The organism is Wolbachia pipientis, assembly GCF_001752665.1.
GTDB lineage: Bacteria > Pseudomonadota > Alphaproteobacteria > Rickettsiales > Anaplasmataceae > Wolbachia > Wolbachia pipientis_A.
The window spans coordinates 1-57671 of record NZ_MJMG01000006.1; the positions used below are offsets into that span (position 1 = coordinate 1).

46 protein-coding genes, 4 tRNA genes and 3 pseudogenes (1 of these 53 running past the window's edge) are annotated in these 57671 nt (G+C 31.6%); 37 read left to right on the forward strand and 16 right to left on the reverse strand.

Going from position 1 to position 57671, the window contains the following annotated elements; all coding sequences use genetic code 11:
* The 4 genes from BIY23_RS02580 to coaE all read left to right on the forward strand — a co-directional run.
* The coding region (locus BIY23_RS02580) for an iron-sulfur cluster co-chaperone HscB C-terminal domain-containing protein (protein ID WP_315940523.1) at window positions 1–208 on the forward strand (208 nt) is incomplete at its 5' end.
* Window positions 208–1905, forward strand: a complete 1698-nt coding sequence (locus BIY23_RS02585; RefSeq protein ID WP_070065003.1) for an Hsp70 family protein — start codon at window positions 208–210, stop codon at window positions 1903–1905. The genes BIY23_RS02580 and BIY23_RS02585, both read left to right, overlap by 1 nt.
* Window positions 1906–1949: 44 nt before the next feature.
* Window positions 1950–2699, forward strand: coding sequence for a tetratricopeptide repeat protein (locus tag BIY23_RS02590; RefSeq protein ID WP_261722505.1), 750 nt, complete (start codon window positions 1950–1952; stop codon window positions 2697–2699).
* Window positions 2700–2701: 2 nt separating this feature from the next.
* Window positions 2702–3283 (forward strand): dephospho-CoA kinase, encoded by a 582-nt coding sequence (coaE, locus tag BIY23_RS02595; protein WP_070065004.1) that lies wholly within the window; start codon window positions 2702–2704, stop codon window positions 3281–3283.
* A 344-nt stretch (window positions 3284–3627) separates the two neighbouring features.
* Here the strand turns inward: coaE and BIY23_RS02600 are convergent, their stop codons facing one another.
* Window positions 3628–4827, reverse strand: a complete 1200-nt coding sequence (locus tag BIY23_RS02600; protein WP_081326529.1) for an MFS transporter — start codon at window positions 4825–4827, stop codon at window positions 3628–3630.
* A 67-nt stretch (window positions 4828–4894) separates the two neighbouring features.
* On the opposite strand from BIY23_RS02600, the gene BIY23_RS02605 reads away from it, so the two are divergent.
* The 9 genes from BIY23_RS02605 (at window position 4895) to BIY23_RS02645 (ending at window position 13758) form a co-directional block, all read left to right on the forward strand.
* Entirely contained in the window at window positions 4895–5470 is a 576-nt protein-coding gene (locus BIY23_RS02605; protein WP_081326535.1) for a demethoxyubiquinone hydroxylase family protein, read from the forward strand.
* 131 nt (window positions 5471–5601) lie between these two features.
* Complete coding sequence (locus BIY23_RS02610) at window positions 5602–5862, forward strand: hypothetical protein (protein WP_148115217.1); 261 nt, start codon at window positions 5602–5604, stop codon at window positions 5860–5862.
* 42 nt (window positions 5863–5904) lie between these two features.
* On the forward strand, window positions 5905–7278 hold the full coding sequence (locus BIY23_RS02615; protein WP_070065007.1) for a phosphomannomutase/phosphoglucomutase: 1374 nt from the start codon (window positions 5905–5907) through the stop codon (window positions 7276–7278).
* Between the two features lie 234 nt (window positions 7279–7512).
* Window positions 7513–10821 (forward strand): DNA polymerase III subunit alpha, encoded by a 3309-nt coding sequence (dnaE, locus tag BIY23_RS02620; RefSeq protein WP_070065008.1) that lies wholly within the window; start codon window positions 7513–7515, stop codon window positions 10819–10821.
* Window positions 10822–10879: 58 nt separating this feature from the next.
* Complete coding sequence (gene rpsF, locus BIY23_RS02625; protein WP_070065009.1) at window positions 10880–11629, forward strand: 30S ribosomal protein S6; 750 nt, start codon at window positions 10880–10882, stop codon at window positions 11627–11629.
* Entirely contained in the window at window positions 11623–11889 is a 267-nt protein-coding gene (gene rpsR / locus BIY23_RS02630; protein ID WP_070065010.1) for a 30S ribosomal protein S18, read from the forward strand. Before rpsF ends, rpsR begins: the two co-directional genes overlap by 7 nt.
* A gap of 10 nt (window positions 11890–11899) precedes the next feature.
* Window positions 11900–12394, forward strand: a complete 495-nt coding sequence (gene rplI, locus BIY23_RS02635; protein WP_070065068.1) for a 50S ribosomal protein L9 — start codon at window positions 11900–11902, stop codon at window positions 12392–12394.
* A gap of 9 nt (window positions 12395–12403) precedes the next feature.
* The gene (purB, locus tag BIY23_RS02640) at window positions 12404–13696 is read left to right on the forward strand and encodes an adenylosuccinate lyase (RefSeq protein WP_070065011.1); all 1293 of its coding nucleotides are present in this window, start codon (window positions 12404–12406) and stop codon (window positions 13694–13696) included.
* Window positions 13687–13758, forward strand: a tRNA-Met gene (locus BIY23_RS02645). Before purB ends, BIY23_RS02645 begins: the two co-directional genes overlap by 10 nt.
* Before the next feature lie 70 nt (window positions 13759–13828).
* Here BIY23_RS02645 and BIY23_RS02650 read toward each other — a convergent pair.
* The gene (locus tag BIY23_RS02650; RefSeq protein WP_070065012.1) at window positions 13829–14413 is read right to left on the reverse strand and encodes a BON domain-containing protein; all 585 of its coding nucleotides are present in this window, start codon (window positions 14411–14413) and stop codon (window positions 13829–13831) included.
* 101 nt (window positions 14414–14514) lie between these two features.
* On the opposite strand from BIY23_RS02650, the gene BIY23_RS02655 reads away from it, so the two are divergent.
* The 8 genes and pseudogenes from BIY23_RS02655 to BIY23_RS02690 all read left to right on the forward strand — a co-directional run bounded on the left by BIY23_RS02655 (window position 14515) and on the right by BIY23_RS02690 (window position 23318).
* A tRNA-Leu gene (locus BIY23_RS02655) sits at window positions 14515–14597 on the forward strand.
* Window positions 14598–14669: 72 nt separating this feature from the next.
* A complete protein-coding gene (gene tig, locus BIY23_RS02660; protein WP_070065013.1) occupies window positions 14670–15566 on the forward strand; it encodes a trigger factor in 897 nt (298 codons plus the stop codon).
* A gap of 481 nt (window positions 15567–16047) precedes the next feature.
* Window positions 16048–16626, forward strand: coding sequence for a trigger factor (locus BIY23_RS02665; protein ID WP_070065014.1), 579 nt, complete (start codon window positions 16048–16050; stop codon window positions 16624–16626).
* Window positions 16627–16930, forward strand: a pseudogene (locus BIY23_RS05105) (ATP-dependent Clp protease proteolytic subunit); the annotation flags it as partial.
* 54 nt (window positions 16931–16984) lie between these two features.
* Window positions 16985–17590: an ATP-dependent Clp endopeptidase proteolytic subunit ClpP gene (gene clpP / locus BIY23_RS02675; protein ID WP_070065015.1), complete on the forward strand. Its 606-nt coding sequence runs from the start codon at window positions 16985–16987 to the stop codon at window positions 17588–17590.
* Entirely contained in the window at window positions 17591–18853 is a 1263-nt protein-coding gene (clpX, locus tag BIY23_RS02680; protein ID WP_070065016.1) for an ATP-dependent Clp protease ATP-binding subunit ClpX, read from the forward strand.
* Between the two features lie 7 nt (window positions 18854–18860).
* Window positions 18861–21197, forward strand: a complete 2337-nt coding sequence (gene lon / locus BIY23_RS02685) for an endopeptidase La (protein ID WP_081326530.1) — start codon at window positions 18861–18863, stop codon at window positions 21195–21197.
* 66 nt (window positions 21198–21263) lie between these two features.
* Complete coding sequence (locus BIY23_RS02690) at window positions 21264–23318, forward strand: ankyrin repeat domain-containing protein (RefSeq protein WP_070065017.1); 2055 nt, start codon at window positions 21264–21266, stop codon at window positions 23316–23318.
* Between the two features lie 21 nt (window positions 23319–23339).
* On the opposite strand, the pseudogene dnaA reads toward BIY23_RS02690, so the two are convergent.
* Window positions 23340–24612: pseudogene (dnaA, locus tag BIY23_RS02695) on the reverse strand (chromosomal replication initiator protein DnaA).
* A 354-nt stretch (window positions 24613–24966) separates the two neighbouring features.
* On the opposite strand from dnaA, the gene odhB reads away from it, so the two are divergent.
* From odhB to trpS, 4 genes are all read left to right on the forward strand, one after another.
* Window positions 24967–26127, forward strand: coding sequence for a 2-oxoglutarate dehydrogenase complex dihydrolipoyllysine-residue succinyltransferase (gene odhB / locus BIY23_RS02700; protein WP_070065018.1), 1161 nt, complete (start codon window positions 24967–24969; stop codon window positions 26125–26127).
* A 3-nt stretch (window positions 26128–26130) separates the two neighbouring features.
* Window positions 26131–26203, forward strand: a tRNA-Lys gene (locus BIY23_RS02705).
* A gap of 115 nt (window positions 26204–26318) precedes the next feature.
* The gene (locus BIY23_RS02710; protein ID WP_070065019.1) at window positions 26319–26870 is read left to right on the forward strand and encodes a nucleotide exchange factor GrpE; all 552 of its coding nucleotides are present in this window, start codon (window positions 26319–26321) and stop codon (window positions 26868–26870) included.
* 8 nt (window positions 26871–26878) lie between these two features.
* On the forward strand, window positions 26879–27868 hold the full coding sequence (gene trpS, locus BIY23_RS02715) for a tryptophan--tRNA ligase (RefSeq protein ID WP_070065020.1): 990 nt from the start codon (window positions 26879–26881) through the stop codon (window positions 27866–27868).
* A gap of 39 nt (window positions 27869–27907) precedes the next feature.
* Here trpS and BIY23_RS05240 read toward each other — a convergent pair whose 3' ends face one another.
* From BIY23_RS05240 to BIY23_RS02740, 5 genes are all read right to left on the reverse strand, one after another.
* Entirely contained in the window at window positions 27908–29143 is a 1236-nt protein-coding gene (locus BIY23_RS05240; RefSeq protein ID WP_070065021.1) for a hypothetical protein, read from the reverse strand.
* Window positions 29144–29270: 127 nt separating this feature from the next.
* The gene (gene ispH / locus BIY23_RS02725; RefSeq protein ID WP_070065069.1) at window positions 29271–30212 is read right to left on the reverse strand and encodes a 4-hydroxy-3-methylbut-2-enyl diphosphate reductase; all 942 of its coding nucleotides are present in this window, start codon (window positions 30210–30212) and stop codon (window positions 29271–29273) included.
* Between the two features lie 293 nt (window positions 30213–30505).
* Window positions 30506–30859: a hypothetical protein gene (locus BIY23_RS02730; RefSeq protein ID WP_070065022.1), complete on the reverse strand. Its 354-nt coding sequence runs from the start codon at window positions 30857–30859 to the stop codon at window positions 30506–30508.
* 61 nt (window positions 30860–30920) lie between these two features.
* Window positions 30921–31202 (reverse strand): NADH dehydrogenase ubiquinone Fe-S protein 4, encoded by a 282-nt coding sequence (locus BIY23_RS02735; RefSeq protein ID WP_070065023.1) that lies wholly within the window; start codon window positions 31200–31202, stop codon window positions 30921–30923.
* A 121-nt stretch (window positions 31203–31323) separates the two neighbouring features.
* Window positions 31324–31992, reverse strand: a complete 669-nt coding sequence (locus BIY23_RS02740) for a septal ring lytic transglycosylase RlpA family protein (protein WP_070065024.1) — start codon at window positions 31990–31992, stop codon at window positions 31324–31326.
* Between the two features lie 68 nt (window positions 31993–32060).
* Between BIY23_RS02740 and murC the strand changes: the two genes are divergently transcribed.
* The 5 genes from murC (at window position 32061) to BIY23_RS02765 (ending at window position 38015) form a co-directional block, all read left to right on the forward strand.
* Window positions 32061–33380, forward strand: coding sequence for a UDP-N-acetylmuramate--L-alanine ligase (gene murC, locus BIY23_RS02745; protein WP_070065025.1), 1320 nt, complete (start codon window positions 32061–32063; stop codon window positions 33378–33380).
* The gene (gene eno / locus BIY23_RS02750) at window positions 33377–34630 is read left to right on the forward strand and encodes a phosphopyruvate hydratase (protein ID WP_070065026.1); all 1254 of its coding nucleotides are present in this window, start codon (window positions 33377–33379) and stop codon (window positions 34628–34630) included. The genes murC and eno overlap by 4 nt, the downstream gene beginning before the upstream one ends.
* Complete coding sequence (gene cgtA, locus BIY23_RS02755; RefSeq protein ID WP_070065027.1) at window positions 34617–35636, forward strand: Obg family GTPase CgtA; 1020 nt, start codon at window positions 34617–34619, stop codon at window positions 35634–35636. Before eno ends, cgtA begins: the two co-directional genes overlap by 14 nt.
* A 27-nt stretch (window positions 35637–35663) precedes the next feature.
* Window positions 35664–35753, forward strand: a tRNA-Ser gene (locus BIY23_RS02760).
* A gap of 381 nt (window positions 35754–36134) precedes the next feature.
* Window positions 36135–38015 carry an ankyrin repeat domain-containing protein gene (locus BIY23_RS02765; protein WP_070065028.1) on the forward strand — a complete coding sequence of 627 codons (1881 nt, stop codon included), beginning with the start codon at window positions 36135–36137 and terminating at the stop codon, window positions 38013–38015.
* 152 nt (window positions 38016–38167) lie between these two features.
* Here the strand turns inward: BIY23_RS02765 and BIY23_RS02770 are convergent, their stop codons facing one another.
* On the reverse strand, window positions 38168–39328 hold the full coding sequence (locus BIY23_RS02770) for a deoxyguanosinetriphosphate triphosphohydrolase (RefSeq protein WP_070065029.1): 1161 nt from the start codon (window positions 39326–39328) through the stop codon (window positions 38168–38170).
* Window positions 39329–39375: 47 nt separating this feature from the next.
* Here BIY23_RS02770 and BIY23_RS02775 point away from each other — a divergent pair, with 47 nt between their 5' ends.
* Both BIY23_RS02775 and BIY23_RS02780 read left to right on the forward strand, forming a co-directional pair.
* Window positions 39376–39846, forward strand: a complete 471-nt coding sequence (locus BIY23_RS02775; protein ID WP_070065070.1) for a HesB/IscA family protein — start codon at window positions 39376–39378, stop codon at window positions 39844–39846.
* Between the two features lie 11 nt (window positions 39847–39857).
* Entirely contained in the window at window positions 39858–40523 is a 666-nt protein-coding gene (locus tag BIY23_RS02780; RefSeq protein ID WP_070065030.1) for an ABC transporter ATP-binding protein, read from the forward strand.
* 47 nt (window positions 40524–40570) lie between these two features.
* Here the strand turns inward: BIY23_RS02780 and BIY23_RS05245 are convergent, their stop codons facing one another.
* On the reverse strand, window positions 40571–42439 hold the full coding sequence (locus BIY23_RS05245) for a hypothetical protein (protein ID WP_070065031.1): 1869 nt from the start codon (window positions 42437–42439) through the stop codon (window positions 40571–40573).
* 92 nt (window positions 42440–42531) lie between these two features.
* Window positions 42532–43278: a 23S rRNA (guanosine(2251)-2'-O)-methyltransferase RlmB gene (rlmB, locus tag BIY23_RS02790; protein WP_070065032.1), complete on the reverse strand. Its 747-nt coding sequence runs from the start codon at window positions 43276–43278 to the stop codon at window positions 42532–42534.
* Between the two features lie 330 nt (window positions 43279–43608).
* On the opposite strand from rlmB, the gene BIY23_RS02795 reads away from it, so the two are divergent.
* Window positions 43609–44466: an SPFH domain-containing protein gene (locus BIY23_RS02795; protein ID WP_070065033.1), complete on the forward strand. Its 858-nt coding sequence runs from the start codon at window positions 43609–43611 to the stop codon at window positions 44464–44466.
* Complete coding sequence (locus BIY23_RS02800; RefSeq protein ID WP_070065034.1) at window positions 44466–45836, forward strand: malonyl-CoA decarboxylase; 1371 nt, start codon at window positions 44466–44468, stop codon at window positions 45834–45836. Before BIY23_RS02795 ends, BIY23_RS02800 begins: the two co-directional genes overlap by 1 nt.
* A gap of 7 nt (window positions 45837–45843) precedes the next feature.
* Here the strand turns inward: BIY23_RS02800 and BIY23_RS02805 are convergent, their stop codons facing one another.
* Together BIY23_RS02805 and BIY23_RS02810 are read right to left on the reverse strand one after the other, a co-directional pair.
* Window positions 45844–46245, reverse strand: coding sequence for a DUF1284 domain-containing protein (locus BIY23_RS02805; RefSeq protein WP_070065035.1), 402 nt, complete (start codon window positions 46243–46245; stop codon window positions 45844–45846).
* Window positions 46239–46775 (reverse strand): biotin transporter BioY, encoded by a 537-nt coding sequence (locus BIY23_RS02810; protein WP_070065036.1) that lies wholly within the window; start codon window positions 46773–46775, stop codon window positions 46239–46241. The genes BIY23_RS02805 and BIY23_RS02810 overlap by 7 nt, the downstream gene beginning before the upstream one ends.
* A gap of 417 nt (window positions 46776–47192) precedes the next feature.
* Here BIY23_RS02810 and BIY23_RS05735 point away from each other — a divergent pair.
* Window positions 47193–47372: pseudogene (locus tag BIY23_RS05735) on the forward strand (IS5/IS1182 family transposase); the annotation flags it as partial.
* Window positions 47373–47881: 509 nt separating this feature from the next.
* Here the strand turns inward: BIY23_RS05735 and BIY23_RS02815 are convergent.
* Window positions 47882–50794, reverse strand: a complete 2913-nt coding sequence (locus BIY23_RS02815) for a DEAD/DEAH box helicase family protein (protein WP_070065037.1) — start codon at window positions 50792–50794, stop codon at window positions 47882–47884.
* Window positions 50795–50953: 159 nt separating this feature from the next.
* On the reverse strand, window positions 50954–52756 hold the full coding sequence (gene aspS, locus BIY23_RS02820) for an aspartate--tRNA ligase (RefSeq protein WP_070065038.1): 1803 nt from the start codon (window positions 52754–52756) through the stop codon (window positions 50954–50956).
* 171 nt (window positions 52757–52927) lie between these two features.
* Between aspS and murJ the strand changes: the two genes are divergently transcribed.
* Both murJ and BIY23_RS02830 read left to right on the forward strand, forming a co-directional pair.
* Window positions 52928–54394 carry a murein biosynthesis integral membrane protein MurJ gene (gene murJ / locus BIY23_RS02825; RefSeq protein WP_070065039.1) on the forward strand — a complete coding sequence of 489 codons (1467 nt, stop codon included), beginning with the start codon at window positions 52928–52930 and terminating at the stop codon, window positions 54392–54394.
* Window positions 54391–56868 carry an AsmA family protein gene (locus tag BIY23_RS02830; RefSeq protein ID WP_070065040.1) on the forward strand — a complete coding sequence of 826 codons (2478 nt, stop codon included), beginning with the start codon at window positions 54391–54393 and terminating at the stop codon, window positions 56866–56868. Before murJ ends, BIY23_RS02830 begins: the two co-directional genes overlap by 4 nt.
* Window positions 56869–56916: 48 nt before the next feature.
* Here the strand turns inward: BIY23_RS02830 and BIY23_RS02835 are convergent, their stop codons facing one another.
* A protein-coding gene (locus BIY23_RS02835; protein ID WP_070065041.1) for a lipase family protein crosses the window boundary here: on the reverse strand, window positions 56917–57671 show its end. The gene runs 2125 nt beyond the window's last position; 755 of the gene's 2880 nt are visible here — the last part of the coding sequence; its start codon lies beyond the right edge, outside the window; it ends in the stop codon at window positions 56917–56919.

The following is a 57671-nucleotide window of genomic DNA, read 5'->3' on the forward strand; positions in this document are numbered from 1 at the left end:
GCAGGAGTCCATGGAAATAAGGGAATATTTATTAAACTGTGATGATTTCCAAAGTGTAACAAAACTAGTTAACAATAAAATTAATGATTGCATGAAGAGTTTAAGTAATGCTTTTTCTTCTAGAAATCTGAATAATGCCGCTACACAAGTTATAAGGTTAAAATATTTATATAAGACATCTGAGGAAATAAAAAATCAGAGAAAATAATGCATCCTATTCAAATTTCTGAACCAGACATACTTAATCAAGATGAAATAGTTTTTGGTATAGATCTTGGAACAACTAACTCCTTAATTACTATGGTTGATAAAGATGGTAATATTAGAATAATTAAGGATGAATATGGAATGGAACTTTTACCTTCTGTAGTTTCATGTGAAAATAATGCAATCAAGGTTGGTTATGNAGTAATTTATTCTATAAAACGTTTGATGGGTAAAAATATTGATGATCTTGTGAAAGACGATAATATACATTTTGAGATAGATTATGAAAGTGAAAAAGTCATTAGAGTAAAATGTTCAGATGAAAAATATCTTACTCCAATTGAAATTTCGGCAGAGATTCTTAAAGCACTATGTAGAAGAGTACAAAAGTCCACAGGATTAAATGTAAAAAAAGCTGTTGTTACTGTACCAGCATATTTCGATGATTCAGCTAGAAATGCCACTAAATATGCTGCACAGCTTGCAGGTATTAAGGTGCTACGTCTCATTAATGAACCCACTGCTGCAGCATTAGCGTATTCTATAGAAAAAAATAATACTAGCGGAATATATGCAGTTTACGATCTAGGAGGAGGTACATTTGATATTTCTATATTAAAACTACATCATGGAGTATTCCAAGTACTTGCAGTAGGAGGTGACATTCAACTTGGTGGTGACAACTTTGATCATTTACTTGGCTCAGTTGTAATGAATAAATTACAAGAAAAAATAGAGAATATACCTTTAATTACGTTACATTCGGTTAAGGAATATCTCAGCACTAATACTGTGGCTAATTTTAGTTTTAGTGTACAAGACAGGCACTTCCAGTGCGAAATTACCAGAGAGGAGTTTGAACAATCAATCTCTCCTTTAGTAGATAGAACAATGAAAATAGTTCTTAATACTATAAATGATATAGACCTTAGTATTAATGATATTAAAGGAATAATTTTAGTTGGTGGTTCAACTAAAATACCGATAATTAAGAACTCGTTAGTTAAGCTTTTTGGCAACAAAGTACTCAATGACATTGATCCATATAAAACAGTTGCAATTGGGGCAGCTCTGCAGGCCCATTATCTGACTTCTAGTTCTAAAGATAGAAATATTACATTGGATGTTTTGCCATTATCTCTTGGCATAGAGACTATGGGAGGAATAGTTGAAAAGATTATACCACGTAATACTCCACTACCAGTGTCAGAAACGAAAGAATTTACAACTTACGTTGATGGACAAACAGTAATGAAAATCCACGTCTGTCAGGGAGAACGTGAGATGACTGCAGATAATAAATCTCTTGCACAATTTGAGCTAAAAGGTATACCACCATTACCAGCAGGATCTGCAAGAATAATAATAGAATTTACAGTTAATATTGATGGTATACTTACCGTTGCTGCACGAGAAGAAACTATAGGTATTGAACAAACAATTACTGTGGATCCAAGTATGGGTTTAAGTGAAAATGACATTAAAAATATGGTAGATTGTTCAATAGAAAATTTTGATCAAGATTGTAGAGCACGTTCGCTTGCTGAAGCAAAAATGACTGCTGAAAAGCTAATAAGCTTAATTGGATTAACTAATCCAGAGTTGACTGAAGAAGCAAAAATAATGGTTTTACGGAGTAATAATTTAGACGATATAACAAGTATTATTGCCAAACTAGAGCAAGCATTAGTGAATTAATAACCATTTTATTGTTTTATAGAATTGATAAATTAGGTCCTATTGTGCTGCGTATATTATTATGTGTTATTGTGTTATTGTGTGTTTATGTAAATATCTATGCAAATGAAAGTTTAGAAATACAAAAAATTTTTAATAATGTAAGTAGGTATATACAACCAAATAAGAAACTAGATATTCTTGAAAGAAAAAGCAATAAGTTTAATGTTAAAATTACTAAAACACATTTTAATGTTACTTTTATATTAAAGAAAGCCAAAGATTCATTTAAATTAGGTGATAATGAAAAAGCTATTGCTTTTCTTAAGGAAATAACTACTAAATTTCCTTATCATAAAAATGCCTTAATGATGCTAAGTAATATCTATTACATTAATCAAGACTATAAACAAGCTAAAGAAATATGTATTAAATTGTTAAAACAATATCCTGGTGATACCATTATACTGGAAAATTTTTTTACGATACTCTTAAAGTATAATCATAATTTGGCATTAGAGACGATGTTAGAATTATATAGCAGACATAAAAATTATGCTCCTTTACTAGCTAATCTAGGATTGCTTTATGTAAAAAATGGTGATCTAGTCAATGCTAAAGAATATATGCTAGCTGCAGTTTCAATGGATTATGAAAATCCTTTTTATTTATATAATTTAGCTGTAATTTTAGATAAATTGCATGATCTAGAAAATGCTGCAGTTTTTTATGAAAAATTATTAAATCAGGAAGTGACTGATTTTAATCAGAGACAGCAAGTAGAAGCAAGATTGCAATCGATTAAATTACGTTAAATATGATAATCGGTCTAACAGGTAAGGTATCTACAGGCAAGAGTTTTGTTGCAAGCTGTTTTAAAAAACTTGGCGCTTCCGTGTTTGATGCAGATTTCATTGTACATCAGCTTTACAAAGTAGATAAAAAAATAATAAATTATGTGGAAAGAAATTTTCCTGATGTAGTAAATAATGGAAAAGTAGATAGGTCTTTATTATCAAAATATTTTTTAATGTATGACCAAAATTGGCAGAAATTTGAATCGTTAGTTCATAGTGCTGTAGCTCACAAGTTAAGAATATTTCTGTCTTATGAATGGAATATAAATAGAAAGCTTATAGTTTTAGATATTCCACTTCTTTTAGAGACAAAACTCCATTTATATTGCGATTTTCTTGTTTTTATTCATACCAATAGAGTTGTGCAATATAGAAGACGTAATATAGATAGTGAAAAGTTTAAGTTAATATGCGAGCTACAATTGCCTACACAGTTAAAAAAGAAGTTAAGTGATTGTACTATTAATGCTGGTGTAAATAGAGGACATGCTTTTCTCCAGGTAAAAGAAATAGTAGATTTCCTAGGTAGTGTGCACTTATAGCGTATTTCATAATAGTGCGAATAGATCAAAAAGTAGTTTTTCCTATTTTAAACTTCTGTGCTACCATCCCCTGCTTTCTCCTGCATCTAAAGCTTCCATTGCCTTCTTTTCCTTACTATATGCTGCTGGCATTTAACCCTCCTAAATATATATCTTCGGGCTATTGAAGAAAGAGCTATAAAAACTATTACAGAGCCAACTTAATAGTTTTTTGAACTCTAGAAAATCTTCTGAGCATTAATTTCGCAAAAAGTCTAACATTTTTAGAAAAATAAATCTCTAGGATTTAACCTGCAAACAATGGGAATTAAATTCTATTGAAATGCTACTAAAAAACATTGAGATCACCAGTCAACTTTTTTATCTTGTACTCTGATATAAAGCACAGAAATTAAACTCATTAGAACACAAATCACTAAATAAATACCAGCTACCAGATTGTTTCCAGTCTTTTCTACAAGCAATCTACATATAGAAGGTGAAATGCCACCAAAAATACCAGCTGATATATTATTTGCTAAACTAAAACCAATACACCGTACTTTAGTTGGAAATAATTCACAAGTGAGAGAGTTATATATTCCAAAAGATGCAGCTATCGGTATAGTTAATAATAAATAAGTCAATATTATAGTATTACTGTTACTACTGGATAATAATGAAAGCATAGCTAAACTTGCACATGCGAGAGTAATTAATATAATCACCATGATATTTTTTCTTCCATATTTATCAGATAGTGCTGCAAATAGTACAGCAGATATTCCAAAGAGGATATCTGCCAGAAGTCTTACTGTATTTTTAATATCAATTCCAGAAAAAATAAGTTCTGCTATAGATACATTATAAAACATTATTGCAGAATAGACGATTGCATTTTGGGCAATGCCAGCTCCTACAGAAATAGCAAATGGTCTCTTATAATGCTTGATTAACTCCCAAAATGGATAATTGTTATGCTTACTATGGATTTTATACGCTAAACTTTCACTCATTATATACCTTGTAAGAAATCCTATCACTCCCATTACAAAACAAAAGTAGAAAAGCAATCTCCATCCCCAAATCTCATAATTTTCACCAGTAAATTTTTTGCAGATATATATCAATATAAAACACACAATTGAACCTAGAGCACCACTAAAGGCTTTCATACTACCTAAGAACCCTATGTTTTTTTTAGTACTTGAATGCTCTATTAAAAAGGTTGAATTAATACTTGTCTCTCCACCAGCTGCCATTCCTTGTATAATTCTGCAAGATAATAGCAGTATAGGAGACAAAATACCGATAGTTCTAAAATCCGGGATAATTCCAATTGCAGTAGATGATACTGAAGCTAAAGTGACCGAAGTCAATAGAACCCTTCTTCTGCCATATTTATCTCCCATGTAGCCAAAAATAAATGCACCTAGTGGCCTAAATATAAATCCAATCGCAAAAGTGTTAAGAAATCTACTTGTCGCATTTTCTAATGGAAAAAAAGTGCTGCTAATTATAGGTGCCGAAACTCCAAATAAAGTCAATTCATACCATATAATCATGTTACAGAGTATGCTCGATAGCATTGCATTTTTCAGATGCATAACAATATCATTTTTTGTTATAATGATGTATGTTGATAAGATAGTCTATAGTTTTCTACATTTGGAGGGCAATTTGATAAGGAATATCGATAAGCTAAAGGAAGATTTTCTACAACAAGCTATCAGAGTTAATCATGCTGGAGAATATGGTGCAATATGTATTTACTCTGGACAGAAATTTGTATTAAAGAATAAACCTATAATAAATGAAATTATTAAAATGGAACAACAGGAAAAAAAACATCTTGATTATTTTAATCACAAAATTAGAGAACACAAAGTCCGCCCAACGGTACTTCTACCTGTCTGGTATGTCTTAGGAACATCTCTTGGCATTGCTACAGCAATCATGGGTGGCAAAGCTGCAATGGCATGCACTGCTGCTATCGAGGAAGTAATTGGAGAACATTACAAAGAGCAAATTTCACAATTAGATGATGGAGAATTAAAAGAAAATATAAGTAAATTTTGTGATGAAGAACTGGAACATAAGGAAATTGCTATAGAACATGAAGCAGAAAATGCGCTTGGTTACCATATCTTGTCTTCAATAATCAAAACAGGTTGTAAGACTGCTATTTATCTCTCTAAGCTCATTTGATCATGTGCTTTATTGTAATAATTAGTATCATTTGTGAATTTCTATTGAATCAACTCTTTAATGAATTTGTACCAAGATTAGATATTATCTGCATTATAATCTTTAATGTCCTTAACCCACTAATGCTTTTTATGTTAGGTTTAATTAAAGATACCATTAATGTTCAAATTTTAGGATTTAGTTCTTTATTATATTGTCTACTATTTGTGCTACATTATCACTGCAAACTTAGACCTACTCTGTCTTTTACTGTTATCTTTTTGATACAATGGGTTGTAGATACAATAATGTTTTCTGAGTATCAACAGCCATTAAAGGATTTTATTGCTAATTATGCTATCACTTTAATTGCTTTTCAAGGCTTATGTTTTAAATTTCGTGTGGCTTCTTAAAAAACTTGATCTATATATTATACAATAAGTTAGAAGTATAAAATGGATTATTCTATTATAAGGAAATATGATATCAGAGGCATAGTAGGTAAAGATTTGCATATAAGCGATGGGTATGAAGTTGGTAGGAAATTTGGTCAAGTATCAGGTAATATTTGCATAGGATATGATAGTCGCATACATTCACCTGAAATAGAAAAGGCATTAATAAGAGGGTTAACCTTATCTGGAGCAAATGTTATACGCATAGGATTATGCTCTTCACCTATGCTTTATGCTGCAACAAAGCTTACACATGCAAAAATTGGTATAATGGTTACTGCTTCTCATAATTCTAGTGAATATAATGGCTTTAAATTTTTTAGTAATACAAAAGTTTTTTCTGAGCAGGAGATCAACAAAATTATACATAGTTCCATAGAGAGCAGTATAAAAACCGGTGCTATAATAAATGTCAATATTTATGATCAGTATATTAAAATCTTGAAAAATACAGTAGAAAGTAATGCGAAAGGAAAAATAAAAATAGCTTGGGACTGTAGCAATAGTCCAACAAGCGGAATTATCAGATATATTGAGGATATTTTACCAGGACATACACATATTGTCATAAACAATTTAATTGATGGAACATTTCCATTGCATAATCCAGACCCTACTGAAGAAGAAAATCTTACTTATTTAATTAACACAGTAAAAGAACATGGGTGTGATCTGGGAATAGCACTAGATGGTGATGGTGATAGAATACGTTTAATAGATAATAAAGGTACTATTGTTTCCAACGATCATTTATTTATGATTTTTACACGTGAAATATTAGAAAAACATCCACGCAGTAAAATTATTGCGAACATTAAAATCAGTATGAAAGCTCATGATTTCATTAGTCAATTAGGAGGACAAGTCATTACCTGTGCTACAGGTCATTCATTAGTGAAAAAAAAAATGATAGAAGAAAATGCACATTTTGCAGGCGAGCTGAGTGGGCATTTTTTCTTTTCTGACCTTGGATTTGATGATGGACTATATTCTGCTATTAAAGCAATTAATATTTTACTTAAAGCACAACAGAATTTATCTGACATTGTTGCAAATCTTCCTAAATTATACATTACCAATGAAGTAAAGATTATGAGCACAGAAGAGAAAAAGTTTCAAATCATTGAGTCGATAAAAAAAACGTTAGAAAAGCAGAATATAGCTTTTTCTGATCTAGATGGAATTAAAGTTATTGCGAGTGAAAACAAAGGATGGTGGATACTTAGAGCCTCAAATACACAGAATTGTATAACAGCAAGATGTGAAGGAAATACATTAGAAGATTTTACGCTCATAAAAAAAATGCTATATCACTACATTAGTCAAGCAGAGCTTCTAAATTGTAGCTCATCTAAGGAAAATTTACCTGAATGAAAGACAAGATTAAAAGCAGTATATATATAACCTTTTGCACCTCCTCTTTCGGTTGTTTTAACCTACTAACTATCGACAATAACCGCACTGATTCTGTTTTGCAGACCCAGTATTTTCCTTAATTCTCTTCTTAAAGAATAGACCTTCTTTGCAATCATTCTCTGTTGCGCAAAAGGTCAAGTATAAAAACTATATCTTTTATGATACAATTACCACAATCTTGTTAAAAGTATTATGTTTATACACTTACGTGTTCATAGTGTTTACTCGTTACTTAAAAGCTCTATTAAGATTGAAGAGCTGATTTCTATATGTCTACAAAATAAGATCCCCGCAGTAGCACTCACTGATTCAGGTAACTTATTTGGTTCACTAGAATTTGCAGAACTTGCTGCACATAACGGTATACAACCGATAATAGGATGCGATGTGATAGTTAGACATTTGGATCAAAATTTATCTATCCTATTGATTGCAAAAAATGAAGAAGGATATGGTAATTTGATTAGTTTGGTAAGCGAATCTTTTAAAAAGCGTAAGCATCATAGCGACATTCCCTATATCGCTTTTAATGAATTATTAAATTTAAACAGAGGCTTAATCATTTTACTTGGAGAATGCTTGGCATCAATAAAAGATACAGCAGCTATAAATAGATTAATCTCAACATTTGGAGATTGTTTATATATCGAATTACAACGTCATAGATTGAGTAAAGAATTAGAAGTAGAAGAAACATTAATAAAGCTTGCTTATCAATGCAATATTCCACTTGTTGCTACAAATGATGTGTTTTTTGCAAATAAATCTGATTATGAAGCTCATGACATATTAACTTGTATATCTGAAGGAAACTTCGCTTTAGAGGAAAACAGAAAAAAATTAACCACTGAACATTACTTTAAATCTATTGTAGAGATGGAAACACTGTTTAATGATATTCCTGAGGCAGTGGATAATACTTTAGTAATAGCAAGACGTTGTTCTTACATGCCAAGAAGTAGGCAGCCAATTTTGCCTAAATTTCTCTGCAGAGAAAATAAAACTGAGGATGAAGAACTAAAAGAACGAGCCACTACAGGATTAGAATCTCGTATTCAAAGTAAAAATAAATCTAAAATTAACCTAGATGAATATTATGATCGATTGCGCTATGAATTAGATGTGATAGTTTCCATGAATTACTCTGGTTACTTCTTAATAGTATCTGATTTCATACGTTGGAGCAAAGCAAATGATATTCCAGTAGGTCCAGGAAGAGGCTCTGGAGCTGGTTCGATTGTTGCATGGGCATTACAAATTACAGATTTAGACCCTTTAGAATTCGGACTAATATTTGAAAGATTTTTAAACCCCGATCGTATATCTATGCCTGATTTCGACATTGATTTTTGCCAAGAAAAAAGGGACCGTGTAATTGATTATGTGCAAAAAAAATATGGTTATGTTGCCCAAATAATTACTTTTGGTAAATTGCAGGCTAGAGCAGTATTGCGTGATGTAGGTAGAGTATTGCAAATGCCTTACCCTCAAATCGATAAAATTTCTAAAATGGTACCGTTTAACCCAGTTAACCCTGTTACATTGTCACAAGCAATTGAATTTGATCAAAATTTACAAAAGGAACGTGATAGTGATGAAATAATTGCAAAACTACTTGATATATCACTAAAGCTTGAAGGTATATATCGTCATATTTCCACTCATGCCGCTGGAATTGTCATATGCGATCAAAAGTTGGAAAATTTCGTTCCTGTATATTATGACCCAAATTCGTCTCTACCTATTACTCAATATAGCATGAAATATGTTGAAAAAGCAGGGTTGATAAAATTTGATTTTCTAGGTCTTGGTACATTGACACTAATAGATCATGTCTGTCACTTAATTAATCGTAATGGAAAAAAAATTGATATTTACTCTTTACCATTAGACAATAAAAGAACCTATGAAATGTTATCATGTGGAGATTCGGTAGGCGTATTCCAGCTTGAAAGTTCAGGTATGAGAGAAGTCTTGATTAAACTGAAACCAGATTCTATTGAGGATATTATCGCATTAATTTCACTATATAGGCCAGGTCCTATGGATAATATTGCTACATATATTGCAAGAAAGCATGGTCGTGAAAAGCCAGACTATATTCATCCATTACTAGAAGCAGTACTGAAGGAAACATTTGGTGTAATAATTTATCAAGAACAAGTAATGGAAATAGCACGTATTCTTTCTGGATATAGTCTTGCAGAAGCTGACCTACTCAGACGTGCTATGGGTAAAAAAATTAAGGTAGAAATGGACAAACAACGAGAGCTTTTTGTTAATGGTGCTATAAAAAATGGAGTTAATCATGATAGAGCAAGTTATATCTTTAATTTAGTTGCAAAATTTGCTGGTTATGGATTTAATAAATCACATGCTGCTGCATATGCAGTAATATCCTATCAAACTGCTTATCTTAAGGCTAATTATCCATTAGAATTTTTTACAGCATTAATGAATCTCAATATCGATGACAAGGATAAGCTGAACTTATTTTATCATACAGCAAAACTTGGTAAGATCAGTATTATGCCTCCTGACATTAATAAATCTTATGAAAAATTTTCTATAGAAGGCAACTCTATACGTTACGGAATTGCTGCATTAAAAAATGTAGGGTTTTCTCTAGCACAAGGAATAATCAATAGACGTGTCACTAAGTATCAAGACATATGGCAACTTATGCAAAACTTAGATCTTGCGATTAATAAAAGAGCATTAGAAAGCATAATAAAATCTGGAGCATGCGATAATATACATAGGAATAGAAGACAATTATGTGAATCAATAGATACTCTAATTTATTTTGCAAATAAAAATAAGCAAGCTAACCAATCGAGTCTATTTGGTAATCTTAATTTAACACCACAATTGCCAGCTGTGGAGGATTTTAGTGAAGAAGAAAAATTAGAACATGAGCTCTTTTCATTAGGATTCTACTTAACCAATCATCCACTTGAAAAATTTAAAGTTTTTCTTGAAAAGTTAAATATTGGATTTATCGGCAATCGTAAAACAGCACAGGCTGCAGGTGTAATATTAAACGTACGCGTACGGACTTCAGATCGTGGAAGATTTGTCATAATTACTCTTTCCGATCCTTACAACGTCTCTGAAATAGCATTTTATAATAATGAAATAATAGAAATAAAGAGAGATTTATTTGCTGCAGGTAGATACGTAATTGTAGCACTTGATATATCAGACGCTGTTACTAGATTAATAGGAAGAGACATATTTGATTTTAAAGAAAAAACAAATTCAGCAATAAGAGCATTAGCCTTAACTATTGAAACTTCTGATTTACAAAAAACTGCTATAGAGTTGCAAACGACTTTGAAAAGCAATGGAAATGTTAAAGTGTTACTGGTTTTAATCTGTTCAGAACATAAGGTAAGTGTATTATTACCAGATAAATACTTTATTACCCTTAACACTATATATCAATTATCTTATTTACACTGGATAAAAAATATAGAAATCAATAACTCTGTTGTGTAAAAAAGTTTTGCTTATATGAAAAATTTTTATATAATAAAGTTTTATCTGTGGAGAAGTAGTGAATCTTTATGAGTTTACTTTCATAGCTCATCAGGGGTTATTACAGCAAGAAGTAGAAGGAATGATACAAGAACTTGCTGTTTTACTAAAAAATATTAAAGCTGAAGCTATTTTTCAGGAAGCAAAGGCTATGATAGAAAAAACAAGTAGTCATAAGCTCACACAGCAGGACTTGGAAGCACATGCTAGGAAGATTCAAGAAGTATCGATCAATTATTCCAATATTTTAGAAAGTATTACAAAAATCTTATGGAATGAGTTGGAAGTAGACCTTTCAAATTTAAAGGGTATAAAAGCAAAAATTGATAAAGAGCTTTTAATTTTTGGAATAACAAGAAAACACTCCTTGAGCGGTAGCGAACAGCGTGACAAGGAAAGTCTGATACGTAATACAATAAATTTTTTAAGGAATAAGATTGCAGAACATATATTACAGAATTTACAGAATATTTCACAAAACCAAGCATTGCTAAACAAGGCGCTAGAGAAATTTTTAACAAATATTGAAGCATCTGGATTGATCAAACATGAGCATTGGGGGTTGCTAGATTTTGCATATCCAATTAATAAAGTGAAGAGCGGTCATTACTGTATGTTATGTATAAGCTCTACTCCTAAGATTTTGCATGAATTTGAGCGTAAAGTAAAACTTAACGAACATATTATTCGTTACTTATCTGTACAGGTTAATAGCATTTTTGAAGGTACTTCCCACATGATGAATAAGAAGATTGAGGAGCAATCATGAGAAAACGCAATAATTCTTATGCATATGTAAGCAATAAGACTGGTTATAGGCGTTCTAAAGTATGCCCCCTTGAAAAGTATACTAGAGAAGATATAGATTACAAAAACAAAGAATTATTATCAAAGTTTACTTCTGATTATGGTAGAATACTGCCTAGAAGATTAACTGGGGTCTCTGCAAAAAAACAGAGAATGTTGCGTCTTGCAATAATTAGAGCACGCTTTTTAGCTCTTGTATCTTATTGTACTAAAAAAGTTTAGGTGGCTTGTTATGTTAATTATTTTAAAAGAAAATATTAAAACCTTAGGTAAAATTGGTGAAGTTGTTAAGGTTAAGCCAGGTTATGCACGTAATTTTCTTTTTCGGCTAAAGAAAGCAGTAAAAGCTACCAAGGAGAATTTGGCAAAACTAGAGGGGGAACGTTTGTTATTAGAAGAAGAAAATAGAAAAAAACTGAATCTAGCGCACGAGCTAGCATCATTCTTAAATGATAAGTTTGTAATATTAGTTAAGCAAGCTTCAGAGGATGGTAAAATCTTTGGTTCTGTTACAAGACGTAATATTGCGGAAGCCTTACTAAATGAAGGATGTGCAATAGACCATCGTAGTTTATCATTTAGTGGAATGGGAATAAAAAATTTAGGTGAATATAAAGTCAATATAGAATTACACAGTGAAGTAATAGTACCAATTACCGTACATATTGTTAAATCTGAGACAGATGCACATGAATTAAAGAAAATCAAGTTACAGCAACAAGAATAACCTTACTACATGATTCCTCGTTATAGTCGCACAGAAATGTCTTGTATATGGACAGAAGAGAATAAGTTTAGAATTTGGCTCAAAATAGAAAGGTTGGTATGCGAAGCACAATCAACTGTTTCTCAGGATATTTCTAAAAAGCTTGCTGATATTATTGATTTGGATATTAAACGTATTAATGAAATTGAATCGATAGTTAAGCATGATGTGATCGCATTCCTTACCTATATTTCTGAAAAAATTGGTATTGATATTCGTTATCTTCACTACGGGATGACAAGTTCTGACATTTTAGATACATGTATAGCAGTGCAACTGAAAGAATCATCTGATATTTTATTAAAGAATTTAGATAATTTGCTTATAGTCTTAAAAAAGAAAGCGGAAAAATATAAAAATGTTATATGCATCGGGCGTAGTCATGGGATGCATGCAGAACCTACAACTCTTGGGTTAAAATTTGCTAGATTTTATGCTGAATTTAAACGTCACTATTATAGATTAACTGCCGTACAAAAGGAAATATCAGTATGTAAAATATCAGGTGCAGTAGGTAATTTTGCAAATATAGAACCATCTGTTGAAGAATATGTAGCAAAAAAAATTGGATTCATACCTGAAACCATATCATCCCAAGTGATTCCACGTGATAGGCATGCCTTATTTTTCTCGGTTTTAGGTATTGTTGCCAGTTCTATAGAAAATATTGCAGTAGAAATTCGTCACTTACAAAGAAGCGAGGTTGATGAGGTTTCAGAATATTTTTCTATAGGACAAAAGGGAAGCTCTGCCATGCCACACAAAAGCAATCCTATTTTAAGCGAAAATTTAACTGGATTATCACGTTTAATACGTAGTTATGTATTCCCTGCATTAGAAAACATTACGTTATGGCATGAACGAGATATATCACATTCATCTGTAGAAAGATGCATTGCACCAGATGCATGTATAGCAATGGATTTTGCTCTAGTCAGGTTAACAGATTTAATAGATGAGCTAATTATAAATGAAGAAAATATCACAAGAAATTTACACTCTTCAAAAGGTTTAATATTTTCACAACGTATATTACTTGAGCTTATAAACTGTGGTTTGAGCAGAGAGAAAGCTTATGAAATTGTTCAAAACAATGCTATGCAAGTTAAATACAATAATAGTGACTTCCTTACTGAGCTGAAAAGAGATCAATTTCTACATGAATTCATTGCACCAGATAAGCTTGAAGCTCTATTTGATTTACAGTATTATACAAAGCATGTAGATTACATATATAACAAAGTTTTTAATCAGGCTGAGTAGCTCAGTGGTAGAGCAGGAGGATCATAATCTCTTGGTCGTGGGTTCAAATCCCTCCTCAGCCACTTCATAGGTTACAAAAAAGCTGTTAACTGTCAAAAAAAAATTTTTGCATCTATTTATAATCTGCTAATTTTAACGCAATTTACTATGTCTATAACGCACATAACTGATAACCTGTTTTACTCCCTTTGTTTTCCTAGCAATTGATAATACTGATCTCAATTCTGCTCTATTTTGAGCAACACCAATCAAATAGACAACTCTGTCAATTGTATTAATACTATAATTTATTGACTTTATATTGTGCTTACCAAGCAGTCTTGTCTTTATTGATGCAGTTATCATACCATCTATTGTAGTATCTATCATAGAAGTGGTATTGATTGGTGTTACTCTGATTTCGTTAATTACTTCTTTCACTCCTTCCTGTTTCCACGCTATCTTCTCTGCAATGATTTGCTTATCAGGAGTATCAACATTTCCTATAAGTAATACTCTGCCTTCGCTGACTTTTACCCTAATAGACATAAACAATTTATGTTTTAAAAGGCTTTTGTTAATCTTGATCATTATAGTTGTGTCATCAATAATATTCCCCAATGATTTGTCTTTCATTGCTATTGCTGTTGCAGTTACTGCAGTACCTACGATCCATGGTACACAACCACTCTGAGTGATAAGTAAAAATGCTAATAAAAAGCTTGTAACCAACCTCATGATATTTTTCTCCAACTTAGTTTAATGCTAATAAGCTTTATTATTTATGTAAATACTGGACAGCATGAACATCTATATCTACAATTATATGTTTACAAGTTGCGGATATGGCGGAATTGGCAGACGCGCCAGGTTTAGGTCCTGGTAAACTTTGTTTGTGGGGGTTCAAGTCCCTCTATCCGCACATAGCTATTAAGGATTGAATTTATCTTGAATTCTGATAAAATGAGCTCATTAAAGTTGTAGTTTATATAAAATGTCTACTGATTCACTAAATGATATATACACTTACAGGGAACTTAACGCAGGTAAAATTAAGCATGAGTATGAAATTACTGTTAGTGGTGCACATATTAAACACGCTATAGATTCCGAACTAAGAAAGATAGCAAAAAACGTAAAACTGCCAGGGTTCAGAGTAGGCAAGGCACCTTGTGACCTTATAGAAAGCAATTATAAAAATGAAGCTGTAGAGCGTGTATTAAATGATGTCATGAAAAGTTGCTCAGATGATTTAATAAAAAAAAATAAAATGGAAGATTATATTCGACCAGAGATAAAGATCATATCATTACCAGACTTAACTGCAGAAGACGGAAAAAGTAATTTAGTATATCAACTTTCTCTTCATTCCATGCCAGAAGTTCCATTAATAGATATAAGCAAAGTCTACATAAAAATATTTAAATTGCAAATTGAAGAGAACGCAATAAGAGAATTTATTGAGATCATGAAAGCAAAATTTCCAAATTTTATTTCTGTTGATGACCCTCTATATCAAGCACAAAATGGAAATAGATTGATCATTGACTTTGAAGGGCGTATTAGAGGGAAAATCTTCAAAGGAGGAAGTAATAAAAATTACACTTTTGATTTAGGAGTAGATGAACTTATCATTAATGATTTTGGAGATCAGTTAATTGGTCTCAGAAAAGGAGACACAAAAACTTTCAAATTACAATTCCATGAAGATTATGAGCACAGATCTATGGCAGGACAGGAAGCTGATTTTTTTGTGCGTATAAATGATATTAAAGTTCAAGGAAAGCTTNCCATTTTTCAATTCATTTCTTATGCATATGTACAATATTTAATCATTGTAACTTTAGATAATAGACTAATGTACATATTTGATATTATTTCATTATCATAAAAGAAATGCAGTCCCAAGTTCCGGGATTTATTATAACCTTCAAATTGAAGCAAAATAAATACATAATTTTATTTTAAATATTTTACTTTAAAAAAAATCCGGTAAAAACATAAATGCCAATTTTAAATAGATAAATCATGGTTGATCGACCTACTAAACGCATTTTCTTCCCATCCTCCAATCCATTCCGCCTTCTCCTCCTCCTGTCAACTTTAACCATTTTTTGTGCCTTCTTCACCTCCGCTGATGAGGCCATCCGTAGGATGTCCATTACGAATCGGTTCATGCAACGGCGAATGGACATGGATTTGGACATCAGTTAATTGGTCTCAGAAAAGGAGACACAAAAACTTTCAAATTACAATTCCATGAAGATTATGAGCACAGATCTATGGCAGGACAGGAAGCTGATTTTTTTGTGCGTATAAATGATATTAAAGTTCAAGGAAAGCTTTAAAACGACGATGATTTGGTTAAAAGCATGGAGCTTGCAAATAATATCGAGCTAATAGAACACGTAAAAAAAATAATAGATTTTGATTGTAGCAAAATGATAGAGTTATTAACAAAGAAACAACTATTTGATTATTTAGATGCTGAATATAGTTTTGACTTACCTGAAGACATGATAAAAGAAGAACTACAACGACTGCATGAAGAACAAGATCCTAAAAAAGAAGAACTACAACAACTGCATGAAGAACCAGGGCATGAAAAAGAAGCAGAGAAACGTGTAAAGTTTGCTATGTTATTTATGAAGTTTTGTGCAGAGCATCAATTAAAAATCACCACTGAAGATCTTATGAAAACTACATTAAATTATTACAGAGAAACACAGTCTGCAAAAAATAATGACTTTGAGGATCTTGATGAGATGATCAAATTTATGCGAAAGAACAGGGATTTTCTGTACTTCCTTGAAGGCCAAGCACTTGAGCATAAAGTGATAAACTACATAATCGAAAGAGCTAATAAAGATCAACATGATGTGTCAGTAAATGCATTACGAGAATTATTTGACAATACCTTTAATAAAGAAATAAAGTCAGGAGAAGTATAGATGACACTTGTACCGATAGTAATTGAACAAACTAGCCGAGGTGAGCGTGCGTACGATATATATTCAAGGCTGGTTAAGGAAAGGATAATATTTGTTACTGGTCCTATAGAAGACANTGGCTAGTGTAATAGTAGCTCAACTCTTGTTCTTAGAGTCAGAAAATTCTGATAAGGATATTTTTATGTACATCAATTCACCAGGTGGAGTAGTGACATCTGGGCTCTCTATATATGATACAATACAATATATAAAATCTGACGTTTCCACTTTGTGTATAGGTCAAGCTGCCTCTATNAATGCATTACGAGAATTATTTGACAATACCTTTAATAAAGAAATAAAGTCAGGAGAAGTATAGATGACACTTGTACCGATAGTAATTGAACAAACTAGCCGAGGTGAGCGTGCGTACGATATATATTCAAGGCTGGTTAAGGAAAGGATAATATTTGTTACTGGTCCTATAGAAGACAATATGGCTAGTGTAATAGTAGCTCAGCTCTTGTTCTTAGAATCAGAAAATTCTGATAAGGATATTTTTATGTATATCAATTCACCAGGTGGAGTAGTGACATCTGGGCTCTCTATATATGATACAATACAATATATAAAATCTGACGTTTCCACTTTGTGTATAGGTCAAGCTGCCTCTATRGGTTCCTTATTGCTCTCGGCTGGTACAAAAGGTAAACGTTACTCTTTACCAAATTCAAGAATTATGATACATCAACCATCTGGTGGATATCAGGGTCAAGCAACTGATATAGAGATACATACAAATGAAATTTTACGTGTTAAAAAAAGGTTAAATAAAATTTTCGAAAAACATACAGGCAATCCATTAAAGAAAATTGAGAAAATGATGGAAAGAGATAAGTTTCTAGATCCTGAAGAGGCAAAAAAAGTTGGATTAATTGACAAAGTTATCTCTGAGCGTATAGATATAGTAAATAAAGGTAGATGAATGGCTAATAATGATGGTGTGTTTTGTTGCTCTTTTTGTCGTAAAACACAAGATGAAGTAGAGAAGTTAATCACTAACGGTGATGCAGATGTATTTATTTGTAATGAGTGCATAGAGTTGTCTTACATAGCAAATCATCAAGAAAAAAATAAATCGCTTGATCATACAGAGATAAAGCTATTGTCAAAGACACCACAAGATATAAAAAATTTCCTTAGTAAACATGTAATAGGGCAAGAGCATGCACAACATACTTTATCTGTAGCTATGTATAACCACTGTCAACATATGTCACAGATAGATATTATAAGTGATGTTGAAATTGAAAAGTCAAATATAATGCTCATTGGTCCTACTGGTTCTGGTAAAACTTTATTAGCTAGAACACTTGCAARGGTTTCTGGTGTACCATTTGCTATGGCAGATGCTACAACTTTAACAGAAGCTGGATATGTAGGTGATGACGTAGAAAGTGTATTATCAAGATTATTGCAAGCTGCAAATTATGATGTAACAAAAGCACAGCGTGGTATAGTATTTATAGATGAAATAGATAAAATCACTAGAAAATCTGAAAGTACTTCAATTACCCGCGATGTTTCAGGTGAAGGTGTACAACAAGCGCTTTTAAAAATCATGGAAGGCACAGTTGCTTATGTTCCACCACAAGGGGGCAGAAAGCATCCACAACAAGAGTTAGTGCATATCGATACAAGTAATATATTATTTATTTGTGGGGGAGCTTTTGAAGGTTTAGACAAAATTATTGAAGCAAGAAAAAAAGGTACATCTATTGGTTTTGGGGCAAACATAGGCCAACCTAGGCCGCAACAAAACATATTACATAATGTTGAGCCTGAAGATTTGATTAAATTTGGATTAATACCTGAATTTGTTGGACGTGTTCCTGTTATTGCAGTTCTAGATTCATTAAGTCAAGAAGATTTAGTGCGTGTATTAGTAGAACCAAGAAATGCATTGATTAAGCAATACAAAACATTGCTTGCATTTAGTAAAGTAAATCTAGAGTTTTCAGATGAAGCAATAGTAGCTGTTGCAAAAAAAGCTATAAGCTATAAAACAGGTGCAAGAATGCTACGTGCTATTTTAGAATCATTACTGCTTGATCTTATGTATCAAGCTGGCAGTGGAGAACTTGCAGGAAAAACAATAGTGGTAACTAAAAAAATGGTAGAAACAGGTAAAGTAATAATTGATAACAGTCAGCATCGTAAGAATAATTTTATAATAGTTAATGATTAATTGAGTTATGAGCATCAAATCCATTAAATTACCGGTATTGCCTTTAAGGGATTTGGTAATCTTTCCAAGCATAATGATGCCATTATTTATAGGCAGAGAAAAATCTATTAATGCATTAGAACATGGAATAAATAATAAAAATGAAATTTTTCTTGTTACTCAATGTGATGGGTCAATTGATAACCCAGAGTCGAAAGATCTCTATAATGTGGGTGTAGTAGCAAATATAACACAGTCATTAATAAAGTTACCTGATAATGCAGTAAAGGCTATCATACGTGGAGTAAATAGAGGCAAAGTTGTAGAATATATCAATTCTAGTTGTTTATTACAGGCTAATATAGAAATAAATGATTACGAGGAATATGACGAAGATAGTGTTGAGGTTGAAGCTCTTAAAAGATCTATTATAGATGCATTCCATGATTGGCATAAGCTGAATAAGAAAAATCAATCAGAGCCTCTAGTTAATTCCATTGACCATATACAAGAAGCTGGTCAGCTAGCAGATACTATAACTTCATATCTGAATGTTAAGATTTCAGATAAGCAGAGCATACTGGAAACCTATAATCTAAAACAGCGGTTAGAAAAGATACTTACTTTGATTGAAAGAGAAATAAGTATTTTAAATGCACAAAATCGCTTGTATAAAACTGTTAAGTCACAAGTCGAAAGCAGCCAGAGAGTTTATTATCTTAATGAACAGCTTAAAGCAATACAAAAAGAATTAGGAGAGGTTGAAAACAGTGATGAAGGAAATACGTTTAGCGAATTTGAAAAGAAAATAAATGAGACTCAACTTTCTCAGGAAGCGAGAGAAAAAGCTATCACTGAGTTAAAAAGATACAAAAAAATGAATCCTGTTTCTCCTGAAGCTACAGTAATATCTAGTTATCTTTATTGGCTTTTAGAACTACCATGGGGAAAATATAAAGATACAAAGATTCACTTAAATACAGCAAAGAAAATTTTAGACCAGAATCATTATGGTATAGAAAAGGTAAAAGACAGAATATTGGAATTTTTAGCAGTATTAAAAAGAGTGAAAGAAATAAGAGGGCCTATACTTTGTTTAGTTGGACCTCCTGGTGTAGGTAAAACTTCATTAGCTAAATCCATAGCAAAAGCAGTGGACAGGGATTTTGTTCGTATGTCCCTTGGTGGAGTCCATGATGAATCAGAAATACGTGGACATAGAAAGACTTATATAGGCTCTATGCCTGGTAAAATCATCCAGCACATGAAAAAGGCGAATTCATGTAATCCACTTTTCCTACTAGATGAAATAGATAAAATGGGCACAGATTTACGAGGAGATCCTGCATCTGCGTTGCTCGAGGTATTAGACACAGAACATAATAAACATTTTACAGACAATTATTTAGAAGTTGAGTTTGACCTTTCAAGTGTCATGTTTGTGGCAACAGCAAATAGTTTAAATTTACCATATGCTCTACGTGACAGAATGGAAATCATACAGTTGTCCGGTTATACAGAAGAAGAGAAAGTTAGCATTGCTACACATTATCTTATTCCAAAACTCAAACAAGAGCATGGATTACAAAATAAAGAATGGAATATAACAACTGATGCACTATATAAATTGATACGTTTATACACACGCGAAAGCGGTATACGTAGCATGGAAAAAGAACTTGCAAAATTGATGAGGAAAGCAGTTAAAGAAATATCAACTGAAAAAGGTAAAAAAATCTCTATAGAAGTCGATAATTTATCAAACTACCTAGGTGTACGTAAATATACTTTTGGTATGGCAGAAAGTGAAAATCTTGTTGGTGTGGTCACTGGTCTTGCTTACACAGAAAGTGGTGGGGATATTTTAATGATAGAATCAGTTTTAATTCCAGGTAAAGGTGAAATTCAGTACACAGGGAAACTCGGGGAAGTGATGCAGGAATCAATAAAAGCATCTTATAGTTATATAAGATCAAAATGTCTATTTTTCAATATAAAGCCTGAGATATTCCAAAATAATGATATACATATTCACGTACCAGAAGGTGCAATACCAAAAGATGGCCCGTCTGCAGGTGTTGCAGTATGTACATCTATTGTTTCTCTTATGTCTAATATACCAGTGAATAGAAATGTTGCAATGACTGGGGAAGTAACATTACGTGGCAGAGTATTGGCTATTGGTGGTCTAAGAGAAAAGTTACTTGCTGCATTAAGAGGGTCAATCGAAACTGTGATTATACCAAGCGAAAATGAAAAAGATATGCAAGAAATGCCAAAAAATATTAAGGAAAAGCTTAATGTAGTGTTTGCTAAAAGTGTTGATGAGGTAATAAAAGTTGCTCTTGTTAATACAAGTACTTAATTTATCTGGACGAAGCAAACTTTTTTATTTATACTCAAATGTTTTAAGTTTTAATGGTCACACAATATGTATGAAGCAACACAAGAGTTATTTAAGGCAATTCAAGATACTAGTATAGAAAATTTTAAAGCAGCCCTAGAAAATAATGCAGGTGTCAATGATTTTGATGATTACGGTTTCACGCCTTTAATGCAAATTTGTATTATCTATATTGCCACCACAGATAAAAATGAGCAATCTGTACTGCGCGATATGATTATATTTCTTTTAGAACATGGTGCTGATCCCGATATCCAGGATAACCGAAATATTTGTGAAGAAACAGTAGAACATGAATTGGTCTTAGAACCAATTAATCCAATTGTCTATACATATGACATCAATGTTAATGGCTCACAATATGCACTATACACTTCTCCATATCCAATTGTCTATACATATGACATCAATGTTAATGGCTCACAATATGCACTATACACAGATCAGGTAGATGGCCAGCAGTATCTTCAATGCTCAACAAATCATCAGTGGTATAAACTACTAGCAGAACGCACAGTCGCACAAAATGTAAAAACAGCTCAAATGGCACGCCAGGCATTATTACATATGGCATGTGAGTCTGGTAACCAGGATATAGTAGAAATAATTCTTACACAGTCGGATCCAAATATCTTTTTAAAGGACTACAGGGACAGCAAACCTGAAGACTATATAATAAACGATACAAAAGTAGGCAGACCGAATATTCTGATACAAAAATTCTTTAAAGAATTTAAGCAGAAAAAGCTATTTAATGCTATATATAATGCTGATTTAGAAAATTTTCAAAAGTACTCTGAAGATAGAGATATCATAAATATACCAAATAAAGATGGTTCTACTCCCTTAGAGTATATTGCTTATTTATATGACACAAAAAAAGAGCTACAGCCGACACTGAAGCAAATGTTTTCATCACTTCTCACAGTATTCCGCGAGATAGAGATAGACATTAATGCTCAAAATGCCAAAGGAGAAACAGTCTTACATACAATATGTGGGATGGGTGAAAAAGATATCTTGCTAATGCTCATGAAAAGTTTTCGAGTTAATATTAATGTGCAGAATGTTAATGGAGATACAGCTTTGCATCTTGCTTGCAAAATGGGTAATGGTAATAAGGATATAATACAAATACTTTGTGAACATCCAGAAATAGATATTAGTTTACCAAATAATGCAGGTAAAAAAGCTATAGAAGATAATGCTGTGTATGAATGTTTTAACCGCATTAAAATTAAAAACGAAAAACTACTATTTGATGCCATAACATATGCTAATTGGAAAAGTTTTCGTGAACTATTGCAAGGTAATGTAAATATCAATGCGTTCAATAAAGATGGCTACACACCATTAATGTACATTATTTATTTATATCATAGATACATTAAACAGCAGCGTCCAGTGCTAAAAAAAATGGCCATGCTGCTGCTACAACAAGGATGCGATATTAACGTTCAAAATACTGATGGAGATACAGCTTTACACATTGCATATAAAATGGGTCAGAAAAATATTAACGTTCCCCATACTTATGAACATACAGCTTTTAAAATGGATCATGAAAATATCATATATATACTACGTAGTAACCCACAAATAAATGTGTACCTGAAAAACAAACAAGGTAAAACACCTAAAAGTTGTGGGAATCAAGATTACTCTTCATCTATAACTTCTTCATCTATAATTGGAACGTTTCTATTAATTAATAGCTTAATACTTAGTGCAACGGTAATTACAACACCTACTTTACCAATACATATCTATTGTATTATTGTTACAGATATATTATTAAATTGTATAATGGGGTATTGCTTAGCAACCAGCAAAAAAGAAAATACAGGTCAGTATAACAAAGAAGTTACTGGTGTATTATTTTTCGCAGCAAAACTGTTTATGCTGTTAGTAGTATCTGATAGCATAAAAAATGCCACTGTCTTTCCCATAATAAAATTAAGTCTTATGACTACAATGGGTTCTCTTGCTCTATTATTTTGTCCTATGCGTGGAGAACCTGACACAAAAGTATCAATAGAAGGATTTCAGCAATACTCAGTGGAGCATTTAAAAGACATATAAATTGCAGTCTTCGCTTTTATGTTATTTTAATGTTTTAGTCAATAAACTTATTTCATCAACAAACTTCTTATCACTTTTCATAAGGGTTTCTATTTGCTTTACTGCATGTATAACAGTGGCATGATCTCTGCCACCAAAACATCTTCCTATGTCAAGTAAACTTTTTTGTGTAAACCTTTTAGCAAAGTACATAGCAATTTGTCTGGGCCTTACAAGACTACGCAATCTTCTATTTGAATACATATCTGTAATTCTTATATTAAAGAATTCCGCTACTTTTTTTTGTATTTCTTCGATTGAAACCGATTTCTGATTAGATCTTAGAAGGTCTATTAAAGTTTCACTAGCTGATTCTACTGTCATACTTCTTCCAATGAATGAAGTATGCGCAACTTTATTTAACGCACCTTCTAATTCTCTGATATTGGATTTTATATTCCTTGCTAAAAATTCCATAACATCTTTAGGAACATATATATTCATTTGCTCTACTTTAGATTGCAGTATACCAAGTCTTAATTCAAATGTTGTTTCATTAATATCTGCTACTAATCCCCATCCTAAACGGGATTTTATTCTTTCCTCTACTCCATCAAGATCACTTGGTGATCTATCAGCAGAAATAACCAGTTGTTTATTTTGATCTATCAATGCATTAAAAGTATGAAAGAACTCTTCTTGTGTACTATCTTTTCCACTTATAAACTGTACATCATCTACCATAAGTACATCAACTGATCTAAATTGTTCTTTAAACAACATGATATCTTTGCTTCGCAATGCTGTAATGTACTGATACATAAATTTCTCTGCTGACAAATAAACAACTTTTCTCTTAACTGATGGGGCATTAACTATATACCAAGCTATAGCATGCATCAAATGTGTTTTACCTAACCCTACCGTAAATCTATAATCTAATGGTGATCCAAGATTATTATTGTTTTCTTCTTTACTTTTTAGCGCAACATTACCAGCACAAAAATCTTTTTCTTCAATGACTGTAATATCAACAGAACGCACATTGCTGTCTTCACTCTGCCATAACGATAATATTTTCTCTATGTAATGGATCATTATCCATTCCTTTATGAATCCTTGTAGATACAGACAACAAAATTTCTCCATTACTACTACTAACAAACTTGAGTGAGCTCAGCCAACTGTTATACGTTGCTTCCCCATATAGGCCATAGAGATAAGCTTGAACCTTTTTCCAAGTAACACTGTGATCAGTAATAACTTGATCTTGATCAAGAAACATATCAGAAATCTTAGAATTGATTAAGCCCATATACCATACCAAATGACTAGAAATACTAGTAGATTACAAGAAAATAAAGAGCTCTTATTATTTCAACACATGTGTAACTTATTATGATGGTTTGTTAGACAGTTGTAAAGTATATTTAAGGTAACTGTTTTTATAAAGCTGGTAAAAATTTAAATTCTTTCTATACAAAACCTGTGCATAAACAGTATAAAATCACCTCTAGTAGAGGACAATAAGAAATTAGATCTCTTGCAAATAATTTTCTGTTTCGTAAAAGATCTACCGATTTCAACAGTTAAATGTCAATATGCAAGTTTAAATAATTTACACAACCTTTTTTTTATGTATAAATTACTTAATAGATTTTTGTGAATTATGAGTAAAATTATAGAAGTTAGAGCACCTAAAATCCTCGGAGGTGAATCAGTTACAGAAGGTATAATAAAAATTAAAAAAAACATTGGTGAACAAGTAAATGTAGATGACTTGATTTTTGAAATAGAAACCGATAAGACAGCACTTGAGTTAACCGCAGAAACTGATGGACAAATAATCGAGTTTTTTGTTAAAGAAAATGACATAATCAGTCCTGGACAATTATTAGCAAAACTTGGTACAGAAAAAAAAGTAGAAAAGGAAAATAAAGCTGATCAAAATAATACATTAGTCAAAAAAAAAGATGCACCTGCTGCTCGAAAAATTATGGAAGAAAATAAAATTCATCCTGAAAGTATAAGTGGAACAGGTATAGATAACCGTATTACCAAAGCAGATATTATCAAGCATATTAATCAATCTACATATGAAAACCATACAATCCAACCTGCACATGTAGAACATAAAGAAAAACGAGTAAAAATAAGTAAAATAAGGCAAGTAATAGCTGCTCGTTTAAAAGCATCGCAAAATACTGCTGCAATACTAACGACATTTAACGAAATTGATATGAAAAACGTTATGGATTTGCGTGCAAAGTATAAGGAAAGTTTCGAAAAGAAATATGGGATAAAGTTAGGTTTCATGTCTTTCTTTACAAAAGCAGCAGTACACGCACTCAAAGAAATTTCTGAAATTAATGCTGAAATCTCAGGAGATGAAATAATATATAAACATTATTATAATATAGGTGTTGCAGTCGGTACTGACAAAGGTCTTGTTGTACCAGTAATTCGTAATGCAGATAATATGTCATTTGCTGAAATTGAGTTAACTTTAGTGGCTCTAAGTCAAAAGGCCCGTGATGGCAAATTACAAATATCTGAAATGGAAGGTGCAACATTTACCATCTCAAACGGTGGAATATATGGTTCACTACTCTCTACTCCAATAATAAACCCTCCACAATCTGGAATACTTGGAATGCACTCAATACAAAATAGGCCTGTTGTTGTTGGTAACACTATAGAAGTAAGACCAATGATGTATATTGCTTTATCTTATGACCATAGGATTGTGGATGGTAAGGGAGCAGTAACTTTTCTTGTAAAAATCAAAAATTGTATAGAAGATCCAAACAGGTTAATTTTAGAAATATAACACGATCCCATAGCTCAGTTGGTAGAGCGGCTGACTCTTAATCAGTAGGTCGTGTGTTCAAATCACACTGGGATCACTTAATTCTATTAAAAATATGCAGAATTTTTTCGCAAAAGGTCTTATGTTTATTCATCAGTATTGATATTTTTAGATTATTTGCTATTATCTATTAGGTTTTTAAGGGTATAAGTATGACAGAAAATGTTTCAGAGAAAAATAAAAAGAAGAAATTCACCGATATAGAGGGTTTAAAGAAAGCAAGAGAAAAGGTTCATAATTTTAATGAGGAACTAAGTACATTAAAAGAACGTGCTGCTCAACTTGAAGACCATTTACGTCGTGCTGTCGCTGACAATGAAAATATTAAACGCATAATGCAAAAGCAAATTAGTGATGCCAGTGATTACTCTGTGACAAGCTTTGCACGTGATATGATCGATTCATGCGATAACTTAAAAAGAATAATAGAAAATTTACAAGATGGTGATCCTGTACATGAAGGAATAAAAGTAGCCTATCAGAAAATTATCAATGATCTCAAAAAACATGATATAGAAGAAATTAATCCCATTGGAAAATCTTTTGATAGTAATTTACACCAAGCTGTTGTAGAAAAAGAGGATGATGAAAAGGAGCCAGGTATTATAGTAGAAGTTTTGCAGACTGGCTACTTAATAAGAAAAAGATTGCTACGTCCAGCAATGGTCATTATTTCTAAAAAACCTGAGAGCTCTTCTCAATAGGAAAATGCATGATTGTTTTCACAGGCATTCAACCCAGTGGGGTAATACATTTAGGTAATTATATTGGTTTAATGAAACAGTTAATAGGCATACAAGACCAGTATAAATCTTTTTTTTGTATAGTTGATCTTCATACAATTACAGCCAATAAATTAGCTCCAAATGAATTAAGAGGTAACGTATTTAAAATGGTAGCAGCACATCTTGCATGTGGAATAAATCCAGAAAAAGCTGTAATTTTTAACCAATCTATAGTGAGTGGTCATACTGAGCTTAGCTGGTTGCTTGGTTGTTATACTCCAATTGGTTGGCTTAATCGTATGACTCAATTTAAAGATAAAGCAGGTAGGGATAAACAGAAAGCTTCTTTAGGATTATATAGTTATCCAGTACTTATGGCTGCAGATATTTTACTTTATAATGCTCAATATGTTCCAGTTGGTGATGATCAAAAGCAGCATCTGGAGATCACACGTGATATTGCATCAGCTTTTAATAAACATTATAGACAGGATTATTTTGTTTTGCCTGAAGCCTTAATTAACTCATCAAGAGTAATGAGCTTAAGAGATGGTACAAAAAAAATGAGTAAATCTGATCCTTCTGACTATTCACGCATTAATTTTGATGACTCAGACAAATCTATTATCAATAAAATCAAAAAAGCGAAAACAGATTCGATTTTAGGATTTGATATAGATACTTTATCTGCTCGCCCAGAAGTGTGTAATATGGTAAATATTTACTCAGCGTTAAGTGATATTAAAGTAGATATGTTGTGTAACACAATCAGTAAATATAGTATGGAACGTTTTAAAAAGGAGTTAGTGGATATTATTATCAGCACAATATCTCCTGTGCGTAAAAAAATGACAGAGTTATTAAGTGACAAGGATTATCTGTTAAAGGTACTTAAACATGGTGGAGACAAAGCTGCAGGAATTACACACCAGAATATAAAGAAAATTAAAGATATTATCGGCTTTGTTCAATGGTAGTATGTAGCTTAATAAGCTACATACTTTGTCAGAAAGAGTCTATTTTATTGAAAAAGAACCCCTACCCTCGATTATTGGTTGGCGGGTAAGGCCAGGACTACTGTACCTGGAGAAAGAAAAGGCACCCCTACCCTCGATTATTGGTTGGCGGTAAGGCGGTAATATGTTTCTACCATTAACGTGAGTGACATCCTGTTCCTCTATAACAGTAGCAGGACTACTGTACCTGGAGAAAGATGATATGTTTCCAAATATTGGTTGCTGATCAAACTCTAGTTGCTGTAATATGTTTCTACCATTAACGTGAGTGACATCCCGTTCCTCTATAACAGTAGGAGGGTCTTTATTATCAATATACTTAGCTAGAGCTGCTAGCACTGCTATAACAGCGCAAATTACTGCTATTGTTACAAGATGTGAAGCATCAACATCGCCACCTAAAACTGGTAACGCTAACATTTTTGGATTAGGCATATAAGCACTTACATAAAATGCAGTACCAGCAGACAGACATGCAGTAGCTGCAGATACATAAAAAATAGCTGAAGGTACAGAAGATAATATACTACGCTTAGATGGGCCATCATGCTTATGAGGTGGAAGATTTTCATCCGCCACTTTTTCATTAAGTAATTTATCATTCGGGAACGGACCACCTTGCAGTAAATCTGCTCCTTGACCTTCTACTTGATCTCCAGCTGAAGATACATCAGATTGGCCATCATGCTGATGCTGTTCTATTATAGGTGCAGTAGTTTGAGGTGGAAGACCTTTATCCACCACTTCTGCTGCATCAAATAATTCATCCCCCAGGAGCGGATCGTGATCTTCTGATATAAAACTTTCTCTAGCTGAACGCTTATTAGATTGGCCACCATGCTGATGCTGTTCTATTGTAGGTGTATCAATTTGAGGTGGAAAATTTTCATTCACCACTTTTTCATTAGGTAATTTATCATTTGCATCTTGATATTCTACTTGATCTTCTAGTGTATCTCCAGCTGAAGATACAGAAGATAACATGCTAGGCTTAGATTGGCCACCATGCTTATGCTGTTCTATTGTAAGTGCATCAATTTGAGGTGGAACCACCACTTTTGCATCATGTAATTTATTATCCAGGAACGGATCTTGCTGGAACAAATTTAACCAACCTTGATCTTCTACTTGATCTTCTACTTGATCTTCTACTTGATCTTCTACTTGATCTTCTACTTGACCTCCAGATGCGCGTGCATCTTCACGAAACATATCTTTATTAGTTGAGTCAAACATAATTAGTACCTCAATAACTATAAAAAATTAAATATTACCTTCACTAATAATTAACTTAATTTAATTATATAATAGATTTTTTATAAAAACAATATATATAATAAGAATAATGTGGTTGTAAATCGAATTAAATTAATATTGGCATTTTAAAACGAACATTCTCAGTAATACCAGACGACATGGTTGAAATTTTCTCAATATTCACAATTGATCTTAAATGGTCTATTAACTCTTTGATCAAAACATCAGGAGCTGAGGCACCAGCAGTAATGCCAAGTTTTGTTATATTTGTGAACCAGTTTGTATCTACACAACTGTAGTCATCAATCAAATAAGCTTGCTTTCCTTGTGCAAGACATAAATCTAACAGCCTGTTTGAGTTTGAGCTATTTTTACTTCCCACAACCAATATTATATCTGTAACTTCAGATAATTTTTTAGCCGCATTTTGCCTGTTCTGAGTTGCATAGCATATATCCTTTAAGTTAGGACCTGTAATATTAGGAAATTTTGATTTTAATGCATCGATAATATCTCGAGTATCATCGAGACTTAATGTGGTTTGGGTTACATAAGATAAATTATTTGGATCTTTTGCTTCTATAGTATATATGTCTTCCACTGTTTGCACTAGAATAACAGGGTTATCAACTCTCCCTTTAGTGCCTTTAACTTCTGGATGATCTTTATGCCCTATAAGAATTACTTCTTTACCACTATCTTCATATCTCTTTGCTTCCTTATGTACTTTGCTAACTAGTGGACATGTTGCATCAATAACGCGAATTTTTTTTTTCTTTGCATCTTCTTCTACTTTTCTAGACACTCCATGAGCACTCAGTATCAATATACCTGATTTATCATTACAGTCTGGAATTGCTTCAATGTTATCTATAAAGATAACTCCTTGTTTTGTGAAGCTCTCTATGACACTCTTATTATGAACAATTTCGTGTAATACATATATTGTGTGCTCACTTTGATACTGTTCCACAATGGTAGCCAATATATCTACAGCTCTCTTCACTCCTGCGCAAAAGCCATATATTTCAGCTAAAATTATTTCTATTGACATAACAAAATTTATATTACAATACAAAAAACAAACCTTACCAATTATACTTTATAATACCACAATTTATACTTTTGCAATAATTATTTTGAGTCTATTATCATTAGACCTTTTGTGAAATTAGTGTTCAGAAGACCTTCTGTAAATTAATGCTCAAATGCTCTGTTTCTATATATTATAGCATTATAATCTATCTATTTTTGCTTTTGCTACTAAGTGATCTATTTTAAGTGAGCAATCTCAAAAATATTATTAACAAGGCTGCATGAGAATATAATGATTATTAAATATTATACCTTACTTGCAGGTTTCTTAATAATTATTGTAATTGATTCACCTGGACTACTATACTTGTGAATATGAAGACTATTATTGTTTATAATTTCACAATCATGTGAACTAACTTCTAATGGCTTGTGATTTTCAATATAAAAATAAACCTTTTGTCCAAAAATATCTATATCAGTTTTAATTTCTTTAGTGATTTTACCATCTTGTGAAGTTAAATGAAAATTAAAAATATCCTGCTGGTTAACAACCCCTGTATAGACAGTACATCCATTATCCTGTATACATTGATGAGCTGCAACCTCATATTCTGTAACTGAACTATCACAAAAAAAATTGAATAAATCACATGACATAAACATTCTTTAGTAATAAATTAACTTATTATACGGGATTAAACTCAATAAATCAACATTTTTACTTTAAGAAGTTACTCGTATAAGATTTAGGTAATCTTTTGCCATTTTTTGGCATTTCAATTATATACTTAGTATTACATTTTTCAGCAAAAGATACTGCTTTTTGTAGAGAGTCAAATTTCAGTACAATCTGTTTTCTTGGATCACGTGAACCTACCCACCCCATTTGCGAGTCAATGTAATAGGAATTGGATGATTCAACTTCAATATGCCAGAATTTTGTATTACCCAAACCAGACTGCATAGCACTTTTTGTAGGCCTATAGATTTTAAATATCATAAAACCTTAATGTAAAATATATTTGTATTATATATCAAAATTTTAAATAAACAAAAAACCATGTACTAAGCAACCTTTAAAGGCTGCTCATTGTATAGCTCTTACTTGAAGAACTCTCATGTTATCCAACTTTTACATAATACTTATCTCTTTTAAAAAATAATCTCACATTTTTTATTCCATGCTGGCGAAGTTTTGATGCTATTGATTTTGCAGAAATAATATCATCAAAATATGCAATATATCCCGTGCTTTCAGTAGTGGCTTGCTTTGGATAACGTACTTGTATCGTCTGCTCATACTGTTTTTTATAATGGGGATTTGTTTTAACTAATTGTTCCGACATTTTTTTAAGATATTTAATTTTTACTCTTGCGAGTCCTTCTTCATGAAATCCCAAAATTTTTGCAGCTCTTTCTGAAAGATCAATTATTCTACCTTTAAAAAACGGTCCTCTATCATTTACTCTTACTACAAGCTTTTTGCCATTTCTTAAATTAGTCACAAGTACAAAACATGGAAGTGGTAATGTTTTATGTGCTGCAGTGATTGAATGACGATGAAATACTTCACCATTTGCTGTGAGTGTACCATGTTCTTCTATTCCATACCAAGATGCGACACCAATTTCTTCATAAGAATCATAGCTTTTTGGATGATATGTGATACCGTTAATTGTATAGCTGCTGCCGATTTTATAATGGCCAGGTTGATTATGATACTGATTATAGGAGTAACAACGGTTCGTTGACATAAATACAAGGCATAAAAATATTAATTTGCCGATCACGTATAGTTGCTGTTAAGGAATTTTAAAGTATAATCTAATTATAAAACGTTGCTAAGTAAATTTATAAGATGCACATTATTGGTATAGGTGGGATAGGCATGAGTGCTATTGCTGCAATTCTTTATCATCTTGATTATTATGTGCAAGGAAGCGATATACGTTTAAATAGTAATATAGAAAGATTAAAAAAACTTGGTATAAAAGTATATGCTGAACATGATGCGCATAATATTGATCAGGCACATACAGTGATATATTCGTCTGCTATCAAATCTGATAATGTAGAATTAATTGCTGCAATAGAAGCTAATAAAACTGTAATGCATAGATCTGAGATTCTTGCAAAGCTTATGGAAGGTAAATACGTTATAGCAGTTTCAGGTTCAAGTGGAAAAACCACAACAACAGCTATGATTGCATCCATACTTGATAGCGCAGGCATTGATGCAACTGTTATAGTTGGTGGAATACTAAAGGCTTATAAAAGTAATGCAAAGTTTGGTAAAGATAATGTGTTTTTAATTGAAGCTGACGAATCAGATGGTACCATGTTGAAAATTTCTGCTAATGTTGCAGTTGTAACGAGTATTAATGGTGAGCATGTAGATTACTATATAACACTTGATAATATAAAACGTTCATTTTGTCACTTTTTACGTAAAGCAGACCACGCTATTTTGTCAGATTCTATAAATATTGGTTATTGTGAAGATAATTTAACAACATTTGGGTTACAAGACTCTAATGTCAAAGCTATAAATATTAGGCAACATACTAATAATGTAATGTTTGATGTATTTTATCATGGGTGTAGTGTAAGCAATGTTGTATTATCAAATGCAATAGGCATGCATAAAGTTATTAATGCTTTAGCTGCAATATCAGTTGCAGTTAAATTAGGAATCAGCGAAGACAATATTAAAAAAGGTCTTTACGAATTTAAAGGAGTGGATAGGAGGTTTGCCATAATTGCAGAAATTAATGGTATAAAATTGATTGAAGATGATGCACATCATCCGGATGAAATAAATGCTGCTATAGCAGCAGCTCGCTTGGTTACGGTAGAAAAAGTTCTAGGTATTATTGAAATATTTCGTTTTGTTAGAGTATATAATTTTTTTGATGAATTTGTAAAAGTCTTCAAATTATTTGATTACATTATTCTCACTCCTATACCAGATAATAATTTTATTCAAGGATATGATGTCACTGACATCCAAGAAGTTTTATTGAATAATGGTTTTAAGAATGTACAAATTCTGAATGATTCTATGTTGATTGCACGTTTTATTAGTGACTTTGCCAGCTCAGGAGATGTGGTATTATTTATTGGTGATGATGGTAATGTAGCTAGACTTGCACAAGAGACTGTGGAAAAGATGCAATGATAATCAAAAACTTATTTGCAAGAGAAATTTTGGATAGCAGAGGCTATCCAACTATTGAGGTAGATATTAAGCTGTGTAATGGAATAATAGGGAGAGCATCTGTGCCATCTGGTGCTTCTACTGGTAAGCTTGAAGCATTAGAGTTAAGAGATGAAGATCAAAAAAGATATTTTGGTAAGGGAGTGCTAAATGCTATTAATGCAGTAAATAATATAATAGCGAAAGAAATAATAGGAATTGAAATTACTGATCAAAGTCTAATAGACTATACATTAATAACGCTTGATGGAACTAAAAATAAATCTAAGCTGGGAGCAAACGCAATTTTGGCTGTTTCCCTTGCTTCTGCAAAAGCTGCAGCAACTAATTTAAGTATACCATTATATAGATATTTAGGAGGAACATGTGCAAAGGTTATGCCTGTTCCGTTAATTAATGTTATTAACGGTGGACTGCATGCAGATAATAAATTAGATTTTCAAGAATTTATGATTCTACCTATTGGTGCTAAAACTTTTAATGAAGCACTGAGAATGTCTGCAGAAGTATTTCATAGCTTACGTGATATAATTAAAAAGAAAAATTATAATGCAAATGTAGGGGATGAGGGTGGATTTGCTCCGGATATTGAAAAAAGTGAAGAAGCATTGAATTTAATTATCATGGCTATAGAGTCAGTCGGTTATTCAACGCTAAATGATTTTAAATTAGGACTCGATATTGCTGCATCAACTTTTTATAAAAATAAAGTTTACAAATTTGAAAATAGAGAGTTAACTTCAGATGAATTATCTCAATATTATTGCGATCTAGTGGCAAAGTATCCAATCATTTCTATAGAAGATCCAATTAGTGAAGAGGATTACAATGGCTGGAAGCTACTAACTGCTAAACTTGGAGATAAGGTACAATTGGTAGGGGATGATCTATTTGTGACAAATTGTGAATTGATAAGTAGAGGTATAAAAGAGAAAATGGCTAATGCTGTGTTAATTAAACCTAATCAGATTGGTACATTAACAGAAACTTTTAATGCCATAAAAATGGCTCATATGAATGGATATAAAGCTATTATTTCTCATCGTTCAGGTGAAACAGAAGATACGACAATATCACACATAGCTGTTGCATCAAATTGTGGACAGATAAAGGCTGGATCACTGTCACGTTCTGAAAGATTGGTGAAATATAACGAATTGATAAGAATAGAAAGTTTATTAGGAAAAAGTGCTCAATATGAGTTTTATTGATGAAGTAATATTACATTTAAAAGCAGGAGATGGTGGGGATGGATGTGTGAGTTTTCGTCGAGAAAAATTTATTGAATTTGGTGGACCTGATGGTGGTAATGGTGGTAAAGGTGGTAATGTAATTTTTGTTGCTGATCAAAATCTTAGTACATTACTTGATCTTCGATATAGAAAATATATCAAGGCTAAAAGTGGAAAAAATGGTTCTGGAAGAAATAAATCTGGTGCTAATGGGAAAGATGTGGCACTTAAGGTTCCAGTAGGTACTCAAATAATTGATCAAGAAAACAAAGAAGTTATAGCTGATCTTGATAAACATAGTGCTGAATATTTAATAGCGCATGGCGGTAAAGGTGGATTTGGTAATGTTAATTTTAAATCTTCCACTAATAAAGCTCCTAGATACTTTACTTATGGTATACCTGGAGAAGAGAAATGTACATTACTAAAACTAAAAATTTTATCTGATGTTGGCATTATTGGTATGCCGAATGCAGGTAAATCACAATTCTTAAAGCGTTGTTCAAATTCAGATTCAAAAGTAGATAATTATCCGTTTACTACATTAAGACCACATCTTGGAATTGCAAAAATAGATTATAATGAAATTGTGTTAGCAGATATTCCTGGAATAATTACTAATGCTCATCTTGGTGCTGGTCTTGGGCATAAATTTTTAAAACATATAGAAAGATGTAGGATATTATTACATTTAATTGATGCAACTTATGATAATGTGATTTCCGCTTATGAGGCTACACATAATGAATTAAGATATTATAGTGAATATCTTGCTAAAAAAGAAGAAATTGTGGTATTAAATAAATGTGATTTACTAACAGAGCAGGAGATTCTGGATAAGAAAAACAGTCTGACTTATTACCTTAATAAGGAAGTATTCAGTTTATCCATAAATGATAATTTACAGCCTATTTTAAGTTTGTTATATAGAAAACTGCATACTGAAGAAAAGGTGGGGAAATATGATCCTTTTGAAAGTGTATAGTTTATGCCTACAATAGCTAATAAATTTGGAGAGATGGCTGAGCGGTCTAAAGCACACGCTTGGAGAGCGTGCACATATGTAAATATGTCGAGGGTTCGAATCCCTCTCTTTCCGCCATTTAGAATTCCAAGAGCTGGAATAGAAAGACTTAAGGAAAAAAGAACAATTAATGCAATAGTATAACCCTTCCCTCCCACTTTTCCCATACTTCGTGTCTCAGTCCTTATTTATTTAACTTGTTAAAAGCTCGATACGCTTTCATTCTTCACCGCTCAGATCATCCGGATAGGCTTTCCTTTTCTCCTGCATTTTTCCCCTCATACAAAATTAACCAAACCTATAGTCTATCCCTTCTGATCCTGACTTTCAAGGCACCCTCCAAGCCTTCTGTCGAACCTAACTTCTATATTTATTATTTTTTAAGATACAATAGTTAAAATCTTAGGTAAGTGTTTAAGTAGCTTTAAGCACTAAGCTTTAATATTGAGGTTTTTACATATGGGTATTCCATTTCACAAGAAGAAAAATACAAAAAATCAAGCATTGCATTCTAGCACAGCTTCTGTAAGTAGTAGTTCTAGTCATAAAAGTGCTCAACCTTTTGCTAATGATCAAATAAAGCAATCTTCATACAGAATTAATACGCAAAGTTTTGATCAACAACACAGTCAAAATAACAAACTTGCAAATAATATTTACAGTCTACAGGATAAAAACTTAAGCAAAATATCTAAAATCAAACGCTATGCATCAGTAATAATTGATAACACAATTAATAGGTCTAGAGAGAAGTTATTTAAGATTATGGATACAATACAAAACACAATAACAGAGAGAAAAATAAAAAACACGGCAGAAGATAGAAATAAGGTAATATACGATGAATTGTGTAACGACCCAAGCAGCTTAAGTATTAAAAAGCTCAAAAAAGCAGTAAAAAGAGGCTTTGATCTTAATATTATAGATGATAATGGCAATACTATACTACACCATTTTGCACAATCAAATGGTACATATCAAAATATTGAGTATATATTAAAAGAGAGTGGCCAAAACAAGAGAGCAAAACTTAATATTACTGAATTGAAAGAAACGTATCAGACTTTAAAAAATCATTTAGTACAAGATACAGAGAGTAATAAATTAAAACTTTTACAATTGGAGCACTTACAATCAGAAGCTACTACAAGTGCTTATGCTACCACTGAACAATACAATCTGTGGCAAGATATGTTAGAAAATAATAGTGGATTAGTAAATGCTATGAACAAAAAGGGGCACACACCGTTACATACACTGCTGTTATCTGAACATAAGAATAAATTTGAAGTTTTTAAACTGTTTATAAAAAAGGGTGCTGATATTTCTATTAAAAATGAAGATGGTAACAATATTTTACATCTTATTTCTATATTAAACAACGAACAAAAAGTTAAATATTTAGATATTGTGTTGAGTGCAGTTGAGGGCGGTATAATAGATGATGCATTATTTAAACAAAGCGTCATTGATAAAAATAACAAGGGGCACACACCGTTACATACACTGCTGTTATCTGAACATAAGAATAAATCTTCTAAACATAAGAATAAATTTGAAGTTTTTAAACTATTTATAGAAAAGGGTGCTGATATTTCTATTAAAAATTTTGAAGTTTTTAAACTATTTATAGAAAAGGGTACTGATATTTCTATTAAAAATGAAGATGGTAACAATATTTTACATCTTATTTCTATATTAAACAACAAACAAAAAGTTAAATATTTAGATATTGTGTTAAGTGCAGTTGAGGGCGGTATAATAGATGATGCATTATTTAAACAAAGCGTCATTGATAAAAATAACCAAGACAGAACTCCAGTACAATCTGCTATTATTGAACGTGCAAACAAAATACAAAGTAAAACACTAAGCCGTCTTGCAAAACTAGTTGCAAATGACTATTTAAAGACAAAGACAAAAGATACATGTAACTTTTGTGTAAAATTATTACTAGCAACAGGCTCACAAAATAAAGACAACCACTTACTTCTACCAGAAGCAGATATTAATAAGGCATCTCATTACATGGTTCAATTGATCAAGAAAAAAACATCTCCTCCTCGGGAGAAAGATAAGACTAAAAGCATGGACCCTATAGTTATGCTCATTTTTGTAGCGTTAATATTTTCAGCAATATGTCATGCCTTATCAGGAAATATGGCATTTGCCGCCTTTTTATCAATTACTATCGCAGTACTTGCATTTGGTTATCAGATTTATTCTAATATAGAAAAGAGAGACCCTCTAGTGGAAAAAGGAGATACTCCAGAAACCACCTTATATAACATTTTTCTCAGCAAGATAACCTCCTATGCTGGCAACTGGTTGTCTCATTAATTCTAATATAGAAAAGAAAGACCCTCTAGTGGAAAAAGGAGATACTCCAGAAACCACCTTATATAACATTTCTTCTCTCAGAAATATAATCTCCTCTGCTGTAAGAGGAATTCGTAGTATATTATAACACATGACTTTTTACTCATATTTCATTAGAAGATGGTCATTTCGTAAGATGTATCAAATATTCTTCTATGTTCATGTATAGCAAACCTATCTGTCATACCTGAGATATAGTCACAGATTACTATAGGGTCTTGGCCACATTTACTCCACTCATCTGGTAATAATTCTGGATTATTATAAAAAGATAAAAAGAGGTCATTGATTATGCGTTTTGCTTTATTCATTGTTCTATTGAGCTTATAATGCTTATATATATTTTGCATGTTAAATCTTTTCATCTCGATAATATTTTCGGCAACTTCTGGTGAGAATGTTACTAATGGTTTATTAAGTTTTCTTATATCTTCTATACTTTTTATATTATAATTTTGAATGTTTTTTTCGGTTTGACACACTACATCATTGATCATTACGCCTATAATTGTGCTAAGGGATTTATGGATGACTTTGTTTTTTGATATACCTATATACCGGTTTTTAATATCTTGAAAAACGTTTCCTACTAAAGGAATAGACAGTAGATTGTCAATAGTAATAAAATTTGCTCTGAGAGCATCATCAAGGTCATGCACGCTATATGCTATGTCATCAGCAATGGATGCAACTTGTGCCTCGGCGCTTGGAAATTCTTCAAGTTTTAGGTCATATTTATCATTATATTCTAGTAATAGTTTGTTATTGACAGGTAAAGGGCCATTGTGCTTAGCAATGCTCTCAAGTACTTCCCAGCTAAGATTTAATCCATCAAAATCAGCATGCTTTTGTTCTAAATATACTAAAATTCTTAAGGATTGAACATTATGATCAAATTCATACGCTTGATTCATAAGTTTCAAGGATTGCTTCAATGCGTCTTCTCCTGCATGGCCAAACGGAGGATGACCTAAATCATGTGCAAGTGCTATACATTCTGTAATATCCTCATTAAGATTAAGCCTACATGTGATCGATCGTGCAATTTGTGCAACCTCAAGGCTATGTGTCAGTCTAGTACGGTAGTAATCATGTGCATAATTGATAAAAACTTGTGTTTTATACTCTAATTTTCTAAATGCATTAGAGTGGATAATACGATCTCTGTCACGTTGAAAGCAGTTACGATACTTATCCTCCTCTTCTGTAAAATGTCTTCCTCTGGTTTTATTGGGATGACACATATAGTTTAATACAAAGTTATTGTTTGACATATAAAATTTGTCCTATAATAGATATTCAATTATTGATGGTATTTACTATGTCAACAAATTACAATATTAACTTAACTGATAACGCACTTAGAAAAATCCGCTCTATTGCAGAGCAAGAAGAAACGCAAGGTTCTGTTTTACGCATTGCAGTTTCTGGAGGTGGATGCTCTGGTTTTAAATATGATTTTCTTATTGATCAACTTTCATCTGAAGGAGATAAAGATGATGAATTCGAGGATGATTATGATGATGAAGATGGTGATGAAGACGGTGATGAAGATGGTGATTTTGATGAAGATGAAGAAGATGATGATGACGATTATTATAAAGCAAATGGGAAATATATAGTCATCAGTGATTGTAATGGTAATCCAGTACTGATGATAGATAACCATTCAGCAGAATTTTTAAAAGATTCCGTGATAGATTATGTTGAAGATTTAAGTGGTGCTGGATTTCAAATAAAGAGTGAGATTGCCAAATCTCACTGTGGGTGTGGTAATAGCTTTGCAATCTAATTCTAGTATAAGTGCTACTAGAATTAATTTCTATTACAAAAAGCTTTAAAGATGGTTCTACTGTTGTAAATGGTATTGATTTRAATATTAAACCRGGTCAGGTAGTTGCATTAATTGGTAGTTCAGGGTCTGGTAAAACTACTATATTACAAATTGCTGGTTTACTAGATCAACCAACTTCTGGCGCTGTCATAATAAATGGCATAAACTGTACGCAAGCAAGTAGTAAACAAAGAGTAAGTGTAAGGCGAGATTGCCTTGGCTTCGTTTATCAATTCCATCATCTGTTACAGGAGCTTTCAGTGTTAGAGAACGTTATGCTGCCTCAACTTATTGCAGGCAAGAGTAAATCTGAAGCACAAAAGAATGCAAAAAAAGCATTAGAAATATTTAATTTAGGAAGTAAGTATAATAATATGGTATCTGAGGTTTCTGGTGGGGAAAGGCAAAGAGTCGCGATAGCAAGGGCTGTTGTAAACTCTCCTAAACTATTACTTGCTGATGAACCAACAGGAAATTTAGATCCGTTAACCTCATCAGAAGTATTTTTACACCTATATTCATATATAAAGAAAAATAATGGCTCTATGCTTATAGTAACGCACAACCACTCTATTGCAGAAAAGGCAGATTGTTTCTTTCAGTTACAGAACAAGTGTTTAGTAAGGTTATCATAATTTTGATATAGCTACCTAATTAAGTTACGCAAAAGCTCTCATGCTATTTAGAGTAGTTCACTATGTTTGTAAAACATTTCATTGAATTCATTTATAGAACCGAAATCATAGTTTTGAATGAACAGGTGACCATTTGTAATATATGCTTCAGGAAGTGTTATGAGTTTTTCAGCGTGACCTGAAAGTGGTATGATATGTGCTAGTTGATCATATAAAACTTTGGTTTGCTCATAGTTATATGCCTTTTGTGTCTGATACTTGTCATATATAGCATTATTATAAAGGGTTAAGATATCGTTATATGTAACTTTCAATTCCACTTTATACTTTCCCATATCAAGTGGGTCTCCGATACTGATTTTCGATGGATGTTCTGTTTTTACATCTACAGTATCCATCCCTTTTATTACACTTATTATCACCTCCTCTTCTGTTTTTTCTATAGCTATTGTGTCAACTTCTACAGATCTTTTACCACGCTGCTGTTGATCTTCTGTATTATGAAGCCACTGAGAAAGTTCTACTTCATAATTCTTGAGATTATGTACAAAATCCTTAATAAGTTTAGTATACTGTAAACTATTGTTGCTATATTGAGAAAGTGTACCTATTAATTTTTCAAGAACATCTGGGTGTTTAGCTTGAAAAAAGTCCATTATTTTTTCTTCATCATATAATGCTTCTTTGTTGCTATAGTTATCATCCTTTTTTCGATTGTTGTCGTCAGATGGTGATTGACTATATGTCTCAGTAATTTCTTCTTTATTAGTACTTTCTATATTTCTTGCATCATCACTTTCTAATAATTTTTTATGTGATTCTTCATTATTATACAATCCTTCTGTATGGTCATCATTAACATTTTCTTGTTTACTTTTATCATGAGGTGATGAGTGATTATATGTTTCAGAAATTTTTTCTTGCTCAGCCTCTTCTCTGTCTTGCAGGTCATCATTTTTCAATGTGTTAAGTATTTTTTCTGGCAACTCGTCATCTGTTAAATAATGTCCCGCATCATTTAGATACTCTACATAATGACCATTATGTATTGAATAAAAACCACTCTTAAGATAGTGGTAGGAATTATTATTAAGTACAAAAAATGTAGAATCATATGGCATATACATATGTTGCTCACTGCTCTGCATATATACACTACCGTCTTCTCTACAAAGTAAATATTCTTCACCATCATATTTCTCGATATAATATTTCTGTGGATCCAAAGTAATAAATTTATCTGTATTGCTTGCCTGTAAAACTGCAGTTATGCGCTTGTCATCAATATCTTGGCCCTTAATTACTTTCAATAATATAATTTGGTCATTCTTAATAAGTGATTCTAGTTCTGCATTTTCTATAATCAGCTTTTCTTCAGCATCCCTTTTTGTTCTTACTGTGTGTGCTTCTTCTAGAGCTATTTTATTATGAAACTGAGAAGAAATATCTGATACAGTAAGATTGTCTGTATTACTTAATAGATTCTCTAAGATATTTAGTGTAACAGGTAATAATTTTTTACCTTCATCATTAAAAACTTTTTCCTTTATATGATCATGTGGATTATATATTGAATGCTGTGGATAAAAACCATAATCAATAATTGTGCTATCAGATTCAGATGATGATAATTCCACTGAGAATAGATAACGGTTAAGTGGAAGATTACATTTTAAATAATTACCATCCCCATCCTTTATGTATAATTCACTTCTACTTGCATATTTATTGTAATAAATGTAGAAGTTATCAGAATTTAGGTCAAAATAATTATCTAGATTATTAAAATCAATACTATCTCCTAATTTATCCCTTAGCTCATTTTTGCTTTTATCCGTAAATTTAATACGTGCAGAAAAATAGCATGAGTCTATTGGCCCACCTTTCTCTATCTCAAAATGCAAAGCTATATTCATTGCCTAACCTTCACTGTTATTATGTTTAATTATAGAAATTATAATATGAAAAATGTTTTAAGATAAAAATCAAGGCTTTATAAATCCGAAATCTACGTTCCAGACAAATCTTGTCTACTAATGCAGTATAGCCCTATTGCAGCTGCATTTGAAACATTTAAACTGTTTATATTACTTGATATTGGTATTTTGAGAAGTTGATCACAGTTTTCTTTAACTAGTCTTCGTAATCCTTTTACTTCAGAGCCAAACACTATTACTCTTTTTTTGTGTAATGCACATAGATTTGTTCCAGTATTGCAGTCAAATCCATAACACCAATAACCAAAATTCTTTAAGATTTCCATCGTAGCAACTATATTCGTGACATATATTAATGGTACAATTTCTAGAGCACCACTTGCTGCTTTTGCAATAGACGCATTTTCACTAGGTGAATAATCATAAGGAAGAATTAATGCATCAACATTAAAACATGCTGCTGTTCTTAAAATTGATCCTATATTATATGTATCAGTTACTTGATCTAATATAATAATCGTAGAACTGTCATCTGAATTTTTTACTACCTCTTCAATGCTGAAATAATTAGAAACAGGTATAACTTTTAAAGCAATGCATTGATGGTTAACATTTTTGGGTAATATTTTATCAAATGCTTTATTTTCTACTGTTCTAACCTTAATATTTCTATTTTTTATGTATTGCTCGATCTCTACTGTGTGTTGCTCGTAGAAATTTTTTGATAATAATAATTCTAAACATTGTCTATTTTTGTTCTTTAGTGCAGATATACAGGTGTGTTTTCCATACAACCAAAAATTTTGTGACGATTTCATATAAGTTTAATCATTATGTCAAATAACAAGAAATTGGCAAAAACCACGTAAAATATAAAAAACTATTTTTAATATGAATCATGAAATTAAACTACAATATACACTAGATACTTTATAACATAAGTCAAAAAATTAATAAAGTTAATAAAGATAAATATTTCATATGTAAAAGTACAAGAGTAGCAGCAAACTCAATCTACATGAGAAGTTATATACAACGGTTGATTCATTCAAATTATTGTATATAATAAAAATAAGTATAATTCACAATGAATTTAGAGATCTTAAACTACTTATGAGTAAAATAAACCAGTTATTAGGGGTTTCTATATGAAAAACATTATAGAGCATGACAGAGAACTAAAGCAGCTGAATGCAATTTTCGTGCTACCAATGCTAGTAATAGTAATGTTGCTAACATTGTTACTTGTACAGGATATTATGTTTATCGGTTTATATATATTAGCTATTATAGCGAGTTTAATAATGTTTTTTAGAGTTAGTTTTTTTATTAATAGCCCTAATGAGGCTAGAGTGATAGAGTTTTTTGGATATTATATTGGTACTTACTTTAGACCAGGAATATTTATGACAATTCCATTTGCACATAGGTATGTAGTGTCTATGAAATTTGAAAATATTAATACAGAAAAAATTAAAGTTAATGATGCAAATGGTAGCCCAATTGAAATTTCAGTAGTCATCATTTGGAAAGTAGATAATCCGGCCAAAGCATATTATAACGTCAATAATTATTATGAATTCGTTGCTATACAAAGTGAGTCAGTAATACGTGAGCTGGCAAGTAGTTATCCATACGATAGTGAAGGTGATGTAGAAGAATCTTTACGTAAAAATTCAGTACAAATTGCAAATGAATTGCAATCATTGCTACAAAATAGGTTATCTATAGCAGGCGTTAATGTGATAGAATCAAGAATCTCACATTTAGCTTATTCATCAGAGATTGCACAAGCAATGCTTAAGCGTCAACAAGCACATGCTGTCACTTCTGCAAGAAAACATATTGTACAGAATGCAATAGAAATTATTGAAGAAATAATTATTCATTTTGAAAAAAACAAAAAAATTACTCTGGATGACCAGCAGAGAGTCCAATTAATAAATAATTTGCTCATAACCTTAATTTCTGATAAGGACCCGCTGCCTACATTTGGTTTAGATTGATGAGCACTAGCATAGTAAAAGTTGAAGATAAAAAGGTTGCAAAAGGTTTTTTTAAGATATTTGGTGGTGTTGCAGATGTAGTAAGATTATGGATTGGCAGTATTACTCCAGATTTGAGTGGTAGCAAAGATACAGATATTTTAATCTCAAAAATGAACGAGTGCCTACATCCAAAGGGTGGAGAGGTTTCAGCACGTAAGAATACCATATCGCTTGGTAAGCTGTATTTCAGTCTATCAGAAACTGGTAAAATAAAGTTTTTACAAATTTTGGTAGAAAAATTTAATACAAACCAAAAGGAAATATATAGTAAAATTAAAGAATATCAACAGAACCACAACACCGAACTAAATCATAAATTTGAACAAGCTTTAACAAAAACTCTTGAATCACCTCGTTCGAAAATACTCAAGCAATTTATTTCTTTACCAGATGGACTAAAAGTCATTGTTGACATGCGCTCGGATATACTAAAGCTTCAAAGTAAGTATAAAGAATTAAATCCTTTAGAACAAGAGTTAAAAAGCATATTATCTACATGGGTTGATGTGGATTTATTAGATCTACAACAAATAACATGGGATTCACCTGCATCATTGTTAGAGAAGCTGATCAAATATGAGGCAGTACATAAAATTTCCTCTTGGAATGATTTAAAAAATAGATTAGACTCAGACCGTCTTTGTTTTGCGTTTTTTCATTATAAAATACCAAATGAGCCTTTAATCTTTGTAGAAGTTGCATTAACAAATGGTATTACAAGTAGCATACAACATCTTCTGGATGAAACAATACCCTCAAATGATCCAGACAGTATAAACACAGCAGTGTTTTATTCAATATCCAATACTCAAATAGGTTTGTCCGGAATTAATCTAGGAAATTTTTTAATAAAACGGGTTGTAGAAAAGTTAACTACAGAATTTAAGAACATAAAAACATATGCAACTCTTTCTCCCATACCTGGCTTTATAAAATGGCTCATCGAAAATTTAGCAAATGTATCTGATAAATTAAATATAAAACCCTCATTTTGCACAGAAATCATAGAAAGTATTAAACAACTTCAGATTCATAATGAATATTTAAAGCAATGTTTGCTTAAACTATGTGCATACTATTTATTAAAGGTCAATAATAACAATGGTTATGCATATGATCCGGTAGCACACTTTCATTTAAGCAATGGTGCATCAATAAAAAGGCTAAATTGGCTAGCAGATATTTCTGAAAAGGGTATCAAGCAATCTGCTGGAATAATGGTAAATTATTTATATGAATTACCTAAGATAGACAGTAATCATGAAAATTATATGATTAATAAGATTGTTGCTAGATCAAAAGAAGTTTCAGCACTATTAAAAAGGTGAAAGGGTTTTATACCACTTCTTTCTCCTCTATTAACTTTAATAATGCATTTTTACACATACCATGTGGCTTACAACTACATCCCTGACATGCATACTCAAATTTTGAGAGAGACATCTTTCGTCTAATTTTTTCTACTGCTTCATTCCAAGTTAACACTTGCCCAATTTCAATTTCGAGAATTTGCATATGTTTCTTATCTAATTCTAAGACTGTATCCTGCTTTACACATCTATTGTGCTGTATTTTAGGACAAGCGCTACAGATCTGGTCTAGTCCTTTAACTACTTCAATTTTGCATTCTGGTAACTTACTTACTATTTCCTGATAATTTTCGACAAAACTTTGAGAATATCCATATCCTTGAAATGCAAAAGTACACATAACATGATGAGGACGGAATTTTAACATTTCCTATACGAATCCAAATAATTTAATATAATTACCAATATAAAAGCCTTCACTATACCAGGAATAATAAATGGCATTACTCCTACCCTTACTGCTTGCTCTATATCTATTCCCATTCCAACAATCAACCAACTCACTCCGCAAATATATATTATAACTGTACCTGCTAAGCAACTTAAAATGTCACGTACAAACAACTGATATCTAGATAATTTCACATAATTCATAGTGATAACTGCAACTATAAAACCTACAAAATACCCACAACTTGGTCCATATAACACTCGATAACCACTAGAGAACCCTGCGAAAACAGGCATGCCACAGACACCAAGTAATAAGTAAGTTAAAATAGCATTTACTGCTATTTTACTGCTAAACTTAAGCCCGATAACCATAATAGCTACACTCTGCAATGTCATCGGTACAGGCTTCAATGGTATATTAATCTGTGACATTAAAAATAAAAGTAATACGCAAAACAGTAATTCAATTAACTGATTAACTTTTGAATAAGACTGAACAAACATAATTTCTTTTCTGTTATGTATTAGCACATATTATATACAAGATATAAAATGTCAAATTAAATCAGTTGAATAACTTTGGGATTGCTGATCTAAAAGCACAAATAAAGATAAACCTATTGCGAAAGAAAGGAAAAAAGTGTAAATAAGTAATTTTGGGTATATGAAATGGGCATAAGCTATAAAAAGCTCAAAAATAGGGCAAGAATATTCAAGCAACTAACAGGTATAAGCATCAAAGAATTTAGTAGAAGAAGTCAGTCCTGAATGGGAAAAAGTTGAAAAGTCATGGAAGAAGATCACATATTAGAAGGTAAGATTTATGTTTATTATAGAATATACATAACACACGTGTTCCTTGGATATCTGACATGAATCTAATATATGCATATTACTACAGAAAATAGAACCGTTATTAGCAAAGAAGCTTTGCTTAGAAACAGTATAAAGTATACAGATACTGGATATCAAGGATGGCAAAAGTTACAGAGTAAACTTGTTATTCCTTATAAGTTGTGATTCCTTATAAAAGGTATCGTAAGAAACCTTTAACACCAGAGCAGTAGTAAAAAATTAGCATCATTAAGGATGAAAGATGAATCTTCAACACTCTTTCTTATTCTTGTGCTAATCTCATCCTTATTTCTTCTTCTGGTATTCCGCAATGGGTCTATTATTCAGTATAACAGTTGCTGAAGCTGCAACAAGCAGTAATTTGGATACATTACTATATTATGATAATGGAGCAGCTTTAAATGATTTAGGGAAATATCAATAAGCAATAAAAATTATGATCTAGCTATCAACATGGTTATGCAAAAGCATACCTTTATAAAGGAGACATTTAAAAAAAAGCGAAAACTGTATCAAATAATAGTAGAAAATGAGTTATATGATGTATGTGAGCTCGCTGTCATTTTTTCTTATAATTTACTCTTTTAGATTCCTAATGCAATCTCATCTACCATATAAGTGCACACTACCTAGTTTTTAGTATATTTTCGCGCAACAGGTTTTTCATTAAACCTGTTGCAAATATTATTTTTTTCAGAATAAGACACATACGTAAACAGACACAAAAATCCAATGTATGATGGCTTACTCCTAATTTAAATACCACTATACATTAGTGTATTGTTTAGATTTCCTTTTATACGCTCTACAGCAATTCCATTAATAGAAGATAGTGGAACTTTATCATTATTTAAACATTCAATGCTTTTTACTGCTGTACTTGCTACTGAATTGTTCGATATAGTTTTATTACTAATGATATTTGTAATATCACCTTTTATAATATCCAAAAATTTCTCAGTTTGATTAGAATGTGTACAAACATTCTTTGCTGCTGAATATAGAATATCTCGAACCTGAGAATACTGACCATTACGTATTTTATTATCTATAGCCGAGGAAATTGACATAGGATTAAAATATAAACTTGTCATTGTTACGCCAGATTTTTCAGCAGCATTTTTCAGCGCTTGCTCAAATTTTTCTATAATATCGTTTGTGATATACCACACATTAGCTTGTGTCTCTGAAGAAAATGAAGCCTGATCTACTGTATGAATATACTTTTGACCTGTGATTTTCATAGCAGCAACGCTTGCTAATAGCAATGTAGCACTTACATCAGCAGCATCACATTGAATTTGCGCTACTTCATGTGTTTGAGCATGTTCCGATGAAGCAATCAGGTTTTTTAAAGAAAAGTATAGCTGATTTGTAACACCTGTAATAGTATTAGTAACAGCACCTATCCAACCTGCTATAGGTGATGCTCTACTTGCTCCGTTGGTAATTCGATTATCATGACATAAAGGATCATATGCTACCAGATCTACTGTAGATTGTCTATTTCGTTGATATTCTTGGTTACCCCTCTCAAGTTTTGCTAAAATTTCCTCTCCTGATAATGCATTGATATTTTCAATATCTAAATAAATATCATGAGTTGTAAATACATCAAAAAATACAGACCCTCCTCTCCTATTACTTCTCCCAACTCTTCCCATAACTTGGAACAATAACATTGGATCTGATACGCTAGAATTGCTACTTGTTGATATTACTACAGCTTTATCAATTTTTTTGCTATCAAATCCAACTGCTAGCTCTTTTGAAATAATATACGGTACAAAACCTGACTTAATCATGCTGATCATATTTTTAATGTTACCCGTATTATCCTCAACAATATAAGATGCTTGGTAGCTGTTTCCTTCTTCATCAATACTCAAACGACTTATACCCTTATCTACGCTTTGGGAAACAACTACATCTTGTTTACAAAATGCTGCAATTTTTGGAAATGTTGTAAAAATATACTCATGCAGTTTTTTATCTGCAGGGTAATTACGTTTTACATTCTCTGAATATTCTGACCTAATACCATTTAACTCAACTATAGCATCTGTTATTTGTGAATTATAATTGAGAGTTTCATGAGAATCTGTAATCTTATATTTATCTTGAATAAATGTTTTTATTCCATCTTTAGTTACTATTTTACTACTTTTCTTATATTCATTTAGCGCATCAATAATATTACAAAGTTTTATTGAAGGCAGTAAATTGCGGACAGGTTGAGTATTCACATTTTCTTCTATTAATAATTCTATTCTATCGTCATTTAGTCCAAGGTTGAGTTCTTTAACAGCTCTGATCAATGACCTTTTACTCTGTTCTTCCCTTTCTTTCAAGGAACTGTTACTGAAAATAGCATCATAAATATTATCAAACTGGTCCTCTTCAGCTGCAATAATACCTACCTTATAACTCTGGCTGTCTAGTAATTGACTAACATCATTGATAAATGCCTGCGATACATTCCCTGTAACATTGCGAGTAGTACCAAGTTGCTCAACCATGTTTCCCTTTTTATTAAGTTTTACATATGTATTTTCTACTTTGTTGATGTAGTCTCGTGCTAGGTTTATTACTTGCACTGGTGCGAGATTTTGACTACTGTTTACAGTCTGACTTACCTCTTGTATATTACTAGATTTTATTTTACTGTGATGAATTATTGGTAATCTTCCAATTTCAAAAGCCACTTTTTCCTTTGGAGAAAGTAAAATTTGTTGCTTTATTCCCAAGCTTTTATTTAATAACGAGTCCGGAGTAGCAGTAAAAATAACCATTGCATTATGGCATGATAATTTACTTGCATTTTTTAGTAATTTAGGTTTTTGTGTTAATTCTCGCGCCTCATCAATACAGATTAATGCTGGACGATTTTCACTTCTTTCATCATATAGATTATTTACTGCACACCACTTTTCATTAAAAGCCTCTTCAAATGTTGAAGTAGCATATTCTGTATTATTATCATTCAAAGATAAAGCAAAAGCATCCGCAACTATATCTGGCAAAAACTTTCTATCAAAATCATGCATCTCTTTTTTTAACAGGTCAGTAGGAACTAGAGTAATGCATGGGATATTCGCAAAATAAGCCAAAAGTTTTAACAAAGCTATATCACCTGTTTTACCGGAACCAGGAGCTGCATTATTTGCTAATCTTAATTTTTTGCGAAGTGGTATATTATCAATTTTTAACATTTCTATCACTTTGTAAAAATTATGAAAACGTAGATTAAAAGGAACCATCTTGCCTAAACCACCTACTTTTACATCTTTTTGCCTTACTTCATCACGTACATAAGTAGCAAATCCCCTACTATCTTTCTTAGAAGGTATCTTCTCAAAAGAGACTTTACTACTAGCCCATAAAGCTATAATATCTTCATCAGAATACTCTGATACATGCTTGACTTCTGAAATAACATTGCTAGCTAAAGCTGTGAGTTCATAGCTACCATTTTCTTTATTATTATAATTAACTTGAATTGTGTACTGCGTATTGTTTAATTTTAGCTCTATTTCTGTGTTATTTTTATCTATTACTTCAGAAATAACACTTGATAATTTCTTGCCATTATCGCAACTTAATTCATCTAATTTGTACCATAGCAAATAGCTGTTATATACTTGTTCTGCTGCTTTAATTATGTCCATATATTAAACCCTTATTTTAACAAATTAATAGACCTTACAGTAGAATATATTTAAATTTTATTAACAACACAGTTTTACGCTCTGTAGATATAAACAGCTACTCAAGCAAACCACATTATAGAGGAAACAAGATTCACCAGTATAGTTTTATCAAAATGTTTATTCACATACCTTTAAATAGAGTTCACATAATTGGTGCTCATCTACTGTAGAAGGTGCCCCCATCAAAACATCTACTCCTTGCTGATTCATGGGAAAACAAATTATCTCACGGATATTTGCTTCATCAGTGAGCAGCATAACCATACGATCAATTCCTGGCGCTATACCACCATGTGGTGGAACTCCAAATCTAAATGCACGTACCAGTGCACCAAATTTTATATCTACCTCTTCTTTACTATAACCTGCTATAGTAAAGGCTTTATACATTATATCTAGCTTATTATTGCGAATTGCACCACTTGATAACTCTACTCCATTACACACTAAGTCAAATTGGTAAGCAAGAATATCTAATGGATTTTTTTCTTCTAAATCTTTTAATCCAGCCTGTGGCATAGAGAAAGGATTATGAAAAAAGTCTATTTTTTTATTTTTATCATCATATACAAAATATGGAAAATCAACCACCCAACAAAACTTAAATATATTACTATCAATAAGTGACAATTCTGACCCTAAGAGGGTGCGTACTTTACCAGCAATTATTGCTGCTTCATTTTCTTCAGCAGAAGTAAAAAATATGCTATCTCCAGGTTTTACATTTGCTATTTCTTTAATTTGATTTAACTGATGATTATCGAGAAATTTAGCAATAGGACCTTTTGCATTACCATCTATATCGAAAACTATATACCCTAAGCCTTGAGTACCAAATTCTTTTTGTGCATACTCTATTTTTCTATCAAAAAAGCTACGTGGTTCTTTTGCTGTATTAGGCGCTGGAATTGCTCTTACTACCATACCACTTTCAATATTTTTTTTAAAAACATTAAATTCTGAATTACGAAAGACATCTGTCATGTCACTAATTAATATAGGATTGCGCATATCTGGTTTATCAGAACCATACTTTAACATGGCTTCTTTATAAGTAATGCGAGGAAAAAATTGATCAACACACTTATTGGAAAATTTAGTAAATATACTATACATAGTATATTCAATTATTTGAAAAATATCTTCCTGAGTCACAAAAGACATTTCTAAATCCAATTGATAGAATTCGCCAGGTGAACGATCAGCTCTTGCATCCTCATCACGAAAACAAGGTGCAATTTGAAAATACTTATCAAATCCTGAAATCATCAGTAATTGCTTAAAAATTTGTGGTGCTTGAGGTAGTGCATAAAATTTACCCGGGTTTAATCTACTTGGCACTAAATAATCACGTGCACCTTCAGGTGATGAAGCAGTAAGTATAGGAGTCTGAATTTCCAAAAATCCTTGTTTTATCATCAGATCACGCAATTCCGCAATAATATGAGAACGTAAAACTACATTGTTACGGATTTTCTCACGTCTGAGATCAAGGAATCTATATTTAAATCTCATATTTTCTGGATATTCCTGTTCACCTGTTATACTTGCTAAAATACTTCTTTCTTCCTTTGCTATCTCCTCATTTTCCGCAAACTTTACTTCTGACTCAATATGTAGATAGTCCACTACAAGCTCAATTTCTCCTGTTGCTATTTCGCTATTTATCGTATCTGCTGTTCTTACTTTGACTATTCCTTGCACAGTTATGACACTTTCTAATTTTAGATTAGAGATTATTGAAAAAAACTCCTTATTATTATTAAATACTAATTGAGTAATTCCGTAAAAATCACGTAGATCTACAAAAATTAAATTACCATGATCACGTTTACGATATAACCAACCTGAAAGAGTAACTTTCTCTCCAATGTTATTTTTTCTTAATTCATTACATTTATGAGTTCTATAATAATTCATTCAGTCCTATTCTAACACGTAGGAGTATATAATTATATTATTATGTATACAAGTTAAACTTCCTTTAAAAGCTTTATAAAAACATATATAGAAAAGGGTAGCCAATAAGAAAAGCACTGGACCTAATTATCACAGATTTATATTATTTAAAATAAAATTATATATAGACTAGTGTTAAAAAGCATTTTTACATTTAGCTTTTTTACAGTTATTTCAAGAGTTTCAGGACTCATAAGAGATATATGCATAGCTAGAGTTATTGGTACTACTTATTTAGCAGATATATTTTTTTCTGCATTTCGCTTCGCAAACTTGTTTCGTGCATTTTTTGCTGAAGGGGCATTTACTACTTCCTTTATACCATTATATTCACGTCATAATGATAAGCAAGCATCTGATTTTGCAAGTAGTGTAATATTTATCACATGTATTATTTTATTGCTTTTCTGTTTAATCATACAAATCCTTCTCCCTATTCTCATTAAAGGATTTATTCCTGGCTTTGAACAAGACAAATTTTATACAACTGTTACTCTATCAAGAATTATGACACCATACATAATTTTTATTTCAGTAACATCATTAATAGGTGGTATATTACAAGTAAAAAATCATTTCACATCAACTGCAATTTCGCCAATTATTCTCAATATTTCTCTTACCGTAAGCCTATTCATGCCTTATATTAACACTCCAGTACACAATCTAGCAATATCCGTACTTGTTGGAGGGATCTTACAACTACTGTTAATAGTATTTAGTGCATACAAGCTAAATGTGAAATTTTCCTTAAATTTTAGTCTAAATGATCAAGTCAAACTATTTTTTAAACGTGTAATACCTGCAACTATAAATAATTGTGCTGCGCAAATTATTATATGGATTAATACAATTATTGCAAGCTTTCTACCAAATGCTGTATCCTACATATACTATGCTGATAGGTTAGTACAATTACCACAAGGGGTTATTGGTGTTGCAATTAGCACAGTGTTACTACCTATAATTTCAAAAAAAATTAATGAGAAATCAAACATTATAAAGATACAAAATAAAGCATTAATTATAGGATTAATATTTATTATGCCCACTACCGCTGCTTTCATCTTAATTCCTGACGTAATTCTACTTGCAATTTTTAATTACAGTATCAACTTTAACCATTGCGCAGTAGCTCCTGTTTTAACAGTCTTTTCTTTATCTTTACCCGCATTTGTTATTAATAAAGTACTACTGCCACTATTCTTTGCTCAGGGAAAGCTGAAAATACCAATGATATTTTCATTAATATGCTTAGTAATTAATATCATGCTAAATCTTTTACTGATAAATAAATATCAACACATAGCAATTGCCATTGCTACTTCTGCTTCTACATGGGTCAATTCTATCTTGCTACTTTACTACTTAAAAACATATAAAGCATACCAAATTAGCCAATCACTCTTATTAAGTATAATTAAAATTTTAATATCTACAATAGTGATGTCTATAGCACTATATATTATGAATTCTTTCCTAAGATCATTATTTTTTGATAAAATACTAATCCGTTTAGCAATTTTAATAATTTTAAGTATTATTATATATTTTACCACTCTATATTTAATTTTTCTAAGGCAACCTGAGGTAATATGAAATTTTCTATATATGCAATATTATCAATTGTATTGATAATATTTATTGCTCATATCACTATACTCTTTAAAGATTGGAATGGTTATAAAGAATATATAGCTCAAGAATTAAAGAAAGCATATGATGCTGAAATATATATAGGAGGAAAGGTCAAATTCTCATTGATTACACCAAAGGTAACTATTCATAATGTATATATACAGTATGGTACACACAAAGAGCAACATCTATCAGCACTGGTTAATGTAGATAAAATTGAAATAAGGCCTGTACTTTTAGCACTCTCTTTACAGCCAAAATCAATTACATTGTTTAACATGAAATGTAATAAAAAAAATCTATTTCACATAATAAATGTAAAGGCTAACGCAGACTTCATAATCAAAGATAGTTGTATTGATATAGAAGATAATACAGTGAGTATAAAGGAGATGTATATAAAGAAAAATAAAAAATTTACAGGTAATATTAAAGTAAATGACTACTATTATAACTTTTCTGGAAAAATTAATGACAAAAAAAAGAATCTCAACATTGTGGTTGAATCAAACCTAGTAAATTTAGTTTTCAAAGGTAATAAAGCTCAAGAAAAATTAAATGGCCAACTAGAATTAACAGTTAATAACAATTCCAATACAGTAAGCAATTTAATGAAATTATTTAAATTTAACTTACCTCTTTATTTTATACCTAATGAAAGCATCCATATTTTATCCAACGTACTTGTAAATAAAGATGAATTTCTTATGACAGATTTAAATATCAATTCAGATAGCGTACAAGCAAGCGGTATAATACACAATGATCGGAAAAGCAATCATACTAATATTATTATAAATTTTAGTAAAATTATAATGAAAAATAATCCAAATATAGATATCAAAGAGTTATTAGAATGTTTTAAAAATAGTATACCAAAAAACTTAAACTTAAATCTTGATCTAAAGGCCCCTAGTGTTAATTCTCAAGAAAAAAAAATACTAGATAACTTTAGCACTTCAGTAAAGTTTTCAAATGGTCAAGCAACAATCAATATACTTTTTAAGTTATCAGGAGCTAATAAGCTATCTAATATGTCAGGCACAATTTCAAGCAATGATATATTATCTGAATTTGATGGTGAACTTAATGTGACAGGCAGAGATTTTAGGTCATTAATACAGTATTTTTCCCCTTCAATGATAATACAAGAAAATGAGGAAAATGAGGAAAATGAATTTGCACTATATTCTCAATTGCATCTTGGCCCTAGAATATTATCTATGTCTGATATTTCATTATCTGTTTCGACACCAATAGATAAAGAATTTTTAAAAGGTGCAATTAAAATAAATTACACTAAAAAACATAATGTAGTTGGAGGAAGGATCAATATACACAACCTAAATATTAACAGATATAATAATCTTATTCATTTATCTAGAACAAGATGGTTAAAAAACTTCAAGTATAATATACATATAAAAACAGTCATAAATGATCTTACACTAAACAATATAAAAATCAAAAACTTAGATTTTTTATTAAAGATTAAGAAACACAAGTTAGCAGCCAACCAAATAAAAATAGAAGGGGAAGACTTTAATATGACAGGTGATGTACAACTGTCACTAGAACAAAAACATACAAAGCCGCTGTTAGATATTCATCTTACAGGAACGGAACTGAATGGAAACATTATTGCATTGCAAGATCTAATAGAAAAAACAAACAACCCTAGACAAAAAATACAGTGGTCAACACAAAAACTTGATTTTCTTAATAACATAGAACACTTTGATGCAAATATACATATTGATGCTCAGAAATTTCAATTCAGAGAGAAAATTTTAAAAGACTTTAATTTAGATGCATTTATAGAACATGGTACTGTTAAAATTAGGCAAGCAAATTATGAACTAGAAAATGGGAAAGTGCTTTTTCAAGGGTACTTGAAACCAGATTCAATAAACACATCATTTTCTATTTCAGATTTAGAAATTACAGGCATTGATAATATTACAGGCCTGATTAGTCTCATGGGTACAATTAAAACATATGGGCAAAGTATTATAAATTGGGCTGATAACTGTTCAGGAGAAATTACTTTAGGTGCACGAGAGCTTAAATTTTCTGGTCTAAACTTAAATGGATTGATAGTTAACTTACTGAGTAATAATAAAACTGAAATTACCAAATTTATACAGATAGATGTATATAAAGGTGATACAATTTTTAATGACATCATAGCGAAAACAGATATCAAGGGTGGTATATGTTCAACAAGCTTACAGTTTAACATTGATCAAGCATCTGGATCTGGAGTTGCTAATTTTGCTTTATCTAATTTTATATTACATTCTAAATTAGTACTATTTTTTATACCACAAAACTATAGCAATCCTGTTCAATTCGAAATGTATTTAGACGGTCCAATTTGGCTTCCTACTATACACTTTGAAACAGATAAGATACTTGCTATGCTAAAACAATAACCTTCCGCTATGCTTATTCCCTCTCCTTTCTTGCAGAAAAAAAAGGAATCAAATCCTTGAGATATAACATAAAGGAACCGCATCCTTGAGATGTGTTAGCCGCGCATCATCATTAAAATTCTTCTGAGGTAGTGGTGATGAATATGATATATATGCAGCAGTGCACAAAACAGCAACTAGCCCAGCAGCAAATGCCATTAAATACATTGTTTGTATTGCCAGAACAATTGAAGCAGTAGCACAGATTACTGCACCAACAATAAAACCGTTATGACACCCTTTATGACGAGACTTGTTACGCAAAATAGAAGGCTTGCCACTAATTTCTTGATCATATTTTTTAATGGTACAATCACTCACTTTTTTCGTTACATTTTTTTTTGTTTCAGAGTTAAGTGCAACCCTAACATGCTGTATAGAACTAGTTTCGTGATTCCATTCAGAATCCTCAGCTTCAGAATCTGTAGACTTTTTATTAGAACAAATAGTAGGCCCTTTAATTGAAAGGTCATTAACAGAAGTATTTATAACCGTACTACAAATATGCTCGTTAGTATCGTTACAGATAATACGCACATCAATAGACGCATTTTCATCATTTCCTTGCTGTGCAGTAGCAACCTGTTGATTATTTTCAACAACTACACTTGAGCCTACAGTAGACTGGTTATCATTGTTTTCGTTTTCCACAGTCTGTGGTTCTATATCATTAGTCACTATAGTGTTATTCTCACCATCAGAAACATTCTTGTGAGCTTCCCCCACAACACCTTGATTATTCTCAATAGCACCTTTATCATATT

Bases quoted from the DNA above. Each gene is read 5' to 3' on its own strand.
- coaE (WP_070065004.1), top strand. From the start codon at position 2,702: ATGATAATCGGTCTAACAGGTAAGGTATCTACAGGCAAGAGTTTTGTT.
- BIY23_RS02600 (WP_081326529.1), bottom strand. From the start codon at position 4,827: ATGATTATATGGTATGAATTGACTTTATTTGGAGTTTCGGCACCTATA.
- BIY23_RS02605 (WP_081326535.1), top strand. From the start codon at position 4,895: ATGTATGTTGATAAGATAGTCTATAGTTTTCTACATTTGGAGGGCAAT.
- BIY23_RS02610 (WP_148115217.1), top strand. From the start codon at position 5,602: ATGTTAGGTTTAATTAAAGATACCATTAATGTTCAAATTTTAGGATTT.
- BIY23_RS02615 (WP_070065007.1), top strand. From the start codon at position 5,905: ATGGATTATTCTATTATAAGGAAATATGATATCAGAGGCATAGTAGGT.
- dnaE (WP_070065008.1), top strand. From the start codon at position 7,513: ATGTTTATACACTTACGTGTTCATAGTGTTTACTCGTTACTTAAAAGC.
- rplI (WP_070065068.1), top strand. From the start codon at position 11,900: ATGTTAATTATTTTAAAAGAAAATATTAAAACCTTAGGTAAAATTGGT.
- purB (WP_070065011.1), top strand. From the start codon at position 12,404: ATGATTCCTCGTTATAGTCGCACAGAAATGTCTTGTATATGGACAGAA.
- BIY23_RS02650 (WP_070065012.1), bottom strand. From the start codon at position 14,413: ATGAGGTTGGTTACAAGCTTTTTATTAGCATTTTTACTTATCACTCAG.
- BIY23_RS02665 (WP_070065014.1), top strand. From the start codon at position 16,048: ATGGAGCTTGCAAATAATATCGAGCTAATAGAACACGTAAAAAAAATA.
- lon (WP_081326530.1), top strand. From the start codon at position 18,861: ATGAGCATCAAATCCATTAAATTACCGGTATTGCCTTTAAGGGATTTG.
- BIY23_RS02690 (WP_070065017.1), top strand. From the start codon at position 21,264: ATGTATGAAGCAACACAAGAGTTATTTAAGGCAATTCAAGATACTAGT.
- odhB (WP_070065018.1), top strand. From the start codon at position 24,967: ATGAGTAAAATTATAGAAGTTAGAGCACCTAAAATCCTCGGAGGTGAA.
- BIY23_RS02710 (WP_070065019.1), top strand. From the start codon at position 26,319: ATGACAGAAAATGTTTCAGAGAAAAATAAAAAGAAGAAATTCACCGAT.
- trpS (WP_070065020.1), top strand. From the start codon at position 26,879: ATGATTGTTTTCACAGGCATTCAACCCAGTGGGGTAATACATTTAGGT.
- BIY23_RS05240 (WP_070065021.1), bottom strand. From the start codon at position 29,143: ATGTTTGACTCAACTAATAAAGATATGTTTCGTGAAGATGCACGCGCA.
- BIY23_RS02730 (WP_070065022.1), bottom strand. From the start codon at position 30,859: ATGTCATGTGATTTATTCAATTTTTTTTGTGATAGTTCAGTTACAGAA.
- BIY23_RS02735 (WP_070065023.1), bottom strand. From the start codon at position 31,202: ATGATATTTAAAATCTATAGGCCTACAAAAAGTGCTATGCAGTCTGGT.
- murC (WP_070065025.1), top strand. From the start codon at position 32,061: ATGCACATTATTGGTATAGGTGGGATAGGCATGAGTGCTATTGCTGCA.
- eno (WP_070065026.1), top strand. From the start codon at position 33,377: ATGATAATCAAAAACTTATTTGCAAGAGAAATTTTGGATAGCAGAGGC.
- cgtA (WP_070065027.1), top strand. From the start codon at position 34,617: ATGAGTTTTATTGATGAAGTAATATTACATTTAAAAGCAGGAGATGGT.
- BIY23_RS02765 (WP_070065028.1), top strand. From the start codon at position 36,135: ATGGGTATTCCATTTCACAAGAAGAAAAATACAAAAAATCAAGCATTG.
- BIY23_RS02770 (WP_070065029.1), bottom strand. From the start codon at position 39,328: ATGTCAAACAATAACTTTGTATTAAACTATATGTGTCATCCCAATAAA.
- BIY23_RS02775 (WP_070065070.1), top strand. From the start codon at position 39,376: ATGTCAACAAATTACAATATTAACTTAACTGATAACGCACTTAGAAAA.
- BIY23_RS05245 (WP_070065031.1), bottom strand. From the start codon at position 42,439: ATGAATATAGCTTTGCATTTTGAGATAGAGAAAGGTGGGCCAATAGAC.
- rlmB (WP_070065032.1), bottom strand. From the start codon at position 43,278: ATGAAATCGTCACAAAATTTTTGGTTGTATGGAAAACACACCTGTATA.
- BIY23_RS02795 (WP_070065033.1), top strand. From the start codon at position 43,609: ATGAAAAACATTATAGAGCATGACAGAGAACTAAAGCAGCTGAATGCA.
- BIY23_RS02800 (WP_070065034.1), top strand. From the start codon at position 44,466: ATGAGCACTAGCATAGTAAAAGTTGAAGATAAAAAGGTTGCAAAAGGT.
- BIY23_RS02805 (WP_070065035.1), bottom strand. From the start codon at position 46,245: ATGTTAAAATTCCGTCCTCATCATGTTATGTGTACTTTTGCATTTCAA.
- BIY23_RS02810 (WP_070065036.1), bottom strand. From the start codon at position 46,775: ATGTTTGTTCAGTCTTATTCAAAAGTTAATCAGTTAATTGAATTACTG.
- BIY23_RS02815 (WP_070065037.1), bottom strand. From the start codon at position 50,794: ATGGACATAATTAAAGCAGCAGAACAAGTATATAACAGCTATTTGCTA.
- aspS (WP_070065038.1), bottom strand. From the start codon at position 52,756: ATGAATTATTATAGAACTCATAAATGTAATGAATTAAGAAAAAATAAC.
- BIY23_RS02830 (WP_070065040.1), top strand. From the start codon at position 54,391: ATGAAATTTTCTATATATGCAATATTATCAATTGTATTGATAATATTT.